Annotated in this window: 50 protein-coding genes (1 of these 50 cut by a window edge); 30 read left to right on the top strand and 20 right to left on the bottom strand. The window is 67.5% G+C overall.

Features of this window, described 5'->3' with window-relative positions; translation table 11 throughout:
- A protein-coding gene (locus AC1RVW_RS09225; protein WP_493199453.1) for an AsmA family protein crosses the window boundary here: on the top strand, positions 1 to 1923 show its 3' portion. Its footprint begins 111 nt before the window's first position; 1923 of the gene's 2034 nt are visible here — the last part of the coding sequence; its start codon lies off the left edge, out of view; the stop codon is at positions 1921 to 1923.
- A gap of 7 nt (positions 1924 to 1930) precedes the next feature.
- On the opposite strand, the gene AC1RVW_RS09220 is transcribed toward AC1RVW_RS09225, so the two are convergent.
- From AC1RVW_RS09220 to gpmA, 3 genes are all read right to left on the bottom strand, one after another.
- Complete coding sequence (locus AC1RVW_RS09220) at positions 1931 to 2698, bottom strand: HesA/MoeB/ThiF family protein (protein WP_493199451.1); 768 nt, start codon at positions 2696 to 2698, stop codon at positions 1931 to 1933.
- Positions 2699 to 2710: 12 nt separating this feature from the next.
- The gene (locus AC1RVW_RS09215; RefSeq protein ID WP_081266027.1) at positions 2711 to 4153 is read right to left on the bottom strand and encodes a S41 family peptidase; all 1443 of its coding nucleotides are present in this window, start codon (positions 4151 to 4153) and stop codon (positions 2711 to 2713) included.
- A 103-nt stretch (positions 4154 to 4256) separates the two neighbouring features.
- Positions 4257 to 5000, bottom strand: coding sequence for a 2,3-diphosphoglycerate-dependent phosphoglycerate mutase (gene gpmA, locus AC1RVW_RS09210; RefSeq protein WP_081265992.1), 744 nt, complete (start codon positions 4998 to 5000; stop codon positions 4257 to 4259).
- Positions 5001 to 5105: 105 nt separating this feature from the next.
- On the opposite strand from gpmA, the gene AC1RVW_RS09205 reads away from it, so the two are divergent.
- The 6 genes from AC1RVW_RS09205 to nadA all read left to right on the top strand — a co-directional run bounded on the left by AC1RVW_RS09205 (position 5106) and on the right by nadA (position 9472).
- A complete protein-coding gene (locus AC1RVW_RS09205; RefSeq protein ID WP_409196369.1) occupies positions 5106 to 5489 on the top strand; it encodes a rhodanese-like domain-containing protein in 384 nt (127 codons plus the stop codon).
- Positions 5490 to 5509: 20 nt separating this feature from the next.
- A complete protein-coding gene (gene grxC / locus AC1RVW_RS09200) occupies positions 5510 to 5770 on the top strand; it encodes a glutaredoxin 3 (RefSeq protein WP_409196135.1) in 261 nt (86 codons plus the stop codon).
- Positions 5771 to 5897: 127 nt separating this feature from the next.
- Positions 5898 to 6362 carry a protein-export chaperone SecB gene (gene secB / locus AC1RVW_RS09195; RefSeq protein ID WP_081265989.1) on the top strand — a complete coding sequence of 155 codons (465 nt, stop codon included), beginning with the start codon at positions 5898 to 5900 and terminating at the stop codon, positions 6360 to 6362.
- Between the two features lie 24 nt (positions 6363 to 6386).
- Positions 6387 to 7421 carry an NAD(P)H-dependent glycerol-3-phosphate dehydrogenase gene (locus tag AC1RVW_RS09190; RefSeq protein WP_493199447.1) on the top strand — a complete coding sequence of 345 codons (1035 nt, stop codon included), beginning with the start codon at positions 6387 to 6389 and terminating at the stop codon, positions 7419 to 7421.
- A gap of 24 nt (positions 7422 to 7445) precedes the next feature.
- Positions 7446 to 8324 carry a carboxylating nicotinate-nucleotide diphosphorylase gene (gene nadC, locus AC1RVW_RS09185; protein ID WP_493199445.1) on the top strand — a complete coding sequence of 293 codons (879 nt, stop codon included), beginning with the start codon at positions 7446 to 7448 and terminating at the stop codon, positions 8322 to 8324.
- A gap of 11 nt (positions 8325 to 8335) precedes the next feature.
- On the top strand, positions 8336 to 9472 hold the full coding sequence (gene nadA / locus AC1RVW_RS09180; RefSeq protein ID WP_493199443.1) for a quinolinate synthase NadA: 1137 nt from the start codon (positions 8336 to 8338) through the stop codon (positions 9470 to 9472).
- Positions 9473 to 9594: 122 nt separating this feature from the next.
- Here nadA and AC1RVW_RS09175 read toward each other — a convergent pair whose 3' ends face one another.
- The 6 genes from AC1RVW_RS09175 to AC1RVW_RS09150 all read right to left on the bottom strand — a co-directional run bounded on the left by AC1RVW_RS09175 (position 9595) and on the right by AC1RVW_RS09150 (position 14362).
- Entirely contained in the window at positions 9595 to 9957 is a 363-nt protein-coding gene (locus tag AC1RVW_RS09175; protein ID WP_493199441.1) for a 6-carboxytetrahydropterin synthase, read from the bottom strand.
- A gap of 41 nt (positions 9958 to 9998) precedes the next feature.
- Positions 9999 to 10637 (bottom strand): 7-carboxy-7-deazaguanine synthase, encoded by a 639-nt coding sequence (gene queE, locus AC1RVW_RS09170; RefSeq protein WP_493199439.1) that lies wholly within the window; start codon positions 10635 to 10637, stop codon positions 9999 to 10001.
- On the bottom strand, positions 10634 to 11476 hold the full coding sequence (gene panC, locus AC1RVW_RS09165) for a pantoate--beta-alanine ligase (protein WP_493199437.1): 843 nt from the start codon (positions 11474 to 11476) through the stop codon (positions 10634 to 10636). Before panC ends, queE begins: the two co-directional genes overlap by 4 nt.
- A 156-nt stretch (positions 11477 to 11632) precedes the next feature.
- Positions 11633 to 13207 (bottom strand): L-aspartate oxidase, encoded by a 1575-nt coding sequence (nadB, locus tag AC1RVW_RS09160; RefSeq protein ID WP_493199540.1) that lies wholly within the window; start codon positions 13205 to 13207, stop codon positions 11633 to 11635.
- A gap of 33 nt (positions 13208 to 13240) precedes the next feature.
- Positions 13241 to 14077, bottom strand: a complete 837-nt coding sequence (locus tag AC1RVW_RS09155) for a segregation and condensation protein A (RefSeq protein ID WP_493199435.1) — start codon at positions 14075 to 14077, stop codon at positions 13241 to 13243.
- Between the two features lie 78 nt (positions 14078 to 14155).
- Positions 14156 to 14362, bottom strand: coding sequence for a DUF3460 family protein (locus AC1RVW_RS09150; RefSeq protein WP_081265980.1), 207 nt, complete (start codon positions 14360 to 14362; stop codon positions 14156 to 14158).
- A gap of 69 nt (positions 14363 to 14431) precedes the next feature.
- Between AC1RVW_RS09150 and AC1RVW_RS09145 the strand changes: the two genes are divergently transcribed.
- A complete protein-coding gene (locus AC1RVW_RS09145) occupies positions 14432 to 14908 on the top strand; it encodes an outer membrane protein assembly factor BamE (protein ID WP_493199538.1) in 477 nt (158 codons plus the stop codon).
- A 13-nt stretch (positions 14909 to 14921) separates the two neighbouring features.
- Here AC1RVW_RS09145 and AC1RVW_RS09140 read toward each other — a convergent pair whose 3' ends face one another.
- A complete protein-coding gene (locus AC1RVW_RS09140; protein ID WP_205367358.1) occupies positions 14922 to 16601 on the bottom strand; it encodes a SulP family inorganic anion transporter in 1680 nt (559 codons plus the stop codon).
- A 62-nt stretch (positions 16602 to 16663) separates the two neighbouring features.
- Entirely contained in the window at positions 16664 to 18763 is a 2100-nt protein-coding gene (gene metG / locus AC1RVW_RS09135; RefSeq protein WP_493199432.1) for a methionine--tRNA ligase, read from the bottom strand.
- A 228-nt stretch (positions 18764 to 18991) separates the two neighbouring features.
- Between metG and AC1RVW_RS09130 the strand changes: the two genes are divergently transcribed.
- The 4 genes from AC1RVW_RS09130 (at position 18992) to AC1RVW_RS09115 (ending at position 21636) form a co-directional block, all read left to right on the top strand.
- The gene (locus tag AC1RVW_RS09130; RefSeq protein ID WP_285412828.1) at positions 18992 to 20026 is read left to right on the top strand and encodes an isocitrate/isopropylmalate dehydrogenase family protein; all 1035 of its coding nucleotides are present in this window, start codon (positions 18992 to 18994) and stop codon (positions 20024 to 20026) included.
- Positions 20027 to 20107: 81 nt separating this feature from the next.
- Positions 20108 to 20794 carry a YceH family protein gene (locus AC1RVW_RS09125; protein WP_285412827.1) on the top strand — a complete coding sequence of 229 codons (687 nt, stop codon included), beginning with the start codon at positions 20108 to 20110 and terminating at the stop codon, positions 20792 to 20794.
- Positions 20795 to 20882: 88 nt separating this feature from the next.
- Positions 20883 to 21347 carry a hypothetical protein gene (locus AC1RVW_RS09120; protein ID WP_493199429.1) on the top strand — a complete coding sequence of 155 codons (465 nt, stop codon included), beginning with the start codon at positions 20883 to 20885 and terminating at the stop codon, positions 21345 to 21347.
- Between the two features lie 61 nt (positions 21348 to 21408).
- Positions 21409 to 21636 carry a hypothetical protein gene (locus AC1RVW_RS09115; protein WP_493199427.1) on the top strand — a complete coding sequence of 76 codons (228 nt, stop codon included), beginning with the start codon at positions 21409 to 21411 and terminating at the stop codon, positions 21634 to 21636.
- Here the strand turns inward: AC1RVW_RS09115 and AC1RVW_RS09110 are convergent.
- Both AC1RVW_RS09110 and AC1RVW_RS09105 read right to left on the bottom strand, forming a co-directional pair.
- Positions 21633 to 22226, bottom strand: coding sequence for a TMEM175 family protein (locus AC1RVW_RS09110; protein WP_493199425.1), 594 nt, complete (start codon positions 22224 to 22226; stop codon positions 21633 to 21635). The two genes, AC1RVW_RS09115 and AC1RVW_RS09110, sit on opposite strands and share 4 nt — an antisense overlap.
- Before the next feature lie 14 nt (positions 22227 to 22240).
- Positions 22241 to 22711: an Lrp/AsnC family transcriptional regulator gene (locus AC1RVW_RS09105; protein WP_106937065.1), complete on the bottom strand. Its 471-nt coding sequence runs from the start codon at positions 22709 to 22711 to the stop codon at positions 22241 to 22243.
- Between the two features lie 84 nt (positions 22712 to 22795).
- Here AC1RVW_RS09105 and AC1RVW_RS09100 point away from each other — a divergent pair, with 84 nt between their 5' ends.
- The 3 genes from AC1RVW_RS09100 (at position 22796) to AC1RVW_RS09090 (ending at position 25905) form a co-directional block, all read left to right on the top strand.
- On the top strand, positions 22796 to 23983 hold the full coding sequence (locus AC1RVW_RS09100) for a M20 aminoacylase family protein (RefSeq protein ID WP_493199422.1): 1188 nt from the start codon (positions 22796 to 22798) through the stop codon (positions 23981 to 23983).
- Between the two features lie 5 nt (positions 23984 to 23988).
- Positions 23989 to 25215 (top strand): diaminopropionate ammonia-lyase, encoded by a 1227-nt coding sequence (locus AC1RVW_RS09095; protein ID WP_493199420.1) that lies wholly within the window; start codon positions 23989 to 23991, stop codon positions 25213 to 25215.
- Positions 25216 to 25308: 93 nt separating this feature from the next.
- Entirely contained in the window at positions 25309 to 25905 is a 597-nt protein-coding gene (locus AC1RVW_RS09090; protein WP_106937068.1) for a DUF4337 domain-containing protein, read from the top strand.
- Here AC1RVW_RS09090 and AC1RVW_RS09085 read toward each other — a convergent pair.
- Entirely contained in the window at positions 25902 to 27104 is a 1203-nt protein-coding gene (locus AC1RVW_RS09085) for a patatin-like phospholipase family protein (RefSeq protein WP_493199418.1), read from the bottom strand. The two genes, AC1RVW_RS09090 and AC1RVW_RS09085, sit on opposite strands and share 4 nt — an antisense overlap.
- A gap of 76 nt (positions 27105 to 27180) precedes the next feature.
- Between AC1RVW_RS09085 and apbC the strand changes: the two genes are divergently transcribed.
- From apbC to AC1RVW_RS09065, 4 genes are all read left to right on the top strand, one after another.
- The gene (gene apbC / locus AC1RVW_RS09080; protein WP_081265967.1) at positions 27181 to 28272 is read left to right on the top strand and encodes an iron-sulfur cluster carrier protein ApbC; all 1092 of its coding nucleotides are present in this window, start codon (positions 27181 to 27183) and stop codon (positions 28270 to 28272) included.
- Positions 28273 to 28274: 2 nt separating this feature from the next.
- Complete coding sequence (locus AC1RVW_RS09075; protein WP_285412823.1) at positions 28275 to 29219, top strand: LysR substrate-binding domain-containing protein; 945 nt, start codon at positions 28275 to 28277, stop codon at positions 29217 to 29219.
- Positions 29220 to 29344: 125 nt separating this feature from the next.
- Positions 29345 to 31042 (top strand): OFA family MFS transporter, encoded by a 1698-nt coding sequence (locus tag AC1RVW_RS09070; RefSeq protein ID WP_081265965.1) that lies wholly within the window; start codon positions 29345 to 29347, stop codon positions 31040 to 31042.
- 89 nt (positions 31043 to 31131) lie between these two features.
- Positions 31132 to 31479, top strand: a complete 348-nt coding sequence (locus tag AC1RVW_RS09065; RefSeq protein ID WP_081265964.1) for a winged helix-turn-helix domain-containing protein — start codon at positions 31132 to 31134, stop codon at positions 31477 to 31479.
- A gap of 86 nt (positions 31480 to 31565) precedes the next feature.
- Here the strand turns inward: AC1RVW_RS09065 and AC1RVW_RS09060 are convergent, their stop codons facing one another.
- Positions 31566 to 31733: a hypothetical protein gene (locus AC1RVW_RS09060; RefSeq protein WP_493199414.1), complete on the bottom strand. Its 168-nt coding sequence runs from the start codon at positions 31731 to 31733 to the stop codon at positions 31566 to 31568.
- Positions 31734 to 31905: 172 nt separating this feature from the next.
- Between AC1RVW_RS09060 and modB the strand changes: the two genes are divergently transcribed.
- The 10 genes from modB to AC1RVW_RS09010 all read left to right on the top strand — a co-directional run bounded on the left by modB (position 31906) and on the right by AC1RVW_RS09010 (position 49935).
- Positions 31906 to 32589: a molybdate ABC transporter permease subunit gene (gene modB / locus AC1RVW_RS09055; RefSeq protein ID WP_493199412.1), complete on the top strand. Its 684-nt coding sequence runs from the start codon at positions 31906 to 31908 to the stop codon at positions 32587 to 32589.
- Positions 32590 to 32616: 27 nt separating this feature from the next.
- Positions 32617 to 33366 carry a molybdate ABC transporter substrate-binding protein gene (gene modA / locus AC1RVW_RS09050; RefSeq protein WP_493199410.1) on the top strand — a complete coding sequence of 250 codons (750 nt, stop codon included), beginning with the start codon at positions 32617 to 32619 and terminating at the stop codon, positions 33364 to 33366.
- A complete protein-coding gene (locus AC1RVW_RS09045; protein ID WP_493199408.1) occupies positions 33363 to 34154 on the top strand; it encodes an ABC transporter ATP-binding protein in 792 nt (263 codons plus the stop codon). Before modA ends, AC1RVW_RS09045 begins: the two co-directional genes overlap by 4 nt.
- A gap of 82 nt (positions 34155 to 34236) precedes the next feature.
- A complete protein-coding gene (locus AC1RVW_RS09040) occupies positions 34237 to 36585 on the top strand; it encodes an FdhF/YdeP family oxidoreductase (protein ID WP_493199407.1) in 2349 nt (782 codons plus the stop codon).
- Positions 36582 to 36872, top strand: a complete 291-nt coding sequence (locus AC1RVW_RS09035) for a hypothetical protein (protein WP_081265957.1) — start codon at positions 36582 to 36584, stop codon at positions 36870 to 36872. Before AC1RVW_RS09040 ends, AC1RVW_RS09035 begins: the two co-directional genes overlap by 4 nt.
- 19 nt (positions 36873 to 36891) lie before the next feature.
- Complete coding sequence (gene fdhD, locus AC1RVW_RS09030; protein ID WP_493199404.1) at positions 36892 to 37770, top strand: formate dehydrogenase accessory sulfurtransferase FdhD; 879 nt, start codon at positions 36892 to 36894, stop codon at positions 37768 to 37770.
- 219 nt (positions 37771 to 37989) lie between these two features.
- Positions 37990 to 39756 carry a ShlB/FhaC/HecB family hemolysin secretion/activation protein gene (locus AC1RVW_RS09025; protein ID WP_493199402.1) on the top strand — a complete coding sequence of 589 codons (1767 nt, stop codon included), beginning with the start codon at positions 37990 to 37992 and terminating at the stop codon, positions 39754 to 39756.
- Between the two features lie 72 nt (positions 39757 to 39828).
- Entirely contained in the window at positions 39829 to 40674 is an 846-nt protein-coding gene (locus AC1RVW_RS09020; protein WP_493199400.1) for a hypothetical protein, read from the top strand.
- Positions 40675 to 40768: 94 nt separating this feature from the next.
- Entirely contained in the window at positions 40769 to 49531 is an 8763-nt protein-coding gene (locus AC1RVW_RS09015) for a hemagglutinin repeat-containing protein (protein ID WP_493199398.1), read from the top strand.
- Between the two features lie 2 nt (positions 49532 to 49533).
- The gene (locus AC1RVW_RS09010; RefSeq protein WP_493199396.1) at positions 49534 to 49935 is read left to right on the top strand and encodes a hypothetical protein; all 402 of its coding nucleotides are present in this window, start codon (positions 49534 to 49536) and stop codon (positions 49933 to 49935) included.
- 286 nt (positions 49936 to 50221) lie between these two features.
- On the opposite strand, the gene mnmH is transcribed toward AC1RVW_RS09010, so the two are convergent.
- The 5 genes from mnmH to AC1RVW_RS08985 are packed head-to-tail and all read right to left on the bottom strand — an operon-like array spanning position 50222 to position 54618.
- Positions 50222 to 51271, bottom strand: coding sequence for a tRNA 2-selenouridine(34) synthase MnmH (mnmH, locus tag AC1RVW_RS09005; RefSeq protein ID WP_081265954.1), 1050 nt, complete (start codon positions 51269 to 51271; stop codon positions 50222 to 50224).
- Positions 51272 to 51295: 24 nt separating this feature from the next.
- Positions 51296 to 52105: a phosphonate ABC transporter, permease protein PhnE gene (gene phnE / locus AC1RVW_RS09000; RefSeq protein WP_493199393.1), complete on the bottom strand. Its 810-nt coding sequence runs from the start codon at positions 52103 to 52105 to the stop codon at positions 51296 to 51298.
- Entirely contained in the window at positions 52102 to 52893 is a 792-nt protein-coding gene (locus AC1RVW_RS08995) for a PhnE/PtxC family ABC transporter permease (protein ID WP_493199536.1), read from the bottom strand. Before AC1RVW_RS08995 ends, phnE begins: the two co-directional genes overlap by 4 nt.
- Positions 52894 to 52937: 44 nt before the next feature.
- Positions 52938 to 53750 carry a phosphonate ABC transporter ATP-binding protein gene (locus AC1RVW_RS08990; protein WP_081265951.1) on the bottom strand — a complete coding sequence of 271 codons (813 nt, stop codon included), beginning with the start codon at positions 53748 to 53750 and terminating at the stop codon, positions 52938 to 52940.
- Positions 53751 to 53760: 10 nt separating this feature from the next.
- Complete coding sequence (locus AC1RVW_RS08985) at positions 53761 to 54618, bottom strand: putative selenate ABC transporter substrate-binding protein (RefSeq protein WP_106937080.1); 858 nt, start codon at positions 54616 to 54618, stop codon at positions 53761 to 53763.
- Between the two features lie 74 nt (positions 54619 to 54692).
- Between AC1RVW_RS08985 and selD the strand changes: the two genes are divergently transcribed.
- Positions 54693 to 55760 carry a selenide, water dikinase SelD gene (gene selD / locus AC1RVW_RS08980; protein ID WP_493199390.1) on the top strand — a complete coding sequence of 356 codons (1068 nt, stop codon included), beginning with the start codon at positions 54693 to 54695 and terminating at the stop codon, positions 55758 to 55760.
- Positions 55761 to 55813: the final 53 nt, after the last annotated feature.

The raw sequence follows: 55813 nt of genomic DNA, 5'->3' as shown, positions 1-55813 counted from the left end.
CTGCGCGGGCCGGTCAACCGCTACGTGAGCGAGAAGACCGGCCGCAAGTTCGAGATCACGCGCCGGCTCGACGTGAACCTCGGGCTGCGGCAGGCGACCGTCAAATTCGACGGCATCGAATTCGCCAATCCGCCGTGGGCCCGCGACCCCTATCTGGTGAAGGCGGACAGGGCCGAGTTCGACATCCGCATCTGGCCGCTGCTGGCCAGCAAGGTGAACATTCCGCGCCTCGCGCTGTTCTCGCCCACGGTCGGCCTGCAGATGGAGCAGGACGGCCGCCGCACCTGGGCGCTGGGCAAGGACACCTCCGACTCCGGCACGGTGCCCAGCATCGGCCTGGTGCAGATCGACAGCGGGGCGGTCGATTTCCTCGCCAAGCACCTGGGCGTCGACCTGCACGCCGACCTGAGCTATGACACCAGCCGCGGCGAGATGCCGCTCAGCTACCGCATCAAGGGCCGCTACAAGGGCCAGCCGCTGACGGCCAACGGCCGCACCGGCAATGTGCTGCAGATCAACGCCGCGGGCGCGCCGCCGTTCCCGATGGAAATCAACGCGGCGGCCGGCCAGACCCAGCTGAAGGCCGCCGGTACCGTGGCCGAGCTGTCGGGGCTCGACGGCATCGACGCCAAGTTTGAGCTCAAGGGCCAGACCCTGGGCGCGCTGTTCCCGCTCCTGGGCATCGCGCTGCCGCAGACCTCGCCCTACGCGCTGAGCGGCGACCTGAGCAAGCGCGGCACGCTCTGGGGCGTGGCCCGCCTCAAGGGCAAGCTGGGCCTGTCCGACATCGCCGGCGACATGCGTTTCGAGCAGTCCGGCAAGCTGCCGTACCTGTCGGGTGAACTGCGCTCGCGCGTGATGGACATGGACGACCTCGGCCCGCTGATCGGCCTGCCGCCCACGGCGCGCACCGCCAACACGGTGGAAGGCGTGGCTCCGCCGCCGACCGTGACGCAGGTCAAGCGGGCCGGCGGCAAGGTGCTGCCGACGGCGCCCCTGGATTTCGAGCGCCTGCGCGCCATGAATGCCGACGTGAAATACACCGCCGACCGCATCCAGAACGTGCGCGAAATCCCGCTCGACCGCGGCAGCGTGCAAGTCAAGCTGGACAGCGGCGTGCTCACGCTCGATCCGCTCGACCTGGGCGTGGCCGGCGGCAAGCTGGGCGGGGCGATCCGCATCGACGCATCGAAGAACCCCGCCGACATCCGTGCGTCGCTGGACGTGCGCGCCATGCAGCTGGCCCGCCTGTTCCCCAAGCTGGAAACCACCGGCAACAGCGTGGGGCGGCTGGACGGGCGCGTGAACCTGTCGGGCTCGGGCAGCACCGTGGCCAACTGGCTGGGCGGCGTCTCCGGCGACGTGGCGGTGATTTCAGGACGTGGCCAGTTCGGCAACCTGCTGCCGGTGTTCGCGACGCTGGTGGGCGGCGACATCATCAAGTTCCTGCTGCGCGGCGACCGCAACGTCGAACTGCGCTGCGCGGCCCTGGCATTCGACGTCAACAAGGGTGTGATGACCGGACGCACGCTGGTGGTGGACACAACCAACGCGGTGTTCACGGCCACCGGGCAGGCCAATCTCACGACCGAGGGGCTGAACTTCGTGATTCGTCCGGAGCCGAAGAGCAAGAACATCCTGTCGATCCGCACGCCGCTGGTGGTGAACGGTACTTTCGGGTCGCCCAAGGGCGGCCTGCAGGTGGCGCCGCTGGCCGAGCGCGGGCTTGCGGCGCTGGCGCTGGGGGCCATCAACCCGCTGCTGGCGCTGGCCGCGACCATCGAGACCGGTCCGGGCGAGAACGCCGACTGCCAGGGTGTGCTGGGCGATGCGAACCGCCCGACGGCGGGTGCGGCGGCCAACGGCGCCGCGAGGGCCAAGGCTGCCAAGGAGCCTGTGAAACAGCCTGTGAAGCAGCCCTGATCGAACCCTAGGCGGCCGCTTGAGCGGGGCGTTGCCCGCAGACGCTGCACTGCGGGTCGCGCGCGACCCGCAAGGTGTCGAAGCTGGTGCTGCGCCCGTCGAACATCAGCAGCTTGCCCGCCAATGACGGACCGATGCCGGCGAGCAGCTTGAGCGCCTCGCTGGCCTGCAGCGTGCCGATCGTGCCGACCACCGGGCCGAATACGCCAAGCACCGCGCAGCGCGTTTCTTCGAAAGTCGCATCGGGCGGGAACAGGCAGGCGTAGCACGGGGAGGCGGCGTCGCGCGTGTCGTAGACGCTCAATTGCCCGTCGAAGCGGATCGCCGCGCCTGCCACCAGCGGCCTGGCATGGGCCACGCAGGCACGGTTGACGGCCTGCCGGGTGGCGAAGTTGTCGCAGCAGTCGACCACCACGTCGGCCTGGCTGACCAGGTGGGACAGCAATGCCTCGTCGGCGCGCACGGCGTGCGTCTCGATGGAAATACCCGGGTTGATGTCGCGCATGGCCTGCGCGGCGGATTCGACCTTGGACAACCCGACGCGCGCATGCGTGTGAGCCACCTGGCGCTGGAGATTGGTGAGATCGACTTCGTCGTCGTCGACCAGCGCGATGCGGCCGACCCCTGCCGCGGCAAGGTAAAGCGCCACCGGCGAGCCCAGCCCGCCGGCGCCGATCATGAGAACCCGCCCGGCACTGACGCGCTCCTGGCCGTCGATGCCGAATTCCTCGAGAAGGATGTGGCGCGAATAGCGCAGCAGCTGGCTATCTTCCATGCGCCACCAGGCTCAGTTTTCCTTCTTTTCTTCCTTGTTGTCGACGATGACCTGCGTCTTGCTCACGAGCACCGGCTGGCCCTTCAGGCGGTTGAGCGCCTGCACCAGCGGGAAGTCCTTGTCGGTGCCGAACTCGGGCACCTTGCGGTCCTGCGGCGGCTTCTTGGCTTCTTCCTCGAGGCGCTTGCGGGCTTCGTCGCGGGCCTTTTCGCGTTCCGGGTCCTTGACTTCGGGGCCCTGGCCGCTGGCCAGATGCTTCTCGAGGTCGGCCTCGCGCATGCGCAGGGCCGCGAAGGGGCTGCCCTCGGCGCTTTCGTCGACCAGCACGTTGGGCACGATGCCCTTGGCCTGGATCGAGGTGCCGCTCGGCGTGTAGTAGCGCGCCGTGGTGATCTTCAGGCCGGTGTCCGGGCCGAGCGGGCGAACCGTCTGCACCGAGCCCTTGCCGAAGGTCTGGCTGCCCATGATGGTGGCGCGCTTGTGGTCCTGCAGCGCGCCGGCAACGATTTCGCTCGCCGAGGCCGAGCCTTCGTTCACCAGCACCACCAGCGGCACGGTCTTCAGCGCCGCGGGCAGGCTGCGCAGCGGATCGCTGCCTGAACGGCGCTGGTAGAACTCCGGCGCCGCCTTGTAGATCGACTTGCTCTCGGCCAGCTGGCCGTCGGTGGTGACGACCGTGACGTTCTCGGGCAGGAATGCCGAGGACACCGCCACCGCCGCGTCGAGCAGGCCGCCCGGGTCGTTGCGCAGGTCGAGCACCAGGCCCTTGAGGTTCGGGTCTTCCTTGTACATCTCGTCGATCTTCTTGACGAAGTCGTCGACGGTGCGCTCCTGGAACTGCGACAGGCGGATCCAGCCGTAGCCGGGTTCGATGATCTTGCCGCGCACCGACTGCGTGCGGATTTCCTCGCGCGTGATCGTCACCGGGAAGGTGCGGCTCTCGTCCTTGCGGAAGATGGTCAGCAGCACCTTGGTGTTGGCTTCGCCGCGCATGCGCTTGACCGCCTCGTTCAGCGACAGGCCGCGCACGGCGGTGTCGTCGATCTTGGTGATCAGGTCGTTGGGCTTGAGGCCGGCGCGGAAGGCCGGGGAGCCCTCGATGGGCGAGACGACCTTGATCAGGCCGTCTTCCTGCGAAATCTCGATGCCCACGCCGACGAACCGGCCGGTCGTGCCTTCCCTGAATTCCTTGAAGGACTTCTTGTCGAAGTACTGGGAATGCGGGTCGAGCCCGGCGACCATGCCGGAAATGGCGTCGGAGATGAGCTTTTTCTCGTCGACCGGTTCGACGTAGTCGCTCTTGACCATGCCGAAGACGGCAGCGAGCTGCTGCAATTCCTCGAGCGGCAGTGGCGCAAGCGAACCGCGTGCGACTGTCTGCAACGAGACGGTGGTCAGGACGCCTGCAACGGCGCCGGCGGCGACCCAGCCGGTGATCTTCAGTTTCTGGCCCATCATGAGTGGTTGTCCTTGTCGGCGGCTGTCGAACCAATATACACAGCTTGGAAGCAAATTGCCTGCCGGGGTTCCACGAATGGGCCGGCGGGAGAGGGTTTCTTCAGCCTTTACCCTGCGAGGCCACCGCGGCGGCGGCCTTTTCGGCTGCGGCGGCATCGCCGAGGTAGTAGTTGCGCAGGGGCTTGAGATCGTCGTCCAGCTCGTAGACGAGCGGAATGCCGTTCGGAATGTTCAGCCCGACGATCGCGTCGTCGGAGATGCCGTCCAGGTACTTCACGAGAGCGCGGATCGAGTTGCCGTGGGCCGCCACCACCAGGCGGCGCCCGGCGCGGATGGCCGGCGCCATCGATTCGTTCCAGAACGGCAGCACGCGGGCGACCGTGTCCTTCAGGCACTCGGTCAGGGGAATCTGCTCGGGCGACAGCTTTGCGTAGCGCACGTCGGAGCGCTCGCTGCGCGGGTCGTTGGCTTCCAGCGGCGGCGGCGGGGTGCCGTAGCTGCGGCGCCAGACCAGCACCTGCTCGTCGCCGTATTTCTTGGCGGTTTCGGCCTTGTTCAGGCCCTGCAGGCCGCCGTAGTGGCGCTCGTTGAGGCGCCAGGAATGCACCACCGGCAGCCAGGTGCGGTCGAGCTCGTCGAGCGTGTGCCACAGGGTGCGGGTGGCGCGCTTGAGCACGCTCGTGTAGGCGACGTCGAAGTCGTAGCCCTCTGCCTTGAGCAGCCGGCCGGCCTGCTTGGCCTGCTCCACGCCGGTCTCGGTGAGGTCGACGTCCGTCCATCCGGTGAAGCGGTTTTCAAGATTCCAGGTCGATTCACCGTGACGGATCAATACCAGTTTGTGCATGTGGGAGGCCTTTGGCTGCGCTTGCGAAACCCCGCATTCTAAAATCCCCGGTTTGCCATTCAAGGAACCCCCGTGAAATTGATCGAATTCGTCACCGCGAACTGGATGCTGATCCTGATCGCGCTCAGCTCGGGTGCCATGCTGGCCTGGCCGCTGGTGCGGGGGGCGGGCGGCGGAACGCTCACCGCGCAGGGCGCCGTGCAACTCATCAACCGCGAGCGTGCGGTGCTGGTCGACGTGCGCGAACCCGAAGAGTTTGCCGCCGGCCACATGATCGGCGCCAGGAACGTGCCGCTGAACCAGCTCGAGGAAAAGCTGACCGGCGCGGTCAAGAACAAGAACGTGCCGCTGCTGCTGGTCTGCGCCACCGGTGCCCGCGCCCAGCGCGGCGTGGCCATCGCCAAGAAGCTCGGCTACGAGCAGGCCCAAGCGGTAGCCGGCGGGCTGAAAGCCTGGAAAGAGGCTAACCTGCCGGTTGAAAAGGCCTGAACCTCCCCGAGATGAATCGTATGCAAGCAGTCAAGATGTACACCACCGCCGTTTGCCCCTACTGCACGCGTGCGAAGCAAATCCTCAAGTCCAAGGGGGTCGAACAGATCGAGGAGATCCGCATCGACACCGACCCTCAGGCGCGCAGCACCATGATGGAAATCACCCAGCGCCGCACGGTGCCGCAGATCTTCATCGGCGACACCCACGTGGGCGGCTGCGACGACCTGATGGCCCTCGACAGCCGCGGCGGCCTCGTGCCCCTGCTGCAGGGCGCCTGAAACAGAAAGCAACCGGCGCCGCGGGAGCGACCCGGGCGTCGGGCGATAATCGTTCGCCTATTCATCTGCAGCCCGCTGCGGGAACCTCTCCCCGGCGGGCATTGTTTTGATCCTCGAAAGTTCAGCCATGGCCGACCAGCAAGCCCAAGATCCCGTTTTCCAGATCCAGCGCGTCTACCTCAAGGATCTGTCGCTCGAACAACCCAATTCGCCCGCCATCCTGCTGGAGCAGGAACAGCCCACCGTCGACATCCAGCTTGGCGTGGACGCCCAGCCCGTGGCCGACGGCATCTTCGAAATCACCGTGTCGGCCACCGTGCAGACCAAGATCCAGGACAAGACCGTGTTCCTGGTCGAAGCCAAGCAAGCCGGCATCTTCGAGATCCGCAACCTGCCCGAAGAGCAGATGGGCGCCATCCTCGGCATCGCCTGCCCGCAGATCGTGTACCCCTACCTGCGCGGCAACGTGGCCGACGTGATCCAGCGCGGCGGCTTCCCGCCCGTGCACCTCGCCGAAATCAACTTCCAGGCGATGTACGAGCAGCAGCAGGCACAGGCCTCCGGCCAGGCCGCGCCCACCCTGGCACAGTAAACCGGCACGACGCCGCCAACGCCGATGAAGATCTGCGTTCATGGCGCCGGTGCCTGGGGCACGGCGCTCGCCGTCAATGCGGCGGGCCGCCACGAGGTCACGCTCTGGGCCCGCGACGCGGCCCAGGCCGACGCCATCTCGAAGGCGCGGGAAAACACCCGCTACCTGCCCGGGCTGGCACTGCCGGCCTCGCTCGCCGTGCGCGCGGGCGACATCGGCCAGGCACGGGCCGGCGCCGACCTCGTCATCGTGGCCACACCCATGGCCTCCCTGCGCGAACAGCTCAGCGCACTGCGCGGCACCACCGCGCCGGTGGCGTGGCTGTGCAAGGGCGTGGAGCCCGCGCTCGACACCTCTCCCGAATCCTTCGGCCTGTTCGCCCACGAGATATGGGCGCAGGTCGCACCCGACCTGGCCGCGGGCGTGCTCAGCGGCCCCAGCTTTGCGCAGGAGGTCGCCGAAGGGCGGCCGACCGCACTGGTGGCCGCCAGCCCCCATGCCGCCGTGCGCGATGCGCTCGTCGAGGCTTTCCACGGACCGGCGCTGCGCGTCTATGCCAACGAGGACATCGTGGGCGTGGAAGTGGGCGGCGCCGTGAAGAACGTGCTGGCCATCGCTACCGGGCTTTGCGACGGCCTCGCGCTCGGGCTCAACGCCCGGGCGGCGCTCATTACGCGCGGCCTCGCCGAAATGACGCGCCTGGGCCTGGCGCTCGGCGCCCGTGCCGAGACCTTCATGGGGCTTTCGGGCCTGGGCGACCTGGTGCTGACCGCCACCGGCGACCTGTCGCGCAACCGCAAGGTCGGCCTGCTGCTGGCCCAGGGCCGCACGCTGGCCCAGGCGGTCGATTCGCTGGGCCATGTGGCCGAGGGCGTGTACTGCGCCCGCACCGTGGTGCAGCGCGCGCGCGGCCTCGGCATCGAGATGCCGATCTCCGAGAGCGTGGTTGCGCTGCTCGACGGCCGCGTGGGTCCGCAGGACGCCGTCGCGGCGCTCACCGGCCGCGACCCGGTGCCGGAATCCGTGCCGCCCGCGCCGTCCCCCCGCCATTCCTCCTGAAAAAGACTGAAGACAGAAAGAGCCATGAGCCTTCGCTTTGATTTTTCAGCGTCGGCCGTGGCCGCGCTGGCCCGCTCCGATGCCGCTCGTGCGCTGCAGGAAGACGTTGCCGACGGCGACCTGACCGCGTCGCTGGTCGATCCCGCCCGCCGGGCCCGCGCCCGCGTGCTGGCGCGCGAATCGGCCGTGGTGTGCGGCGCCCCCTGGGTCGAGGCCACGCTGCGGCAGCTCGACCCCGATGTGCGCGTCGAGTGGCGCTGCGCCGAAGGCGAGCGCTGCGCGGCCGACCAGGTCGTGCTCGAGATCGAAGGCGCGGCCCGCGCGCTGCTGACGGCCGAGCGCACCTCGCTCAACTTCCTGCAACTGCTGAGCGCGGTCGCCACCAAGACCGCCCTTTACGCCGACGCGGTGCGCGGCACGCGCGCGCGCATCGTCGACACGCGCAAGACCATTCCGGGCCTGCGCCTGGCGCAGAAGTACGCGGTGCGCACCGGCGGCGGCCTGAACCACCGCATCGGCCTGTACGACGCGGTGCTCATCAAGGAAAACCACATCGCCGCCGCCGGCGGCGTTGCCGCGGCGCTGCATGCGGTCGCGCCGGTGGCGTCGCAGGCCGCTTTCGTCGAGGTCGAGGTCGAGACGCTGGCCCAGCTGCACGAGGCGCTGGAAGCCGGCGCGCGCATGGTGCTGCTCGACAACATGGACCTGCCCACGCTGCGCGAAGCCGTGCGCATCAACGACGCCGTGGGCGACGACCGCAAGGCCGTGCTGGAAATCTCCGGCGGCGTCACGCTCGACAGCCTGCGCGCCCTGGCCGAGACCGGCGTCGACCGCATTTCCGTCGGCGCACTGACCAAGGACGTGAAAGCCGTCGACTATTCGATGCGCTTCCAGGACAACTGAGCCTTCTTGCCATGACGACCGCTTCCGTCATCGACGTCGACTACGAACAGCCCGCCGGATCGCAGGCGGGCTCCGCCTGCGACACCCGCCACGCCTGGGCCCGTGTGCCGCCCGAGCCTTCGCCCGACGAGCGCATCGCGCTGAAGGAGCGCATCCGCCGCCTGCTGCGCGAACATGACGGGGGAAGAGGAGCGGTGATGGTGTCGCACTTCTACGTGCACCCCGACCTGCAGGACCTGGCCGAGGAAACCGGCGGCATCGTGAGCGATTCGCTCGAGATGGCGCGCTTCGGCCGCGACCATGCCGCGCAGACGCTGGTGGTGTCTGGCGTGCGCTTCATGGGCGAGACCTCGAAGATCCTGTCGCCCGAGAAACGCGTGCTGATGCCCGACCTGGACGCGAACTGCTCGCTCGACCTGGGCTGCCCGGTGGAGCAGTTCAGCGCCTTCTGCGACCAGCACCCCGACCGCACCGTGGTGGTCTACGCCAACACCAGCGCGGCGGTGAAGGCGCGTGCCGACTGGCTCGTCACCTCGAGCTGCGCGCTCGACGTGGTGAACGCGCTGCACGCGGCGGGGCAAAAAATTCTCTGGGGCCCCGACCGCCATCTGGGCGACTACATCCAGCGCCAGACCGGCGCCGACATGGTCAGCTGGAACGGCGCCTGCATCGTGCACGACGAGTTCAAGGCGCTGGAGCTCGAGTTGCTCATGAAGGAGCATCCGAAGGCCAAGGTGCTGGTGCACCCCGAGTCGCCCTCGGACGTGATCGCGCTGGCGCACGCGGTGGGCTCGACCTCCGCCATCCTGAATGCCGCCCAGCGCATGGACGCGAGCGAATTCATCGTTGCCACCGACAGCGGCATGCTGCACAAGCTGCGCACGCTGAATCCCGGCAAGACCTTCATCGAAGCACCCACTGCCGGCAACGGCGGCACCTGCAAGAGCTGCGCGCATTGCCCGTGGATGGCGATGAACGGGCTGGTGGAGCTGGCGAACGCGCTGGAAACCGGCGCGGGCGAGATCCATGTCGATCCGGCGCTGGGGCTGCGGGCGCGGTTGCCGATCGATCGGATGCTGGCGTTCACGGCCGGGCTGAAGAACGGCCAGGCGCCCGGCAGCCTGATCGCCGGCATCGGCGCCGCCTGACCCGTCTTGCTCCTTCCCCCTCTGGGGGAAGGTTGGGATGGGGGCAGGCAGAGCGTGCCCGGTGGTGGCGCCGCTTGCCCCCACCCCGGCCCTCCCCCGGAAGGGGAGGGAGAAAGAAAAACCTAGAACTCCACGGTGCAGCTGTCCCCCAGCGCTTCGCGCCACACCCGCACTTTTGCCAGCGACGCCCTCAAATCCGGCAACGCCTCCGCAATGAACACGCAAAGGTTTTCCAGCGTCGGCGGATGCAGCCCGGGCACGTCGTCCAGCAGGTGATGGTCGAGCTGCTCGCGCACATCTTCCAGCCGCCGGCGCAGCAGCCCCAGGTCGATCACCATGCCCGTCACCGGATCGCGCTCGCCGGCAAGCCACACCTCCGCGTGGTAGGTATGGCCGTGGATACGGCGGCTGCCTTCGACTTCGATCTCCCGCTTCAGCGTGTGGGCGGCGTCGAAGAAAAAGCGTTGGCTGATGGTGAAGCGCATCGTCAAAAAAAGAAACTCGGAGAAAAAAGGAGGCGGCCGCTTCAGCGGATGCCGGTGATCTTGTGGGTCTGCACGCTGAGCCGCCACACGGGCTGCTTCATGCATTCGGCAATGCAGAGCTCGGTGTTCGCGACCCGGTCGGGGCCGTCCATCGGCTGCAGGAAACGGTGCGTGAATTCGCCGGTGCGCGCCATCGTGTCGAGGTCGAACGCCGCCTGCGGCCACACCAGCTTCAGTTCCTGGCCGCGCTGCTGCACCCACGGCGCGCCGGCCTTGGGGCTGATGCACAGCCAGTCGATGCCTTCCGGCGCCTCGACCGTGCCGTTGCTTTCCACCGCGATGCGAAAGCGCCGCGCATGCAGCGCGTCGACCAGCGCCGCATCGACCTGCAGCAGCGGCTCGCCGCCGGTGAGCACCACCAGCCGGTGATCGGCATCGCCGGCGGGCCATTGCGCGGCGATGGTGTCGGCCAGCAGGTCGGCGGTCTTGAACTTGCCGCCCAGCGTGCCGTCGGTGCCGACGAAATCGGTGTCGCAGAAGCGGCAGACGGCGGAGGCCCGGTCTTCCTCGCGGCCGCTCCAGAGGTTGCAGCCGGCGAATCGGCAGAACACCGCCGGCATGCCGGCCTGGCCGCCTTCGCCCTGCAGGGTGTAGAAGATTTCCTTGACGCTGTAGCTCATGGCGTTGCGAAAGCCTCGATCTCCAGGTTGTCGATCAGCCGCGTGCTGCCCAGCCGCGCCGCGGCCAGTGCCACGAGCGGTTCCCCGGCGGACGGCGCCTGGAGGTCGGAACGGCGCCGCAGCACAAGATAGTCCGGTTGCCAGCCGCGCTGCGCCAGCGACTGCATTGCCCGCGCTTCTATCGCGGCCAAATCGCGCTCGCCCTCGCGCACCGCCTCGGCCATGGCCCGCAGCGCTTTCGACAGCTGCACGGCCTCCGCGCGCTCGTCCTTGTTCAGGTAGCCGTTGCGCGACGACAGCGCCAGCCCGTCGTCGGCGCGGAAGGTCTCGCCGCCCACGATCTCGATGGGCAGCGCGAACTGCCGCACCATGTGGCGGATCATCATCAGCTGCTGGTAGTCCTTCTTGCCGAACACCGCCACTCGCGGCTGCACGCACTGGAAGAGCTTCATCACCACCGTGCACACGCCGATGAAGAAGCCGGGGCGAAAGTGCCCCTCCAGAATGTCGGCCAGCGCCGGGTCGGGGTGCACCTTGCAGGTCTGGGGCTCGGGGTACAGCACCTTCTCGGTGGGGGCGAACAGCACGTCGCAACCGGCGGCGCGCAGCTTCTCGCAGTCGCTGTCCCAGGTGCGCGGGTAGGTGTCGAAGTCTTCGTGCGGCAGGAACTGCAGCCGGTTGACGAAGATGCTCGCGACCGTGGCGTCGCCCAGCGGCCTGGCCTGCTTCACCAGCGCGATGTGGCCGTCGTGCAGGTTGCCCATGGTGGGCACGAAGGCGGGGCGCTTGCTGGCGGACAGGCGGCCGCGCAGTTCTTCGATGGTGTTTGCGATGTACATGGGGAGCGGTTCCTTTGTATCTGCCCGGTGTGCAGCGGGTCGTCGGCAGGCTGCCTCAGGGCGAGGCCGGCGGGGTGGTGTTCGACATGGTTGGGTTTCTCCCTGCGGGCGTCGGTGGCCGGGCATCCTTGAGTGAAGAAAACGAAGCGGGTGGGGCTAACGGTCGGCCGCAGGCGCCAGCACCGTGGGTGTGGCGCGCTCGGCGAGCGAGGGGTAGTCGCGGCTGAAATGCAGGCCACGGCTTTCGTGGCGGGCCTGCGCGGAGCGCACGATCAGCTCGGCCACCTGAACCAGGTTGCGCAGTTCGAGCAGGTCGCGCGTGACGTGGAAGTTCGCATAGAACTCGTGGATCTCGGCCTGCAGCAGCGCGATGCGGTGGCTCGCGCGCTCCAGGCGCTTGTTGGTGCGCACGATGCCGACGTAGTCCCACATGAAGCGGCGCAGTTCGTCCCAGTTGTGCGAGATGACCACGGCCTCGTCGGCGTCGGTGACGCGGCTGTCGTCCCAGGCCGGCAGCTCGGCGCGCTCGCGCAACGGTGCCGAGGCGATGGCACCGGCGGCCGCGCGCGCGAACACCATGCATTCGACCAGCGAGTTGCTGGCCAGCCGGTTGGCGCCGTGCAGGCCGGTGCATGCGGTCTCGCCGATGGCGTAGAGGCCGGGCACGTCGGTGCGCCCGCTCAGGTCGCCGAGCACGCCGCCGCAGGTGTAGTGCGCGGCCGGCACCACGGGGATCGGCTCGCGCGTGATGTCGATGCCCAGCTCCGCGCAGCGCGCCAGTATGTTGGGGAAGTGCTCCTTCAGGAACGCCGCCGGCTGGTGCGAAATGTCGAGGTACACGCAGTCCAGGCCGTGCTTCTTCATCTCGAAGTCGATGGCGCGGGCCACGACGTCGCGCGGCGCGAGCTCGGCGCGTTCGTCGTGCTTGGGCATGAAGCGCGTGCCGTCGGGCAGCTTGAGCAGCCCGCCTTCGCCGCGCACCGCCTCGCTGATCAGGAAAGACTTGGCGTGCGGGTGGTACAGGCAGGTCGGGTGGAACTGGATGAACTCCAGGTTCGACACCCGGCAGCCCGCGCGCCAGGCGGCGGCGATGCCGTCGCCGGTGGCTGTGTCGGGGTTGGTGGTGTACAGGTACACCTTGCCCGCGCCGCCCGTCGCCAGGATGGTGTGCGGCGCGCTAAAGGCCAGCACCTCGTCGGTCTTGTCGTCGAGCGCGTACAGGCCCTGGCAGGCCGGGTCGGCGAGCCCGAGCTTGTGGCCGGTGATCAGGTCGACCAGCGTGTGGTGCTCGAACAGCGTGATGTTCGGCGTGCGGCGCACCCGCTCGATCAGCACCTGCTGCACCGCCGCGCCGGTGGCGTCGGTCACGTGCACGATGCGGCGCTGGCTGTGGCCGCCTTCGCGCGTGAGGTGCAGGCCGCCGTCTTCCTCTGAAAAGGGCACGCCCAGCTCACGCAGCCAGCCGATGGCCTCGGGCGCATGCTCGACCACGAAGCGCGTGGCCTCGGCATCGCACAAACCGGCGCCGGCCACCAGCGTGTCTTCCACGTGCGCGTCGAAGCTGTCGCCGGCCGCCAGCACCGCGGCGATGCCGCCCTGCGCCCAGGCGCTGGAGCCGTCGGCCAGCGCGCGCTTGGTCAGCACGGCCACGCGGTGCGTGGGCGCCAGGTGCAGCGCGGCCGAGAGGCCGGCCAGGCCGCTGCCGACGATGAGGACGTCGAAGTCGCGCACGGCGGAAGTCACTGGGTCTGGGAGCCGGTTGGGTCAGCTTGGCGAGTAGGCCAGCCTGACGTAGATGGGAGCGAAGGCTTCCGCCTGCGTGATGTCGATGAGCGTTTCCTTCGCGAGCTCCAGCATCGCGATGAAGGTGACGATCAGCACCGGAGCGCCGCGCGACACGTCGAACAGCTTCTCGAACTCCACGAAGCGCTGCCCCTGCAGGTGGCGCAGCACGATGCTCATGTGCTCGCGCACGTTGAGTTCCTCGCGCGAGATCTTGTGGTGCTGCACGAGCTTGGCGCGCTTCATGATGTCGGCCCAGGCGTCGCGCAGCTCGGCCACGTCGACGTCGGGGAAGCGCGGCTTCAGCGACTGCTCGATGTAGACCTGCCCCTTCCAGAAGTCGCGGCCGTAGGTCGGCATGGCGCTGATGGCGGCGGCCTGCAGCTTGGTCTGCTCGTATTCGAGCAGGCGGCGAACCAGTTCGGCGCGGGGGTCTTCGGCTTCCTCGCCGTCGGCCACTTTCTTGGGCGGCAGCAGCATGCGCGACTTGATCTCGATCAGCATCGCGGCCATCAGCAAATACTCGGCCGCGAGTTCGAGATTCGTCTGGCGGATCTCGTCGACATAACTCAGGTATTGCCGCGTGAGCCCCGCCATCGGGATGTCGAGGATGTTGAAGTTCTGCTTGCGGATCAGGTAGAGCAGCAAGTCCAGCGGGCCTTCGAAGGCCTCGAGGAACACCTGCAGCGCCTCGGGCGGGATGTACAGGTCCTTCGGCATCGCGAACAGCGGCTCGCCATAGAGCCTCGCGAGCGCGACCTGGTCGACCACGTCGGGCATGCCGACCACCAGCGTGCCGTTGTCCTCGTCTCCGTTCATCGGTCGAGCGCTATCATTTCAATAGCTGTCGGCGCAATGCTGGCGAGGGTTGGATGCCAATTCGGCTTCACCGATGAATTACTTGGGCTGGGTCTGGTAGACGTACGGCTGCATCGGGACGCGGGCTTCGCTGTATTCCTCGAGCAGGCTGCGGTCGAGGTGCTTGTCCCACAGCAGGGCGCGGCCGGCGCGCTGTTCGGCTTCCAGCGTTGGCTTCTTTTCCTTCATCTCCTCGATGAAGTTCGTGATCTCGGAAGAGTAGTGGGGGCGGCGGAAGATGGACATAGACTGGACCTTTATGGCGCGAATTTTACCGGGGACGGCATGAAGCATCGCAAAGGGTGGGGGATCGGCATGGCGGCGGCGTTGCTGGCGACCGTATTGGCGCTCGCGGCTTGCGACTCGAAGAACATCAGCGAACTCGAGGCGGGCGTCTCCACCGAGGCCGACGTGCGTGCCCGTTTCGGCGAGCCCGAGAACATCTGGGACGGCCCCAACCGCGGCCGCATCTTCGAATACAACCGCCAGCCGCAGGGCCAGAAGAACTACATGATCACCATCGGCACGGACGGCAAGATGAGCGCGCTGCGCCAGGTGCTGACGCCCGAGAACTTCGCCAGGGTGCAGCCCGGCATGATGATGGAAGACCTGCGCAAGATGCTCGGCAAGCCCGCCAAGGTCACGCCCTATGCGCTCAGGCGCGAGACCGAATGGGAATGGCGCTGGGTGCAGCCGCCGAACTCTTCCATGGTCTTCACCGCCACGCTGAACGACGACCAGCGCGTGGTGCGCAGCGGCTCCTCGCCCGACCGGGGCACCGAGGCGCCCTGATCCCAAGGCGGCCTCAGGCGCCGTGGGCCGCGGCGGGCCGGCCCGTCACCAGTTCCTCCGCAAAGCCGGAGCGCTCGATCACCTCGCGCGGCTGGGGCTGCAGCGACTCGATGCGCAGCAGCCCGCCGCGCGCCAGCACCGCGCGGTGCAACTGCCGCAGCGCGTCGACGCCCGTGGCGTCCAGGTAGATCAGGTGCGTGGCGTCGAGCACCACCGTCATGCCGCGCGGCGCGCGCTCGGCGGCGTTCACCGCCTCGTCCAGCTTGGCCGCCGCGCCGAAGAACAGCGCGCCGTAGATGCGGTAGGTCAGCACCGGCGGCTGCAGCGTCACCAGCTCCACGCTGAACAGCCCGCTCATGCGCCGGATGAACAGCGCGCAAGCCAGCACGATGCCGACCTGCACCGCCACCGTCAGGTCGAACACCACCGTGAGGAAGAAGGTGCCGAGCATCAGCAGCCGGTAGTGCCGGCTGAAATGCCGCAGCTGCGTTGGCGTGAACTCGCGCCACTCGCCCATGTTCAGCCCCACGAACACCAGGATGCCCGCCAGCACCGCGAGCGGCACATGGCGCGCGAGCGGCGCGGCCAGCAGCACCACCAGCAGCAAGGTCAGCGCATGCACCATGCCCGCGATCGGCGACGTGCCGCCCGAGCGGATGTTGGTGACGGTGCGCGCAATGGTGCCCGTGGCCGGCATGCCGCCGAAGAAGGGCGTGACCACGTTCGCGATGCCTTGCGCCATCAGTTCCTGGTTCGGGTCGTGCCGGGGCTGCCCGCTGATCTGGTCGGACACGCGCGCGCACAGCAGCGATTCGATGGCGCCGAGCAGCGCGATGGTCAGCGTGGGCGTGACCAGCTGCTTCACCGTCTCCCATGAAAAGTCGGGCAGCGCGAAGGCCGGCACGCCTTCGGGAATGCCGCCGAAGCGCGTGCCGATGGTCTCCACCGGCAGCTCGAAGCCCCAGGACACCAGCGTGAGCGTGACCAGCGCCACGATCGGCCCCGGCATGCGCGCGCCCACCTGCACGGCCCGCGTGCGCGCCACCCGGCCGCCCACGCGCAGCACCGCGGCGCCGATCTTCGACTCGGCGCGCAGCAGCCGCGGCCACAGCAGCAGGCCCGCCACGCAAGCCACGCCCAGCGCGAAGGCGTAAGGGTTGAAGGTGCCGATCTGCAGCGCCATGGCGTGCAGCTGCGAGAACACGTCGGCCGGCATCTTCGCCACCGTCAGGCCCAGCAGGTCCTTGAGTTGCGACAGCAGGATCAGCACCGCGATGCCGTTGGTGAAGCCCACCACGATCGACAGCGGCACGAAGCGCACCAGCCGCCCCAGCCCGAAGAGCCCCGCCATGAACAGCAGCACGCCCGCGCAGGCGGTGGAGATCAGCAGGTTGGCGACGCCGTAGCGCTCGACGATGCCGTAGACGATCACGATGAACGCGCCCGCCGGCCCGCCGATCTGCACCGCCGAGCCGCCCAGCAGCGAGATCAGGAAGCCCGCGATGATCGCCGTCCAGATGCCGGCCTCCGGCTTGAGCCCCGACGCGATGGCGAAGGCCATGGCCAGCGGCAGCGCCACGATGCCGACCGTCGCGCCCGCGCCCAGGTCCTTGAAGAAACGCGCGCGGTTGTAATCCGCGAGCGCGTCCATCAAGCGTGGACGAAAGCGGTGGAGGTTCAGCGGGGAATGCATGGGCCCGCCGATTGTGGCCCGCGCGACGCCGCGCCCCGAATCGACCCCGTCCCGCCCGGGAATCAGCGCACGCGCATGCCCGGCGTCGCGCCCGGCCACGGCTCCAGCACGTGGATGCCGGGGTGGGCCTTTTCGTCGCCGTGGCTCGCGGCCAGCACCATGCCTTCGCTGATGCCGAACTTCATCTTGCGCGGCGCGAGGTTGGCGACCAGCACCGTGAGCTTGCCCACGAGCTGCTCGGGCTGGTAGGCCGAGGCGATGCCGCTGAACACGTTGCGGGTCTTGCCTTCGCCCGCGTCGAGCGTCAGGCGCAGCAGCTTGGTCGAGCCTTCGACCTTCTCGCAGGCCACGATCTTCGCGATGCGCAGGTCGATCTTCGCGAAGTCGTCGATGGTGATGGCGGGCGCGATGGCTTCGCCGCCGGGCAGCTCCTGGGCTTCCGGCGCGGCGGCGGGTGCCGCAGCGGGTGCCTCGGGCGCATCGAACAGCTTGTCGACCTGCTTGGGGTCGGCGCGCTGCATCAGGTGCTTGTAGTCGCCGATGGCGTGGCCCGCGGGCAGAGACTGCGCTGCATCGGCCCAGACCAGCGGCGAGGTCTTCAGGAAGGCCTCGACGTTCAGCGCCAGCGCCGGCAGCACCGGCTTCAGGTACAGCGTGAGCAGGCGGAAGGCCTCGATGCACACGGTGCACACGTCGTGCAGGCGCGCCTCGGCGCCTTCCTTCTTGGCCAGCTCCCAGGGCTTGTTCTGGTCGACGTACTCGTTCACCTTGTCGGCCAGCGCCATCACCTCGCGCAGGGCGCGGGCGTAGTCGCGGCCGTCATACAGCGTGTGGATCTGGGTGGCCGCGTCGCGCAGCGTGAACAGCAGCGCGTCGCCGTCGGCCGACACCTCGCCCAGCCTGCCGCCGAAGCGCTTGCCGATGAAGCCCGCCGCGCGGCTGGCGATGTTGATGTACTTGCCCACGAGGTCGCTGTTGACGCGCGCCACGAAGTCCTCGGGGTTGAAGTCGATGTCTTCGTTGCGGCCGTTGAGCTTGGCGGCGATGTAGTAGCGCAGCCATTCGGGGTCGAGCCCGATCGACAGGTACTTGAGCGGGTCGATGCCGGTGCCGCGGCTCTTGCTCATCTTCTCGCCGCTCACCGTGAGGTGGCCGTGCACGTACACGGCGTCGGGCGCCTTGCGGCCGCTGAAGTGCAGCATCGCGGGCCAGAACAGCGTGTGGAAGGTGATGATGTCCTTGCCGATGAAGTGCACCTGCTCGAGGTCGGGGTCGGCCATGTACTCGGTGTACGAGATGCCGTCGCCGCCGAGTTCGATGCAGCGCTTGTCCAGCAGGTTCTTCAGCGAGGCCAGGTAGCCCACGGGCGCGTCGAGCCACACGTAGAAGTACTTGCTCGGCGCATCGGGGATCTCGATGCCGAAGTACGGCGCGTCGCGGCTGATGTCCCAGTCGCCGAGGCCGCCCTTGCCCTCGTCGTCCTTGTAGAGCCATTCGCGGATCTTGTTCTGCACCTCGGACTGCACGTGGCCGGGGGCGGCGGTCCATTCCTTCAGGTAGGCCTCGCAGCGCGGGTCCGACAGCTTGAAGAAGAAGTGCTCCGAGCTGCGCAGCTCGGGCTTGGCGCCCGACAGGGCCGAGTAGGGATTGATCAGCTCGGTGGGGGCGTACACGGCGCCGCACACCTCGCAGTTGTCGCCGTACTGGTCCTTCGAATGGCAGTTGGGGCACTCGCCCTTGATGAAGCGGTCGGCCAGGAACATGCCCTTTTCGGGGTCGTAGAACTGCTCGACGCTCTTGGTGCTGATCAGGCCGTTGGCCCGCAGGTCGCGGTAGATGTCCTGCGCGAGCTGGTGGTTCTCGGGCGCGTCGGTCGAGTGCCAGTTGTCGAAGGAGATGTAGTAGCCGTCAAGATACGGCTTGCGCCCGGCTGCAATCTCGGCCACGAAGGCCTGCGGCGTCACGCCGGCCTTGTCGGCCGCGATGGTGATGGCCGCGCCGTGCGCGTCGTCGGCGCACACGAAGTTGACCTCGGCGCCGTTCATTCGCTGGTTCCGCACCCAGATGTCGGCCTGGATGTATTCCATCATGTGGCCGATATGGAATTTGCCGTTGGCGTACGGCAGGGCGGTGGTGACGAAGAGCTTGCGCGGGGCGGACATCGGGAAGGGCGCTTTCGGAGTGGCTGACGGGGAACCGGGCATTTTAGGTGGCGGCGTCCGGCCGTGGGTTGGACGCCGGCATCCAACCCCCCACGCCTTGCGCCGCTCCACCCCCTTCGCGCACCACAAACACCTCAGGCAAACAGTGCCTTGGGTACACCGGCCCCCAGCACTGTCGCGCACGCGACGTATGCTCCAGCCCCCGATACAGAAAGTGAGACACCGCCGATGACCTCCCCTCGCATTCCCGCAACCCTGATCCCCGGCGACGGCATCGGCCCCGAAATCGTCGACGCCACGCTGGCCGCGCTCGATGCGCTGGGCGCGCCCTTCGAATGGGACCGCCAGATCGCCGGCCTGGGCGGCGTGGTGGCCGCCGGCGACCCGCTGCCGCTGGCCACGCTGGACAGCATCCGCCGCACCCGCCTCGCGCTGAAGGGGCCGCTGGAAACGCCCTCGGGCGGCGGGTACCGCTCGTCGAACGTGCGGCTGCGCGAGGAGTTCCAGCTGTACGCCAACCTGCGCCCCGCGCGCACCATCATTCCGGGCGGCCGCTTCGACAAGATCGACCTGGTGGTCGTGCGCGAGAACCTCGAAGGCCTGTACATCGGCCACGAGCACTACGTACCGATCGACGGCGACCCGCACGCCGTGGCCATGGCCACCGGCATCAACACCCGCCAGGGCAGCCGCCGCCTGCTGGAGTACGCCTTCGAGACAGCCGTGGCCACGGGCCGCAAGAAGGTCACGATCGTGCACAAGGCCAACATCATGAAGGCGCTCACGGGCATCTTCCTGGAGACCGGCCTGGACCTGTACGAGAAGAAGTACAAGGGCAGGTTCGAGCTCGACACGGTCATCATCGACGCCTGCGCCATGAAGCTGGTGCTGAACCCCTGGCAGTTCGACATGCTGGTCACGACCAACCTGTTCGGCGACATCCTGTCCGACCTGGTGGCGGGCCTGGTCGGCGGGCTGGGCATGGCGCCCGGCGCCAACATCGGCGCCGACGCCGCGATCTTCGAGGCGGTGCACGGCTCCGCGCCCGACATCGCCGGCAAGGGCATCGCCAACCCGACCGCGCTGCTGCTGGCCGCCGCGCTCATGCTCGACCACGTCAGGCTGCCCGAACTGGCCACGCGCCTGCGCACGGCCATCGACGAGACGCTGAACATCGACAAGGTGCGCACCGGCGACCTGGGCGGCACGGCGGGCACCGAGGCGTTCACGAAGGCGCTCGTCGCCCGCATCAACGGCGGCTGAGTTTCGCCGCATGGGGCTTGCGACGCGGTCGCGCCCCGTGCCGTGCCTTGCGTCTTCATTTCCGAGAATTTCCGTCGAGCCATGTCCAATCCGTTGCCCGTCCTGTCCCTCCTCGAAACCCGTGTCCTCGGCGTGCTGGCCGAGAAGCAGCGCACCGTGCCCGACAGCTACCCGCTCACGCTCAACTCGCTGGTGTCGGGCTGCAACCAGAAGACCAGCCGAAACCCGGTGCTCGAGCTCACCGAGTCGCAGGTGCAGGCCGCCATCGACAGCCTGAAGGGCTACAGCCTCGTCGCCGAAACCAGCGGCGGGCGCGCCTACCGCTACGAGCACAACATCGACCGCGTGCTGCGCATTCCCTCGCAGTCGGTCATCCTGCTGACCGTGCTGATGCTGCGCGGCCCGCAGACGGCGGGCGAGCTGCGCATCGCCTGCGACCGCATGCACAACTTTGCCGACATCTCGTCGGTCGAGGGCTTCCTCAACGAACTGGCGGAACGCCCGGCCGGTGCGCTGGTCGTCAAGCTGGCGCGGCTGCCCGGTGCGCGGGAAAGCCGCTGGGCGCACCTGTTGAGCGGCACGCCGGCGGAAGAAGTCGCCGGACCGGGGAGCGCATCGTCCGACGCCGCCCATGCGCCGCACGACGTGTCGCTGGGCGAGGTCGCGGCGCTCAAGGCCAACGTGGCGCGGCTCGAAACCGAGGTGGCGTCGCTCAAGGCGCTGCTCGGGCGCGTGTGCTCCGAGCTCGGGATTTCCGAAACGGACTGATTCCGGTACTTCACACGGGCTTCACGCAGCCCGCGCATCGGCTGCCTAACGTCGTGCCCATTGCCAACTCTTCAATGGAGCACCGGACATGGACCACGGACAGATCGCCGCATGGCGCGATCACATGCCTTTCGACGACATCAGCCGGCGCCTGCTCGGCTGGCTCGCGGCACTGGCCGGCATCGCAAGCCTCTATGCGTTCTTCTGGTGGGCCGCATCGGCCACCGGCTTCCTTCTCTTCGACGGCTGGTGGCACACCTGGCGCGGCCTGGGCACCGCGCTCGCTCTCCGCGATGCGGATTCGGCCTTCTACCTGCTGAGCTGGGTGCTGTCGGTCTTCGGCGGCCTGTTCGGCTGGCTCGCGCTGATCGGCTTCGCGGTGGCGCACCGGCGCGGCTGGGAGGCGGTGCCGGGGTGGATTAAGTTCGGCTGCCTCGTCGGCGCGGTGGCCGGGCTGGCCTTCGAGCCCGGACGGCTGCTGGCGCTGGCACCCATCGTGTGCGCGGTGCTGATGCTGCTGCGCTCGATGCTGCAGGCACAGCCTGTGCGTTGAGGGTTGCGCACTTCGAGAAAGCTCGGCTATCGTGAGCTCCCGACGTTTCCGTCGGAGCAGAATGACATCCACCTGTCTTCATTGCCGCCAGCCCGGTATCGACAGCATGGCCAAGCGCTGGTCCAGCCGTGCCAGGCCCGTCGAATGCAGCCACTGCGGCAAGCTGTCGCATGTGCTTGCCAGCACCTCGTCGGGCATCACGATGGCTGGCCTGCTGATCGTCATCGTCTCGGCCATTGCTGCAGGCGTATGGCACATGGCGCCGCTGGGGCTGGTCGGCCTGTGCTAGTTCGGCTTGGGCACACGGCGCAGGTACAGCCGTACCAACATACCCGCCAGGCCGTTCAGCAAGAACGCGAACAGCGCCTTGCCGGGGCTGAAGAAGCTCAGTACTAACGTCAGCACGCAGGACGCCAGCAGCACCAGCAGCGATATGCGCCGGTCCACCCAGTGTTCGTCTTTCACCGGGTCTGGCAGCAGCGACATCAGGAGGAAGGCCGTGGCGGCCATGATGCCGATGTTCACCGCGTAGATGGCCGTTGCCACGGTGTGCGAGGTGAAGCGGCCCATCAGCACAGTCGAGAAGGGCAGCAGCGTCACGAACAGCAGATAGAACAGGCTCCACTTCGCATAGCCCGCGCCCACCGATTCGCCGCGCGAACGGGCCTTGATCAGCGATAGCCAGCTCGCGCCCAACACGTAGAAGCTCAGCAGGTAAGGAACGAACTTGGGGCTCAGCGCCAGCAGGGCCTGATAGAACGAGGCCTCGGTCGCGCCCACGGCGGTTTCGTCGGGGATCCGCAGGTCGAGCACGAGGATGGTCATGGCCACGGCGAAGATGCCGTCGGTCAGCGCGTCGAGGCGGTTCTTGGGGTACATCGCGGCCTGCCTGTCTAGGGGCGTGAAACGGGCACGTCGAGGCTCGCTTTCACCGGGTCCATCGTCACCAGCGTGCGAAAGCGCTTGACGTTGTTGCTCTGGAAGAAAAGCTGCCGGGTCAGCGCGGTGTACTGCGCCATGTCGCGCACCACGAAGACCAGGATGAAGTCCCACTCGCCCGTCACGTAGTAGCACTGTTGCACCTGCGGGCAGTCGCGGAAGCTCTGCTTCATGGCGTCGAGCAGTTCGATCTGCTCGCTCTCGGTCTCCACCTCGGCCACGATGGTGAGCGGATGGCCCAGCGCGGCGGGCGACAGCACTGCGCCGTAGCGCTGGATCACGCCCTCGTCGAGCATGCGCTTCAGCCGCCGGTTGACGGCGGCCGTCGACAGGTGCACCCGTTCGCCGAGTTCGCTCTGCGGCATGCGGCTGTTGGCCTGCACGAGGTCGAGCAGGCGAAGGTCCAGGGCGTCCAGAGGTGTCATGCGAGGGCGGGCGACGCAAAAACGTTGCGTCAATGGGCGCGATTTTGCGCGCCCATACCGCTGTGTTGTCAATAGCATCTCGCCATGAACATTGCAGACACCCCCCTGCGCGACGAACTCACCGGCTGGCGCCGGCAGTTGCACGCCATGCCAGAGACTGGCTTCCAGGAAGCGAAGACCTCCGCCTTCGTGATCCGCGTGCTCAAGGCGCTGGGCCTCGAGGTGCACACCGGCATCGGCGGCACCGGCCTCGTCGCCAACCTGAAAGTGGGCAGCGGCAAGGGCGTGATCGGCCTGCGCGCCGAGATGGACGCGCTCGACATCACCGAGCTGCCCGCCGACCGTGCCCATGCCTCCACCGTGCCCGGCAAGATGCACGCCTGCGGCCATGACGGCCACATGTCGATCGTGCTGGGCGCCGCGCGGCTGCTGCGCGAGCGGCGCGACTTCGACGGCACCGTGCGCTTCATCTTCCAGCCTGCCGAGGAGCACGGCCGCGGCGCCAAGGCCATGATGGACGACGGCTTGTTCGAGCGCTTCCCGGTCGACGAGATCTATGGCCTTCACAACATGCCCGGCATGCGCGCCGGCACCATCGCCACGCGCGTGGGCGGCATCATGGCCAGCGAAGACAACTTCGTGATCCACGTGAAGGGGCGCGGCACGCATGCCGCGCGGCCGCACATGGGCATAGACCCGATCGTCATCGGGGCGGAGATCGTGCTGGCGCTGCAGACCATCGTGTCGCGCACGCTCGACCCCGGCGCGCAGGCGGTGGTCTCGTGCACCGAGTTCATCACCGACGGCATCCGCAACGCGATTCCGTCGAACGTCGTCATCAAGGGCGACACGCGCAGCTACGACCCGGCCGTGCAGCACATGCTGGCCACGCGCATGCGCGACATCAGCGAAGGCATCTGCCGCATGCACGGCGCCGAATGCGACTTCAGCTACACCCACGAGTTCGCGCCCACCGTGAACTGGGCCGAGTGCGTGACTTTCGCGGTGGCTGCCGCCACGGCCGTGGTGGGTGCCGGGAACGTCGACGCCGATGTGGTGCCGTTGATGGCGTCTGAGGATTTCGGCGCGTTCCTGCGGGCGGTGCCGGGTGCCTTCGTGTTCCTCGGCAACGGGGCCGACGGAGAGCCCGGCGGCACGCCGCTGCACAACAGCAGCTACGACTTCAACGACGAGGTGCTCGCGACGGGCGCCCGCTATTTCGCGGAGCTCGTGCGCATGCGCCTTCCCCGATCGACCGGCACTGGGAGCTGAGCAGCATGTTTTTCACCAACCCCCGGGCAAGCCGGCGCGCTTACGACGAATCCCTGCGCGAAGTGATGAGCATCGCGCGCGGCAAGCAAAGCCGGCAGTGGCTGTCGAGCTGGAACCGGCTTTCGCCGCAGCCGACACCGGCATGGGCGCTGCCCCGCCTTGCGGCGCAACTGGGCATCGGCGGGCTGACCGTCAAGGACGAATCGAAGCGCTCGGCACTCGGCAGCTTCAAGGTGCTCGGCGCGCCGGTGGCGCTGCTGCGGCTCCTGCTGCGCCGCTGGCCCGATCGCGGATGGACGCCCGGCGATCTGCTGGCGGGGCGGCATGCCGGGGCGCTGCGCGATTTCGTGGTCGTCAGCGCGACCGACGGCAACCATGGGCGTGCGCTTGCCGCCGCCGCGCAGAGCATCGGCTGCCGCTGCGTGATCGTGCTGCATGCGCAGGTGAGCCAGGAGCGCGAAACGCCCATCGCGCAACTGGGCGCCGAGATCGTCCGCATCGCGGGCAACTACGACGAGTCGGTCGAAGAAGCCGCGCGGCTTGCCGGGGCCAACGGCTGGGAAGTGGTTTCCGACACCTCCTACGACGGCTACGAGGAAGTGCCGCGCGACGTCATGCAGGGCTACGGCATCCTGGCCGACGAATTGCTCGAGCACGCCGCCGCCGACGGGCCGTGCCCGTTCACCCACGTCATCGTGCAGGGCGGCGTGGGCGGGCTGGCGGCCGGCGTGGCCAGCCATTTCTGGGAACGCTATGGCGCCGCGCGTCCGGCCTTCATCGTCGTGGAGCCCGAGCAGGCCGACTGCCTTCTGCAGAGCGCGCGAAGCGGCCGCCCCGCGCGTGCCACGGGCTCGGTCGACTCGGTGATGGCGGGGCTGGCCTGCGGGGAGACCTCGCCGCTCGCGTGGCGCTTCCTGCAGCCTGCCGTCGATCTGTTCATGACGGTGACCGATGCACAGGCAGAGCAGGCAATGCGCACCCTCGCGACCGGCGAGGCGGGCGATGTGCCGGTGCTCAGTGGCGAGTCCGGCGCGGCCGGCTTGGCGGCGCTGCAGGTGCTCGCGGCCGACCCCGATGCGCGCCGTTCCTCCGGCCTGGGCCCTGCGGCGCGCGTGCTTTTGGTCAGCACCGAAGGCGCGACCGCGCCTGGCGTCTACCGCGCGATCACCGGGCGCTCGGGCGAAGAGGTGGTCGCGGCGCAGGAGCAATGGCTGCTGCGGGAGCACCGGTAGGCGCAAGCGCGTCCCGGCGCGTTGAGGCAACTGTCATCGGCGGGCGTGCATACTCGCGCGCCCCCACCCCAGCATCGCTTCAACAAGGATCCCATGTCAGGACACGGCTTTCACGTGCACGGCCCGCACGATCACGAACTCGAACACGCCGCCTCGGGCGGCGGCCACGGCCAAGAGGCCGGCGGCATGAGCATGACCAGCAAGATCGCGATGTGCACCGCGGTGATCGCCACCTTCGGCGCGATCTTCTCGTACATGGGCGGCGCCACCCAGGCCAACGCCGGGCTCTACAAGAACAATGCCGCGATCAAGAAGACCGAGGCGTCCAACCAGTGGAATTACTTCCAGTCGAAGAGCACCAAGCAGGCGCTGGCCGAGTTCGCGCGCGACACCGCGACGGACGACAAGCGCCAGGGCTGGCAGGTCAAGGTGAGCCGCTACGAGCAGGAGAAGACCGAGATCCAGGCCGCCGCGAAGAAGCTTGAAGAAGAGGCGAGCCGCTGGGACGCCCAGTCGGAAGAGCAGATGCACCAGCACCACCGCTGGGCGCAGGCAACCACCGTCCTTCAGGTGTCGATCGCGCTGGCCGCCATTGCGCTGCTCACAAGGAAGAAATGGCTGGAGCGTGCGATGTTCGGCGTGGCCGCCGCGGGTTTCGCGGTGGGCGTGCTCGCCGCGCTGCACATCTAGGCCGCGCTTGCGGGGCTGCCCCAGCCGAAGAACCGCAGCACTTCGTCGCGCTGGCTCATTGCGTCGGCGCGGCCCAGCGCCATCAGTTCGCGCGTGTAGGCCGACTCGAACAGCAGGTAGCTCGCAAGCGCGCCGCCCTTCACGTCGGCCGCCACCTTCGAGCCGCCCAGCAGGTATCGCACCGCGCCGGGCAGGGCGTCGACGTGGCGCGCCGCGATCACGTCGAGGCGCTCCGACGGCGAGATCACCAGCAGGTCGAGCGGACGCAGCCCGCTCGCCGCCCGCGCTGCCTCGGGAATGAGGCTCAGCGTGTGGTTGACGCGGTGCAGCCGCTCGATGTCGACCGCCAGCGCATCCAGGAAGATGCTCGACAGCGCATGGCCCGCGATCTGCGCCATCGTCGGATAGCCGGTGTGGGTGTTGGGGCCAGGCGCTTCGCGCGGCTCGTGCATGCGCCCGGCACCGATCACCACGATGCGCTGCGCGCCCAGGTGGATGGCCGCTGCAATCGGTGCCGACTGGCGCATCGAGCCGTCGCCGAAGTACTCGATGTGGTCCTGCTGCATCGGCAGCGCGGTGGCCGGGAACACGAACGGAATGGCCGATGAAGCCAGCAGGTGCGCATGGGTGATGCGGTCGCGCACCGAGATCCGCTGCGAACGCACCCAGGGTTCCATGGGCACGGCCGCCTCGAAGAAGGTGACGTGCTCGCCCGAGCTGTAGCTCGAGGCCGTCACCGCCAGCGCCTGCACGTGGCCGTCTTTCATGAGCTGCGGCAGGCGGTCGAGCTGCACAAGGCGCTGCAGCAGCTCTGCCAGCGGCGAGTTGTCCAGCAGCGACCTGGGCTTCACGCGCATCCAGTTGGCCGCGAAGCGCCCGAGCCCGAGCAGCATGCGCCATCGCGCGCCGCTGCCGATGACGGAAAGCGAGTCGGCCTTGTACACCTGCTCGGCGCGGAACTGGCTCCAGACTTCGGCGATGTGCGCCACCACGTGGTCGAAGCTGTCGGCGCCGCAGGCCAGCGCGGCCGCGTTGATGGCCCCGGCGGAGGTTCCGGTGATGACCTGGAAGGGACTGCCGGCGCCGGTGCCGGCGCCGCGCCGTATCTCGGCGATGGCCTCCAGCACGCCCACCTGGTAGGCGGCCCGGGCGCCGCCCCCGGTGAGCAGGAGGCCGGTGACGGGGCTTGTCTCTGGCATTTTTTGGTTATTGAGGAGCTGTTCGATGAAGGCCCGGAGAGCGCACTAGACTACCGGCCATTCAGGAGTTTGATCAATGGCACTCACCCCAGAAGGGCTGACGGACGCGCTCAAGGCCGTCGCGGACCCTAACACCGGCAAGGAATTCGTGGCGAGCCGGTCGCTCAGAAACCTCCAGGTCTCGGAGGGCGACGTGTCCTTCGACATCGAGCTCGGCTACCCCGCCAAAAGCCAGCACGCGGCCATCCGCAAGGCGCTGGTGGCGGCCGCCAAGACGGTGCCGGGCGTGGAGAACGTGTCGGTCAACATCGTCACCAAGGTCATCAGCCACGCGGTGCAGCGCGGCGTGCAGCTGATGCCCAACGTCAAGAACATCATTGCGGTGGCCTCGGGCAAGGGCGGCGTGGGCAAGAGCACCACAGCCGCCAACCTGGCGCTGGCGCTGGCCTCCGAAGGCGCCACCGTAGGCCTGCTCGACGCCGACATCTACGGCCCGAGCCAGCCCATGATGATGGGCATCGAAGGCCGCCCCGACAGCGCCGACGGCAAGACCATGGAGCCCATGGAACGCCACGGCGTGCAGGTCATGTCGATCGGCTTCCTCGTCGACCAGGACCAGGCCATGATCTGGCGCGGCCCCATGGCCACGCAGGCGCTGGAGCAGCTGCTGCGCCAGACCAACTGGAAAGACCTGGACTACCTGATCGTCGACATGCCCCCGGGCACCGGCGACATCCAGCTCACGCTGAGCCAGCGGGTGCCGATGACGGGCGCGGTGATCGTCACCACGCCGCAGGACATCGCGCTGCTCGACGCCAAGAAGGGCATCAAGATGTTCGAGAAGGTGGGCGTGCCGATCCTGGGCATCGTCGAGAACATGGCAGTGCACATCTGCTCGAACTGCGGCCATGCCGAACACATCTTCGGCGCCGACGGCGGCAAGAAGATGGCGGCCGAATACCAGATGGAATACCTCGGCGCGCTGCCGCTGGACATCAAGATCCGCCTGCAGGCCGACAGCGGCGCGCCGACGGTGGTGTCCGACCCCGAAGGCGACGTGGCGGGCATCTACAAGGCCGTGGCGCGCCGCGTGGCCGTGGGCATCGCCGAGAAGGCGAAGGACTTTTCCTCCAAGTTCCCCACCATCTCGATCAGCAAGAACACCTAGGCATGAACCTGCTCGCCTCGATGCGCTATCTGGTTGCGCTCAGCGAGCACAAGCACTTCGGCCGCGCCGCGCAGGCCTGCCACATCACCCAGCCGGCCCTTTCCAACGCGCTGCGCGCGCTGGAAAGCGAGTTCGGCGTCGTCATCGTCAAGCGGGCCCGGGTGTACGTGGGCCTCACGCACGAAGGCGAGCGCGTGCTGGCCACCGCGCAGCGCATGCTGCGCGAGAACGACGTGCTGGTGCAGGAGCTGCGCAGCACGCAGGGCGACCCGCACGGCCGGCTGAGCATGGCGGCCGTGCCCACGGCCATTCCCATGCTGTCGCGCTTTGCGGCCATGCTGCAGCAGCGGCATCCGGGCATCGTGCCCGCGGTGCTGTCGATGAGTTCGCAGGAGCTAGAGACCGGGCTCGAGAGCCTGTCGGTCGACCTCGCGCTCGGCTACACCGAGCGCATGCACCTGCCGGGCATCAAGCTCAAGGCCTGGCCGCAGAGCATTGAACACTACTTCCTGCTGCGGCGTGCGAAGAAGGCGTCGGCCGACCATCTGCGCATCGGCAAGCCCATGCCGTGGGCCGAGGCCGGCAAGCTGCCGCTGTGCTTGCTCACGCCCGACATGCACAACCGCGCCATCATCGACCAGGCGCTGCGCGAGGCCGGCGTGCCGGCGGCGCCGGCCATCGAGACCAACTCGGTGCTGACGCTCGCGCTGGCAGTGAGCGTCGGCACGGTCAGCAGCGTGCTGCCGGGCGCGATGGTGGCGGCCGTGCGCAGCCACCGCGAGCTGGAAGCGCTGCCGCTGGTGTCGCCCGAGGTGCGCACGCCCATCGGCTTCATGACGCAGGACGGCGTGCGAAGTTCGCGCGCGCTCGACGCCGCACGGGCTTTCCTTCAAACCCCCGAGTGGCAGGCACAGGTGCAGCAGCACAGCGGCACGCTCGGCGCCTAGCGTCGCTCATTCAAAAATTGAATCGGGGCATGCGCTGATCGAATTTGACGGCGCATGAAGCGCTCACTCACACTCCGCGGCCAACATTCGGCAACAAATTACACATCAGGCGAACAAGGAGAAACATGGCAGGATCATCTGCAGGCGTTCTTGAAGGAGAGCGCATCGGTGGAGGCGGATCGCAACGGCAACCCGGCTTCCTGGAAAAAGAACGCATCATCGCGGGCCCCGGTTTCAACCGCTGGCTGGTACCCCCGGCCGCACTGGCCATCCACCTGTGCATCGGCATGGCCTACGGCTTCTCGGTGTTCTGGCTGCCGCTGTCGAAGGCGCTGGGCACTGCCGGCACCGGCGCACAGGCCTGCGCCAAGGACATGAGCTTCTTCGCGGAGCTGTTCGCCACCAACTGCGACTGGCGCGTGGCCACGCTGGGCTGGATGTACACGCTGTTCTTCGTCTTCCTCGGCTGTTCCGCGGCCCTGTGGGGCGGCTGGCTCGAACGCGCGGGTCCGCGCAAGGCCGGCGTGGTGTCTGCGCTGTGCTGGTGCGGCGGCATGCTGCTGTCGGCACTGGGCATCCACCTGCACCAGTTCTGGCTCATGATCCTCGGCTCGGGCGTGATCGGCGGCATCGGGCTGGGCCTGGGCTACATCTCCCCGGTGAGCACGCTGATCAAGTGGTTCCCCGACCGCCGCGGCATGGCGACCGGCATGGCCATCATGGGCTTCGGCGGCGGCGCGATGATCGGCTCGCCGCTGGCGGTCGACCTGATGAAGCGCTTCTCCACCACCACCGACGTGGGCGTGATGCAGACCTTCGTGGTCATGGCCATCGGCTACTTCGTCTTCATGATGGCCGGCGCGCTCGGCTACCGCGTGCCGCCCTCGGGCTGGAAGCCCGAAGGCTGGACACCGCCCCCGGCGCAGACCAGCAACACCATGATCACGCAGCGCCACGTGCACGTGAAGAAGGTCTGGGGCATTCCGCAGTTCTGGCTCGTGTGGCTGGTGCTGTGCATGAACGTGAGCGCCGGCATCGGCGTGATCGGCATGGCGTCTCCGATGCTGCAGGAAGTGTTCGGCGGCGCGCTGATCGACCTGCCGGCCAAGTACGGCCAGCTCGACAAGACCCAGCTGGCGGCCATCGCGGTGGTGGCGGGCGGCTTCACGGCGCTGCTGTCGCTGTTCAACATCGGCGGGCGCTTCGTGTGGGCGAGCCTGTCGGACAAGCTGGGCCGCAAGCTGACCTACACGGTGTTCTTCGTGCTCGGCGCCGTCTTGTACGCGAGCATTCCCTCGTCGGCCGGCGCGGGCAGCAAGCTGCTGTTCGTGGGCGCTTGCTGCGTGATCGTGTCGATGTACGGCGGCGGCTTCGCCACCGTGCCGGCCTACCTGGCCGACCTGTTCGGCACGCAGTTCGTGGGCGCCATCCATGGCCGCCTGCTTACCGCGTGGGCCACCGCGGGCATCCTCGGCCCGGTGGTGGTGAACTACATGCGCGAATACCAGCTGGGCCTGGGCCTGCCGCGCGAGCAGGTCTACAACCAGACCATGTACATCCTGGTGGGCATGCTGGTGATCGGCTTCATCGCCAACCTGCTGGTGCGCCCGGTGGCCGACAAGCACTTCATGACCGACGCCGAACTGGCCGTCGAGAAGAAGCTGGCGCACGAGAAGGCCTCCGCGGCCGAAGTCGGCAGCGGCTCTGGCCGTGCCGACACGGTGAGCCCGCTGGTGGTGGCGCTGGCCTGGGTGGCGGTGGGCATTCCGCTGGCCTGGGGCGTCTACAAGACGCTGGTGAGCGCGGCCAAGTTCTTCAACTGACCGCGGCTGTCCGGGAGACGCCGCCGCGCTTGGGCGGCTCGCACCGGGCAGACAATGGCGCTCCGCATTGGTTTACGCTTCGCGCCAACATGAAATCCAAAGTCCAGTTCCGCCTGCGCATCTACCGGGACGACGCCATTGCCATCGGCCCCGGCAAGATCGCGGTGCTCGAGGCCGTGGCCGAGACGGGGTCGATTTCCGCGGCGGCCCGCTTGCTCGGCATGTCGTACCGCCGCGCCTGGATGCTGATCGACGAGATGAACAAGGCGCTGGTCTCGCCGGCCGTGAACACCGCCGCCGGCGGCTCGCGCGGCGGCGGCACGGCGCTGACGCCGGTGGGCGAGGAAATCGTCAAGCACTACCGGGCCATCGAGAACGCCGCGCGCCTTGCCGCATCGGCCGACATTCGCGCGCTGACGCGTCTGCTCGCCCCATGACACCCTAAACCCTCGAGCGCGCCGGCTGGTTCGGGGCCAGGCCCGATCAGCTGCCGGGCACGCGATCCGGCGACAGGATCGGCTGATCAGGGCGCAGCATCCGCTGCATTGCGGCGCAATACTTCGCCGATGTCGTTGGCGTCGGCCTCGGCCACCAGGAAAGACAGGCTCTCGCCGTCGGGCGCGGTGATGGACAGCACGAAGCCGGCGGCGTCCATGGCACGCTCGATGCGCCACTCCTGGACCTGCGTCACGTGGCGAAGCTCCGGCCTGCCTGAGATCGAACGGACAACGGTGTCGTGGGCGGATGGGCGCATGGGTTCCAGGGTGTCCAACGCTATATCCGCCAGTATATGAAGACTCGTCGGTTTGCGCACCCCGTGGCGACCTTTGGGCTGCGCGTGTAACAATCTCCGCCGTATTCCAATGAACACGACGAATTCACTCATCGCCTCGACCGACTGGTTCCCGCTGGTGCTGTCGCTCAAGGTCGCCGCCGTGGCCACCGTGCTGGCGCTTGTCGCCGGCGTGGCGCTGGGCTGGATCTTCGCCCGCAAGAAGTTCTTCGGCAGCAGCGTGCTCGAGGCCGTGTTCATGCTGCCGCTGGTGCTGCCGCCCACCGTCATCGGCTACGCCATCCTGGTGGCGGCCGGGCGCCGCAGCCCGCTGGGCGCGTGGCTGCGCGAGCACCTCGACTACACCATCATCTTCAGCTGGCACGGTGCCGTGGTGGCGTCCGCCGTGGTCGCGCTGCCGCTGGTGCTCAAGTCGGCCAGCGCCGCGTTCGCGGGGGTGGACCGCTCGCTCGAGGCTGCGGCCAGCACGCTGCGGCAATCGCCGTTCTCCGTTTTCCTGCGCGTCACGCTGCCGCTGGCGTGGCCCGGCATCCTGGCCGGCACGCTGCTGGCCTTCGCGCGCGCCATGGGCGAGTTCGGTGCCTCGCTGATGGTGGCTGGCTCCATTCCCAAGCAGACCCAGACGCTGTCCATGGCCATTTACGACGCGGTGCAGGCGGGGCATGACGATCTCGCGCTGCTGCTGGTCATCGTGACTTCGCTGCTGTCTATCACCGTGCTGGTGCTGTCGAACCGTTTCTTTTTGCTTCGCTGATTTCGTTTCAACCATCTGGAGTTGTCCATGCGTCCGTTTCCCCTTCTGTCGTTGGTTCTTGCGCTCGCCTTGCCGCTGGTTGCGGGCGCGCAGCAGATCACCGTGTCCGCCGCCGCCAGCCTGACCGACGCATTCAAGGAAATCGGCCCCAAGTTCGAGGCCGCCAAGCCGGGCGCCACCGTGCGCTTCAACTTCGCGGCCTCGGGCGTGCTGCTGCAGCAGATCGGGCAGGGTGCGCCGGTGGACGTGTTCGCCAGCGCCGACCAGGAAACGATGAACCGCGGCGTCGAGCAGAAGGCCATCGACGCCGCCACGCGCAAGGACTTCGTCACCAACAGCCTGGTGCTGATCGAGCCCGCCACGGGCGCCGTGGGCGTGAAGACCCTGCAGGACCTGGGCGGCGCCAGCGTCAAGAAGATTGCCGTGGGCAAGGTCGCGACCGTACCTGTCGGCCGCTACACCAAGCAGGTGCTCGACGGCGCCAACCTGTGGACCACGCTCGAGCCCAAGTTCGTGCAGGCCGACAGCGTGCGCCAGGTGCTCGACTACGTGAGCCGCGGCGAGGTCGAGGCCGGCTTCGTCTACCGCACCGACGCGGCCGTGGCCGGCAACAAGGTCAGGATCGCCTTCACCCCCACCGGCCACACGCCGGTGACCTATCCGATCGCCGTGGTGGCCGACAGCAGGCAGAAGCCGCTGGCTGGCGACTTCATCGCGTTCCTGTCGACGCCCGCCGCGCAGGAAGTGCTCACGCGCTACGGTTTCGGCAAGCCATGATCGACGTCGATCTGAAGCTCTCGGTGCGGGACGGGGCACGCCGCTTCGACCTGGCCGTGCGCTTTCAGACCGACGTGCCCTTTGCCGCGCTCTACGGCCCGTCGGGCGCGGGCAAGTCGCTCACGCTGCAGGCCATCGCGGGGCTTCTGCAGCCGTCGGCCGGCCATGTGCGGCTCGATGGCCGCACGCTGTACGACGCGGCCCGGGGCATCGACGTGCCCGCGCCGGAACGCCGCATCGGCTACCTGTTCCAGGACTACGCGCTGTTCCCGCACCTCACGGTGCGCCAGAACGTCGGCTTCGGCCTGACCGCGTGGCACCGCCGCAAGCCGTCCGCAAAGGATGCCGAGCGCGTGCAGGCGCTGCTGGAGAGCTTCGGCCTTGCGGCGCTGGCCGACAGCCGCCCGCGCAACCTCTCGGGCGGCCAGCAGCAGCGCGTGGCGCTGGCGCGCGCGCTGGCCTGCGAGCCGCAGGTGCTGCTGCTCGACGAGCCCTTCGCCGCGCTCAATGCCATGCTGCGCAGCGAACTGCGCAACGAACTGGCCCAGGTGCGCAAGCAGTGGGGCATTCCGGTGCTGATGATCACGCACGACATCGAGGACGTGCTCGCGCTGGCCGACGTGGCCTTCGTCTACAGGGACGGCCAAGTGGTGCGCGAGATCGATCTGCACAACGCCGAAAGCCGCGAGTTTGCGCTGCATGACATCGCAGGCGCGCAGGTTGTCGAAGAGACGCCGCTGCGCAGCAAGCTGCGCGGGTTGCTGATGCAGGACGCGCGCGGCGCCTGAGGCCTCGCTTCATTTCCATTTTGAATCGCCGCATATGCCGATCCAATTTGACGGCAGGCCCCCGCGCGCGAACACTCCCGGCATGAGCGAGCAGAAGATCGAGTTTTACAAGGGCCCCGCCGGCGGCTGGGGCGCTTTGCGCAGCGTCACGAATGCACTGCTGCGGCAGGACATTCCCATCAAGGGCGCGAAGACGTTGCTGTCGGCCAACCAGCCCGACGGCTTTGACTGCCCCGGCTGCGCCTGGCCCGACCGCAACCACGCCTCCACCTTCGAGTTCTGCGAGAACGGCGTCAAGGCCGTGGCCGCCGAAGCCACCGCGCGCCGCGCCGGCCCCGAACTGTTCGCGAAGCACACCGTGGCCGAACTGGCCGAGCAGAGCGACTTCTGGCTCGAGGACCAGGGGCGCCTCACGCACCCCATGGCCTACGACGCGGGCAGCGACAAGTACGTGCCCATCGAATGGGACGACGCCTTCGCGCGCATCGCGCAGCACCTGAACGCGCTGCCCGACCCGAACCAGGCCATCTTCTACACGTCGGGCCGTGCGAGCAACGAGGCCGCCTTCCTGTACCAGCTGTTCGTGCGCGAGTACGGCACCAACAATTTCCCCGATTGCTCGAACATGTGCCACGAGCCCAGCGGCAGCGGCATGCGCCCGCAGCTCGGCGTGGGCAAGGGCACGGTCACCCTCGACGACTTCGAGAAGGCCGACGCGATCTTCATCTTCGGCCAGAACCCCGGCACCAACCATCCGCGCATGCTGGGCGAGCTGCGCGCGGCTTCCAGGCGCGGCGCGCGCATCGTGAGCTTCAACCCGCTGCGCGAGCGCGGCCTGGAGCGCTTTGCCGATCCGCAGGACAAGCTCGAGATGGCGACCATGGGCTCCACGCCCATCAGCACACACTACTTCCAGCTGCGCGTGGGCGGCGACTTCGCCGCCATCAAGGGAATGATGAAGCACGTCATCGAGCGCGAGGACGCGGCCGTGGCGCGCGGCGAGCCCTCGGTGCTCGACCATGAATTCATCGCCGCCCACACCGTCGGCTTCGAGTCGCTGGCGGCCGACCTGCGCGCCGAGTCGTGGGACATCCTGGTGCGCGAGTCTGGCCTGAGCGAGGCGCAGATCCGCGCCGCCGCCGACGTGTACCTGGGCGCCAGGCGGGTCATCGCCTGCTGGGGCATGGGCATCACGCAGCACCAGCATTCGGTGGCCACCATCCAGATGATCGGCAATTGGCTCATGCTCTGCGGCCACATGGGGCGCGAAGGAGCAGGCGCCTGCCCGGTGCGCGGCCACAGCAACGTGCAGGGCGACCGCACCATGGGCATCTGGGAAAAGCCGCCGGCCGCGCTGCTCGACCGGCTGCAGCAGGTGTTCGGCTTCGAGCCGCCGCGCCAGAACGGCGTGGACACGGTGGAGGCCATCCGGCTCATGCTCGACGGCAAGGGCAAGGTCTTCTTCGCGCTCGGCGGCAACTTCGCGGCCGCCACGCCCGACACCTACCAGACCTGGAAGGGCCTGCAGCAGTGCGACCTCACGGTGCACGTGACCACCAAGCTCAACCGCAGCCACGTGATCCACGGGCGCGAGGCGATCATTCTTCCGTGCCTGGGCCGCACCGAGATCGACATGCAGGCCAACGGCCCGCAGGGCGTGACGGTGGAAGACTCGATGAGCATGGTGCACATCTCGATGGGCATCAACCCGCCCGCGTCGGAGCACCTGCTGTCCGAGCCGGCCATCGTGGCGCGGCTCGCGGCCGCCACCATCGGCGCGCGCAGCAGGACGCCGTGGCTCTGGCTGGTGGAAGACTACGCACGCATCCGAGACAAGATCGAAGCCGTGTTCGACGACTTCAAGGACTTCAACACGCGCGTGGCGCACCCCGGCGGCTTCCGCCTGCGCAACACCGCGAGCGAGCGGGTGTGGAACACCGCGTCGAAGAAAGCCGTTTTCTTCACGCACGCGGTGCCGCTGGACACCCATTCGCACCGCGCCCGCGCGCGCTTTGCGAAGAAGGGCGACACCATCGTCTTCACGCTGCTCACCACGCGCTCGCACGACCAGTACAACACCACCATCTACGGCATGGACGACCGCTACCGCGGCGTCTTCGGCCAGCGCCGAGTGGTCTTCATCAACAAGGAAGACATCCGCCAGCTGGGCATGAAGGACGGCGACTGGGTCGACATCCAGACTGTGTGGAGCGACGGCCAGGAGCGCCGCGCCGACCGCTTCAGGCTGGTGGCCTACGACATCCCGCGCGGCAACCTCGCGGCCTACTACCCCGAGACCAATCCGCTGGTGCCCTTGTCGTCGGTGGCCGAGAACGCGGGCACGCCGACCTCCAAGTCCATTCCCGTGGTGCTGTCGTTGCATGTGGCGCCTGCCCCGGCCCCGTCGGACGCTGATACCGTGGCGGCATGACCGCCGCTTCCTTCGACGCCGATTCCTTCTCCATCGCCATCCTGCGCGCCCTTGCCGAAGCGCCGGGCGAGGGCGGCATGTCGCTGCCGCGCCTGGGCAAGCGGCTGGGGCAGGGCGCGAGCGTGGTCATGCGCCAGCTCACCCTGATGGGCGATGCCGCCATCGGCGGCGTGCGCGGCCCCGGCTGGGTGCGCGTGGTGCAGCTGGACGACCGCTGGGTCGCGCACCTCACCGACGCCGGGCGCGCACGGGTCGACGCCCTGCCGGCTGACGAAAACCCCGGCTGAGCGGACAATGGCCGCGGCCATGCAAGACGACCCCATCTCCGAACCCGATTCGCTGCCGCCACTTGCGCGGCACGCCGTGCATGTCTTCGGCGAGCGCGGCCTCGCGCCCGAGGGCGTGGTGCGCGACGACACGCTGGCGTCCGAGGTGCCGGTGGCGCTGGTGTTCAACGGCGTCTCGCATGCGGTGATGATGGCCACGCCGCAAGACATCGAAGCCTTCGCACTCGGCTTCGCGCTGAGCGAAGGCATCCTCGACGCAGCAGCCGATTGCCGGGGCATCGACGTGCGGACGATCGACGCGTCCGATGCCGGCTTGCCCCATGGCATGCCCGGCATCGAAGTGCAACTGGAGATCTCCACACGCAGCTTCGAGCGCCTGAAAGACCGCCGCCGCAGCCTCGCGGGCCGCACCGGCTGCGGCGTGTGCGGCGTCGAGAGCTTCGCGGGGCTCGACCTCACGCCGCAGCGTGTGCCGCCACGCGACTGGATCGAACGCATCGACCTGGAAACGGTGCTTCGCGCCTTCGCAGCCATGCCGCCGCGCCAGACACTCAACGCAGAAGCCGGCGCAATCCATGCTGCAGCTTGGGCGACGGTCGACGGCGAGCTCACCGATCTGATGGAAGACGTCGGGCGCCACAACGCGCTCGACAAGCTGCTCGGCAAGCTCGCGCTGGCGGGGCGGCTCGCGGAGCCGGGCTTCGTGCTGATGTCCAGCCGCGGCAGCCACGAACTCGTGCGCAAATGCGCGCGCCTGGGCATCGTCGCGATGGCGACCATCTCCGCGCCGACCTCGATGGGCGTGCGCATGGCCGAACTCAGCGGCCTGCGTTTCTGGGGGTTGTGCCGTGCGCCGCGTGGGGTGCTCTATGCCGATGGGCTGAGCCCCGGCAACTGAAACGCCGCCAGCGCCCGACCATCGCGCGCTGATAACAAGTGGTCGAATCCTGTTGATTCCAATGCCGTTGAGCAGCGCAACGGTGTTGCATATCTAACGAAATCTCCAGGAAATCTCCAGGAATTCTGCAAGTCACTTTTGGCCACAAATGTGCAGCCAAATGCGACATGACAATCCGCGCCCCGCAACGTATTCCTCGTTGCATTCGTCCGGGTTGTCATGCTCCTTCGATCACGCTTTCTCGCGCCGCCATCACTGCGCGCAGTTTCTGTCGCTTGCCTGTGGCTGGGTGCTGCGTCAGGCGCTCTGGCTCAAGCCAACCCTTCGGCACCCCATCCCTTCGTAGAGCAACTGCGCCAGCAGGAGCGTGAGCGAGCCCTGCGGGAGCAGCAGGAGAAGTCGGTCGACAGCCATCTTCGGCAATCGGCGCAAAAAGATTCGGACCGGCTGGCCGAGTCAGAGTCGCCTTGCTTTCGCGTCGAACGTCTCGCCCTGTCTGGTGAGCGTTCCGTTGATTTCCAGTGGGCGCTGGATGCCGCCGCGGGCCCGGATGCGAACGACAGCCCGCTTGGCCGCTGCCTGGGCACGCAGGGCGTCAATACCGTCATGGCGCGGCTCCAGCAGGCGATCATCGCAAGGGGCTTCGTCACCACCCGTGTGCTGGCGGCGCCGCAGGATCTGTCCACCGGGCTGCTGACCTTCACACTGGTTCCCGGACGCATCGCCGCCGTCCGCGCCACTGCGGATTCGAGCACTCGCTTCGGCGGCAATCGTCTGCTGCTCGAAAGCGCGATTCCTGCGCATCCTGGCGACCTGCTCAACCTGCGTGACATCGAGCAGGGCCTGGAGAACCTCAAGCGCACACCCACCGCCGAAGCCGATATCCAGATCGAGTCTTCGACCGCGCCCGACGCCCGGCCGGGCGACAGCGATCTGGTCGTCAAGTACACGCAGGCCCGCATGCTGCGAGGCACCCTGAGCCTGGACGACAGCGGCACCGAAGCCACCGGCAGATACCAGGCAGGCGCCACGGTCTCGGCCGACAACCTCTTCGGCCTCAATGATCTTTTTTACGTCAGTGCCAACCACAGCGTGGACGGGCACGTCCTGGGCAACCCGCGCCGCGGCACGGAGGGCCAGACCGTTCATTACTCGCTGCCCTGGGGCTACTGGCAACTCGGCTTCACCGCTTCGAACAGCCACTACCGGCAAACCGTGGCCGGCCTGAACCAGGACTACATCTATGCAGGCAAGGCCGACAACGCCGAAGTGAGGCTATCGCGCTTGGTCTACCGCGACCAGCGCCGCAAGACCACCGTTGCGATCCGCGCCTTTCGCCGCGAGTCGCGCAGCTTCATCGACGATACCCAGATCGAGAACCAGCACCGCGTGGTCGGCGGCTGGGAGGCCAGCCTGAGCCACAAGGAGTTCATCGGCGAAGCCACGCTGGACGGCACCTTCGCCTTGCGCCAGGGCACCGGCGCCTTCGGTGCCAGGCGGGCACCCGAAGAGGCCTTCGACGAGAGCACCAGCCGCTTCCGGTTCATGACGGCAGACGTGAGCCTCAACCTGCCTTTCAAGCTCGGCGAGCAGAAGCTGCGCTATGCCGGCCAGTGGCGAGCGCAGTGGAACCAGACCCAGCTCACGCCGCAAGAACGCTTCGGCATCGGCGGGCGCTACACCGTGCGCGGCTTCGACGGCGAGACCAGCCTGCTCGGCGAGCGGGGCTGGCTGCTGCGCAACGACGTCGGTTGGGCCGTGGGCCAGGGCGGGGCCGAGCTCTATGCGGGCATCGACTACGGCCGCGTGGGCGGGAGGTCGGTCGCATGGCTGCTCGGAAATCACCTGGCGGGCGGCGTGATCGGCGTGCGTGGTGCATGGCAGGGGCTGAACTACGACGTCTTCATCGGCGCTCCGATCAGCAAGCCCGAGGGCTACCGCACGGCCGGGGTCACGACGGGGTTCAACCTCAACTTCAGCTTTTGAGGAGGAAGGCGCAACAGAGAAAAAGCTACATCGCATCACCCAATCAATCGCAATCACATCACACAAGATCCCATGAAAAACAAGATTCTCTTTTCGTTCTCATTGCTGTCACTTGGCCTGCTTCACGCTTGCGGTGGAGGCAGCGGCGGTGGAGGCGGCGGCATGCCGATGGGCGCCATTCCAGCCGTTGCTCCGTCGGCGACCGCAGAAGCGGCTGCAGCAGCGCCCGCAGCAGCCGACTCCGGCTCGGTCTCGGCACCGTTCGCTCGCGGCGAGCGCGCGCGCTACCTGCTGCTGGGTGTGGGTGCGCAGTCGTTCGGTGTGCTGTCGCAAAGCGAGCAGGCGGCCAGCGGCGCGATGACGCGCCTGAACGACAACACGCTGACGGGGTCGAGCGCGACGAAGGAAATCAACGGTGACGCGAACTTCGCGATCGGCCGTTGGACCGCCGGCACCGTCACGCGCAGTTCGGGCGCGGAAACCCTCACTGGCGGCGACAACCGTGCGTATCACTACCTTGCACTGAACGAGCTGAAGACCCTGCCTGAGAGCGGAAGCCCCACCTGCGATGCGGGCGTCTTCACCAATCCCACCTATGTGGGCGGCGGCAGCGGCGCCGCTGCCAACAGCGGCGTGGCCAGCGGATCTTCGACGCTGGCATTCGGCAGCGAAGGCGCTGCCGTCAAGGGCGCGGTGAAGGTGACGGTCGGCGACGCCGTCGGCACCGTGAATTTCGATACCAAGGTCAAGTCCCCATCCAGCACGTCCGTGACCGGCAGCTTCCTGAGTGCGGGTGCGGGCGCCGGCATCACGCTGGGCGATCACGGCAGCGGTGTCTATGCGATTGCCGTGGGCTATTCGGCCACCCTTCCTTCCGGCGCGCGGTACATGGGCGTCGCGAAATTCCGCTGCGCTTGAGATCGTGAGCACGGAGCCGGAGTGACCGCGTCGCGGCGGTCATTGCCGGCTTCATTCAGAGGCCGAATTGCCGAGCCACCAGGGAGAGAAAAAAATGAACAGGCATCTTCACCGGATCATCTTCAACGCCGCGCGCGGCATGCGCATGGTGGTTCAGGAAACGGCCACCAGCATCGGCAAGGGTGCCTCCAAAGGCACCGTGGCCGCAGTCGCGCTCTTCTGCCTGTTGCTCGCAGGCGCCGTTCGGGCGCAGATCGTCGGATCGCCCAACGTCCCCGGGCATCTTCGGCCGACCGTACTCGTCGCACCCAACGGCGTGCCGCTGGTCAACATCCAGACGCCCTCGGCCGCGGGCGTGAGCCGCAACGTCTACAACCAGTTCGACGTGATGCGCAACGGCGCCATCCTGAACAACAGCCGGGTGAACGTGCAGACGCAGCTCGGTGGCTTCGTCCAGGGCAACCCGTGGCTCGCGAGAGGTCCGGCGCGCGTCATCCTCAACGAGATCAATGGCGGCAACCCGACGCAGTTGCGTGGCCACGTCGAGGTGGGCGGGCAGCGCGCGGAGGTGATCATCGCCAATCCGGCGGGCATCTCCGTGGATGGCGGCGGCTTCATCAACGCATCGCGCGCGACCCTGACCACCGGCGTGCCGCAGCTCAGTGCGCTGGGCGGGCTCGACGGGTTTCTCGTGCGCGATGGCATGGTGAGCGTCGAAGGCGCCGGGCTCGACGCCGGCAAGACGGACTATGCGGCGATCCTTGCGCGGGCCGTGCAGGTCAATGCGGGCATCTGGGCGAACGAGCTCCAGGTGGTCGCTGGCGCCAACCAGGTCAGCGCCGATCACGGCAACGTTGCGCCCGTCGCGGGCAACGGGCCCGCGCCTGCCTTTGCGCTCGACGTTGCCGCGCTGGGCGGAATGTATGCCCGGAAGATCACGCTCATCGGCACCGAGACGGGACTTGGTGTGCGCAACGCGGGCAACGTCGGCGCGGGTGCGGGCGGCCTTGTCGTGACTGCGCAGGGGCGACTGGAAAACACCGGGACGCTCGAAGGCGCGCGGGTTCAGCTCACCAGCGGCGCGGACATCGACAACCGCGGCGGCACCATCCGGCAGGCGAGCATGGCCGGTCTCACGATTGATTCGCCGGTACTCAGCAATACGAATGGGGGCGTGATCGGCGCGGAGCCTTTTGCGCCGGCAGCGGGTGAGAGCGGTGCGTCTTCCGCCCTCGCCGGGGCAACCGGCGCCATCACCGCCGCAGGCACGATCCGGAACGACGGCGGCCGCATCTACGCCGGCGGCCCGATCACGCTCAAGACGCCGCAGATCGACAACACGGGAGGCACTCTCAGCGTGGCGACCATGGCCGTGACCGGTGCCAGGTTCAGCAACGCGGGTGGCACGCTCGACGTCAGCCGAAGCTTCAACGCGAACGTCGGCCAGTTCGACAACACAGGCGGCAAGCTCAATGCGGGCAGCCTGCAGATCTCCACCAGCGGCGACCTGATCAATGTGGGCGGCACGCTCACCAGCGCCGGCGATGCAAGCCTCGCCGCCGGCGGCCGGGCCGACAACACGCGCGGGATCATCACGGCGGTTGGTCGCCTGACTGCCAATGTCGCGAAGGCCGTCGGCAACAGCGCCGGTACGCTGGTTGCAAATGAAGGGCTGTCGCTCGACGCGGGCGCGCTGCGCAACAGCGGGGCGATCCGCGCGGGCAACGACATCAGACTCGCTGTCGCCGGTGCGCTTGTCAATGACGGCGGCATCACCGCCGGCGGCAACACCGCGATCACGGCTGGCAGCCTGGCGTCAAGCGGCGGCAGCGTGCTCGGTGCCGGCGTTCAAGGCGATGGCAAGCCGGGCCTTGCAGGTGAACTGAGCGTCGCAGTCTCGGGTTCGCTGGTTGCAAATGGCGTGAACCTGGCTGTCGGCGACGCAACGCTGCGAGGCGCGAGCGTCGATCTCTCGGGCAGCCAGACCGGCGCGGCGAACATCTCGGTGACTGCGACGCAGGGCAACGTGAAAACCAGCGACAAGGCGAAGGTGGTGACGCCGGGCGCCCTGCGCATCACTGCCAACGCACAGGCGGACCAGGCCTTGGTCAACGACGCCGGCGTACTCAATGCCGGCCGGCTGAATCTGCGGGCATCGAACATCGCCAACACCCGCGGCGGCGAGATCGTGCAGACCGGTGCCGATGCCACCACGCTGGCCGTCTCCGGCATGCTGAACAACGATGGCGGGCTCATTGCCAGCAACGGCCGCGACCTGACGCTGAGTGCTGCCAGGCTGGGAAATGCCGGCGGCGCGATCGAGCATGCGGGCGAGCATGCGCGCACCGGCACCTTGCGCATCGCGGGTGGCAGCTTCAGTGGAGCCGGCGGCCGCATCGCCGGCAACGGCGCTCTCGCCATCGACCTGAAGAACGGCTTCGAGCAAGACAACGGCCGTACTGAAGCCAGGCAGATCAGCATCGAGGCCGGTTCATTGAGCAATCGCGCCGGCAATATCTTGGGGCGCTCGCTGTCGGTCGATACACGCGGCGGGGACCTCGACAACGGCGCCAAGGGCACCATCGCCGCATCGGGAGCGCTCGTGCTGCGATCCGGCGCCTTGAACAACGACTCGGGCTTGATCCAGTCGGGCGAGTCGCTGCGCATCGACACCAACGGCCGGGTCCTCGTCAACACCAACGCGGCCGGCTACCGGACCCAACCGGCAGACATGGCCGGAGGCATCACGAGCGGCGGCACGCTCATCCTGAAGACGGGCGAAGTCAAGAACACCGCCGGTTCCATCGACTCGAAGGGAGTGTTGATTGCCGAAACCCAGGCGTTCACCAACGCCGGCGGCAAGACGCTGGCCGTGGGCAGCCTGGACCTCGATGCCGGCGATGGAGCGATCGACAACACCGGCGGATTGATCCGCGCGAACGGAGCGGCCCGGCTCCGTGCCGGCAGCGTCGTCAATGCCAACACCTCAGGCGACGAGCAAGGCATCGAAGCAAGGAACGTCACGGTTCTTGGCGGGGCGGAACTGAACAACATCTCGGGGCGGATCGCCGCCGTGGAGGCGCTTGACGTCAAGGATCGGAACGCGGGCAACTCCGCGGCCAGGGGCCTGGCCATCACCAACACCGATGGCGTGCTCAAGGCCGGGATACCTGCTGCGCCCGGTGCGGACGGCAAGATGCGCAGTGGTGTCGGCGGCGTGTTCATCGACGCGAAGTCCTTCAGCGGCGACGGCCGGATTGCCTCCGCGAACGACCTGAACGTTGCGCTCGTACAGGACGTCACGAACAACACGAAGATGGGCGTCGATGGAAACCTGAACTTCAGCACCGCCGGCAAGTTCACCAACAACACGAAGTTGTCGGCAGGGCGCAAGCTCACGGTCGATGCAAGCGTCATCGACAACGCGGCGGACGCCGAGATGTCGGGCAGGGACACCGCACTGAAGGCGGCGACGACACTGACCAATCGAGGCTTGATCGACAGCCAGGGCGCGACACAGATCGACGCGGGCACGCTGCACAACATCGGCACGGGCCGCATCTACGGCAACGCGGTGTCCGCTGCGGTGGGCACGCTCGACAACTCTGCTGAAACCGTCAATGGCATCACCAAGGCCGCGACCATCGCGGCACGCGAGTCGCTGAACATCGGTGCCGACATCGTCCGCAACCGCGAGCACGCGCTGATCTTCAGCGCTGGAACGGGCGCGAAGGCACTGAACATCGGCGGCGGGCTCGACGGCAACCGCGAAGCCGCGACCAGCGGCAGTGCCCTGGAAAACCTGAGCGCGCGCATCGAGTCGCTGGGTGACATGACTGTCTCGATGGGGCGCATCGACAACCTGGACACGCGCATCAAGCTCGGGCCGAAGACGACGACCCAGGTGTTCTCCAGAACCATCGGCGTGGAAGGCATCGGCCACTTCAAGCCGGAGGATGTTGTCTACACCCCGGGCAAGGCCAACCTCTTGCTGCGCAACCCCGATGGAAGCTGGAGGCCAGCCAATGGCCATGTCTGGGGACTTTGGGACAAAACCGTTCTCACGACGACCGATACGGCCATCGACGCCGACCCGGCCGCCATCGTCGCCGGCAGGGACATGACCCTCATTGGCAACGGGCTGAACCGCGACAGCCGGATCAGCGCCGGCGCTGTGCTGGACGCGCCCGGCATCAGGAACGAGGCGCTACAGGGGGAGGTCACCGCGCAGACCGGCTCCATCGTCCATTGGCGCGCCACCCGGCGGCAGCCGGATGTCATCGAACCCGTGTCGAGAGTGAGCAGGGATGTGGGCGCCTACGAGAAAACAGGCAACTTCAACGCCACCAAGGGATACGACGCGGGCAAGGGCTCCGCCGGTGCGAGCGGCCCGAGCCCTGTGGCGACAATCGTCGAGGTGCCGGCCAACGTCGGTGGCGTCGTGAATGCCGGAGGACGCTCGGTCGATGCCGCCATCACTCAGGCAAGCAACGCCAAGGTGGGTGCCGGCCAGACCGTGCCCATGGTCGTGCGCACCAGTTCGCCTCGCATCGATATTCCCCAAGCCAGTCTTTTCAATCTGAATGGCGGGCCGCGCGGCTATCTCGTCGAGGCCGACCCGCGCTTCGCCGGCTACCGGAACTGGCTCAGCAGCGACTACCTGCTGAACAACCTCGGCCAAGACCCCGGCAACGCGCTCAAGCGCCTGGGCGACGGCTTCTACGAGCAGAAGCTCATTCGCGAGCAGGTCGCGCAGCTCACCGGCTATCGCTACCTGGGTGGCTACTACAACGACGAGGAGCAGTACACGGCGCTGATGAACAACGGGGCCACCTTCGCGCGGCAGCATGGCTTGCGGCCGGGCATCGGCCTGTCGGAAGTCCAGATGGCGCAGCTCACCAGTGACATCGTCTGGCTGGTCGAGAAGACGGTGACGCTGCCCGAGGGAGTCACCCGGCAAGTACTGGCGCCGCAGCTGTACGTGCGCGTGCGACCCGGAGACATCGACGGCTCTGGTGCACTGCTGAGTGCCGACGCCACCGTCATCAAGGGCGATGGCGATCTGGTCAACACAGGCACCATCGCCGGGCGCACGCTGGTCAGGATCGACAAGGACAATGTCAGGAACCTTGGTGGCCGCATTGCGGGCGGCGACCTTGGAATCCACGCCAAGACCGACCTCGACAACATCGGCGGCACCATCACTGCCAGCGACTCCGCGACATTGACGGCCGGCAACGACATCAACCTCGTGACGACCACCCGCACGCAGACCGGAGTGCTGACCAGCCGGACGAACATCGACCGCGTGGCGGGGGTCTATGTGAGCAATCCCGAAGGCATCCTCGTGGCTTCGGCCGGGCGGGACGTGCGCGTTGCCGGTGCCATCCTCGCGAATAGCGGCAAGGACAGCGGGACGCTGCTGAAGGCCGGGCGGGACATCAGTGTTTCGACGGTCAAGGAAGAGGAGCGTCAGGAGCGAGGCAGCGGCCCGCGCAACTTCTACAGCCAGAGCAGCAGCCGGGAGGTGGGCAGCCAGATTGCCGGCGGCGGCAATGTGACCCTCGACGCCGGAAACAACATCCGCGTGCGCGGATCCGTCATCGACGCCGAGGGTGACCTGGCAGTGAAGTCCAGAGAAGGCGATGTGCGCATCGAGACCGGGCGTGCCACCGTCTCGGTCGACTCCGCGAGTGAAGCGAAAAAGAAAGGCTTTCTCTCCAGCAAGACCACCACGCAGCGCGACAGTTCGCGCGAAGACACCGCCACCGGCAGCACGCTGGGCGGGCGCAACATCATCGTGTCGGGTCGGGATGTCACCGTGTCGGGCAGCGAGATCATTGCCGACAGGAATGCGTCCATCGTCGCCAGGCGCGACCTCACCATCGAGGCCGCGCAGGACAGCCGCTCCGAGAGCGCCTATCGCGGCACCAGCCAGTCCGGACTCATGGGCTCGGGCGGCTTCGGCTTCACCATCGGCAGCCGCAGCCAGAGTACCGACACCCGAAGCGAGAACACCAGCGCGGTGCGCAGCACGGTGGGCAGCATCGGCGGCAACACGACGCTCATTGCCGGCAATCGGTACACGCAGATCGGCAGCGACGTAGTCGCTCCTGACGGAGACGTGACCATCGCCGCAAAGAGCATCGCGATTCGCGAGGCACGTGAAACCAGCCGGACCGAGACCGAGCTGAAGCAGAAGACCGGCGGCCTGACCATTGCGCTTACCGCACCCGTCATCAGCGCGATGCAAAGCATCGGCAACACGGCCAAGGCCGTCCAGCAAACCGGCAGCGGACGCATGCAGGCGCTGGGTGCCGCCTCCATGGCCGTCGAGGCCAAAGGCGTGGCGGATGCCCTGGCCAACGCCAGTGTCACCAATCCGGCGCAGTCCATGGGTGTCAACCTGTCGATCAGCCTCGGCGGCAGCCAGAACAAGAGCAACCGCACCGAAGCCAGCGACACCGCGTCCGGCAGCCGCATCGAGGGCAAGAACGTCAGCCTGCTCGCGATCGGCGGCGGCAAGGACAGCAACATCCTGGTGCAAGGCAGCAACATCGTCGCGCGCGACACGGCGACGCTCGCTGCGGAAAACCGCATCGATGTTCTCGCGGCCCAGAACACCAGCGAGCGGCATGGCACCAACAAGGGCAGCGGCGGCAGCGTGGGTGTGAGCTTCGGCACCAGCGGCCTGCTGTTCAACGTCGGCGCGAACGCCAGCCGGGGCAAATCGGACGGCACCGATTCGACCTACACCAACAGCCGCGTGAGCGCCGGCAACAAGGTGAACCTCGCGAGCGGCGGCGACATGACCATCAAGGGCGGCGTGATCGAAGCCGACCGTGTGGCCGCCAAGGTGGGCGGCGACCTGAAGATCGAGAGCCTGCAAGACACCGGCACCTCGGCCAGCACGCAGCAGAGCCTGGGCGGTTCCTTGAGCGTCGGGGTGGGCGTGTGGAGCGCAGGCGTGAGCGCAAGCAGCGCCAAGGCCGGCGGCAACTTCGCGAGCGCGAAAAAGCAATCGGGCATCAAGGCGGGCGACGGCGGCTTCGACGTCGACGTGAAGGGCCGCACCGACCTCAAGGGCGCGGTGATCGAGAGCACGCAGGCGGCGGTGGACAACGCGAGAAACACGTTCAAGTCCGCCAGCCTCACCACCAGCGACATCCAGAACTTCGACAGCTACAAGGCCAGCGGTGCGAGCCTGGGCCTGAGCGTTTCAGGACAGCAGCCCAAGGGCGAAGACAAGAAACCCATACCGGGCTCGGACTTCAAGGCGGGCTCAGGCGGCAGTGCGGGCGTGGGCAGCGCGTCGGGCTCGCAATCGAGCGTGACCAAGGCCGGCATCAGCGGCATTGCGGGTGACCAGAGCGTGCGCACTGGCGTGGACAGCACGAATGCGCTGACGAAGAAATGGGATACCGACAAGCTGGTCGCCGATGTGCAGGCGCAAGTGCAGATCACGCAGGCTGCAATGCCGAAGGCCGCCAAAGCTGTCGGAGAGTACGCCGAACGTCAGACCCGGAAATACGAGCAGGCGCAACTCCAGGCGTCGGTGGCGCAGCAGGTATTGAACGATCCGGGCGCAAGTGACGAGCAAAGGGCGCAGGCGACTGCGGCTTTGGCGAACGCCGGCAGCACCCTCGCGGCGGAGCGGCAGAACTACGAAAACTGGAAGGAAGGCGGTGCTTCACGCGTGTGGGCGCATGCCTTGGTCGGCGGGCTTGCGGGCAACCTGCAAGGCGCTGCAGGCGCGGCGCTGGCGTCGGCTGCGGCACCGGTCATCGATGAGCTGACGCGCGACCTGCCCAGCGGCGTCAAAGAGGCCGTGGGCGCTGGTTTGGCGGTCGGGTTAGGGGCAACGGCCGGTGGTGCGGCCGGTGCGACGACTGCATTCAATGCCGACGTCAACAACCGCCAGTCCAACGCAGCACAGCGAGATGCGCTCGCCCGCTTGCAGAAAAACAAGGGCGAGGCCGATCAGAAAAAGCTGGCCGATGCGATGTGCGCGCTTCTGAAGTGCGCAGCCGGCGCGGACCCAAACAGCGCCGGCTACGCTGCAAAGGTCTCTTCGCAGAACAGAGGGACTGACTACAAGGATGAGCAACAGTTGCTGCTCAAGACCGGGGTGTTCTCGGAGTACGGATGGTCCGATGGCGCCATTGACATCGCGAGCACGCTTTTGCACAACGCCAAGGACGGCATGCAAGGAGCGGCCAGTGGTGCTGGCTATCTTGGGAATGCTGTAGCCAACGACTTCAAATCGGCAATAGCAGCGGCAAACCCGCCGGATATTCCGCCTGACATTGATTCGGGCGGCAAACCGCCTGCTGCTGGTGGCGGTGCGGTCTTGGTGGGGATGGCGCCTACGGTCTGGTGTGCGGTCCCGCCGACTTGCGTGCCGGGCTTTGCGCCGGTTGCAGCTGGGGGGAGGCTTGGGTATGCGCCTGGAAACGCGACTTTGTCATCCTCGAATGAAGACAGTGGCTCGCTTCCTAGCAATGCTCTTACGTCTAATCAAAGTGGCGGCGCCTCGGCGAACCTACTTGGAAAGGAGCGGGAGCTTAAAGTCGCTGCAATTTCAGGAGGAAAGTTGTCAAACGAAAAAATAACGACCGGACGAGGCCATACGGATGTCGACGTTATTGGACCAAACGGAGAACTGATTGGAGTGGGTGGGCCTGCAAAGTCAAATAAGTTATCAAATCTTGGGTCAGAAGTCGCAAAGCTAAAGGAAGAGGCTGCTAAGCGGGGTGTTATAGTCCAATATTACATTGCCGATTCGACGCCTCGCTCCGTTTATGACTTTTTGTCAAAAAGACTGGGCGTGGAGAACGTTTTTATCTTTAAGGAGTGACTATGACCATAGGTACGCTTCGGGTTATTTTGCCTCAGCCTTTTGACAATCTATTGGATGATATTCGGGGCATTTCGTCTCTGCTTGACTTAAATCCTATTAATCCCTCTTTCGGAAAAATTCTCGCATGGTCTGATGAGGGTGACGAGATCGAATTGGAAGGTTGGTCTAGGGATGAGTTGATTGGAAAGAAAATCCAACTGATGAGTTTTTGGAATTCAGATGGATCTGATTTGATGGTGTCATGGCAATTGATGGATAATCAGTGGAGTTTGGGATTTTCAGAGGCTAGAGGTGAATATTTAATGTTGGAAAAAGTATTTGGATATTTTGCGCGCAAAATGTCAATGCATCCGTTTAGAAATTCAAATGATTTGCCGGTTATCGTCTTTGGCTTCGAGTAAGCTTTCGAATCGTTTTGAGGGTGGCCTTTTATGATTGCAGGATTGCTTACGAGAACGAATATCCTGACTGCCCGCATTCGACCGTGTAGAGTCGTATCTGAACAAGAAATTTTGGGCGCCCTGAGCTTCAGCGAGCATTGAATACTTCATATAAATGCGATTTCTTGGCAGGTTGACGTCAAGATTTGCGCGCTAATTCGCCCTCAGCAAAAAGCTAGCGCGAAGGTGTTGTTTCCCATGCTATTTCAGTGTCTGCCGACGGCCACTGCACCCTTGGCAACACCACTCACCCCAACCTCAACACCGCCTCAGCCACAGCCCCAATCCCCTGATCCGACAGATCGACCGCACCCACGCTCCGGCGCCGCCCCCATGCCCGAAAGTGCAGCTCCTGCGACTTCTCATAGTGCGGGTCATAGTGCAGCGCCATCAGCTCCGCAAACAGATGCGGCAGATCGCCTTCATGCGCCCAATGCTGCCAGCGCGCCACTGTCTCCTTGCCCTGCAGTTCCTTCAGCGCTCCCAGCTTGTCGGCCAGTGCGTCGCGGTCGTCGCCCAGGTAGGCGTAGTCGCGCAGCAGATACGCCAGCCGCGCTTCCGGCGTAGCGCACACCTCGATGCACGGCGCCGCGCGCATCCGGGCCACCAGCGACAAAGGCAGCGACAGCCGTCCGATGCGGATGCTCTCTCCCTCGACATACAGCGGGCGCGACAGATCGACGGTTTCCAGTACCGCTGCGATCAGCGTCTCGAAGTGCTTCTGCGAAGGCTGCGGCACGCCCGGCAGCGAACCGAGCAGCGAGCCCTTGTGGCTGGCGAAATCTTCCAGATCGAGCACTTGTGCGCCGCGCGCGGCAAGCGCATGCAGCACGCGCGTCTTCGCACTGCCGGTGGCGCCGCAGATCACGCGCAGGTCGAGTTTCGGGGTCAGTGCGTCGATCTGCGAAATGACGTGCCGGCGAAAGCTCTTGTAGCCGCCCGCGAGTTGCTGCGCGTCCCAGCCGACCAGGCGCAGCCACGTCACCATGGAGCCGCTGCGCATGCCGCCGCGCCAGCAGTACACCAGCGGCTTCCAGTTCTCGGGCCGGTCGGCCAGGGTTTCGCGCAGGTGCCGCGCGATGTTGGCGGCGACCATCGCACCGCCGATGCGCCGCGCCTCGAAGGCGCCGGTCTGCACGTAGACGGTGCCGACGATGCGGCGCTCCTCGTCGTCCAGCACCGGGCAGTTGATGGCACCGGGAATGTGGTCGAGCGCGAACTCGGCCGGTGAGCGGGCGTCGATCAGCGTGTCGAAGGCGTGGCGGTCGCCGACGCGCACGGGCTGGCGATGACTCATGGCGGGAACCTCATGCCCCGATTGTCAGGCGTATGCAGGTCCGAGGCCACGGCGCAAGCGAGCGCTCGCAAAATCGACAAAGGTCACCAGCACGAACATCGCGATGAGCACGGTCATTGCCTGCTGCTGCTGGAAGATCGACAGGTGGAAGTACAGCAACTGCCCCAGCCCGCCCCCGCCCACGAAGCCCAGCACGGCGGCCATGCGGATGTTCATTTCCCAGCGGTAGAGCGCGTAGGCCACCCACTGCGGCAGCACGATGGGCAGGCTGGCGTAGCTGAAGGCGGTGACCGCGTTGGCACCCGAGAGCGCCAGCGCATGTTCCGGCTCGCGCGGCGCGTTTTCCAGCGCCTCGGCGAAGAGCCGGCCCAGCACGCCCGTGGTGTGCAGGGCCAGCGCCAGCGCCCCCGCGAAGGGGCCGATGCCTGCGGCCAGCACCATCAGCGCGGCCCATACCAGCTCTGGCACGCTGCGCAGGAAGTTCAGCACGAAGCGCGAGCCGTGGCGCAAGGCGCCGCCTGCGCGGCCCGAAGCCGGCAACGCCAGCACCGCGCCGGCAACGGCCGCCAGCACCGTGCCGAGCGCCGACACCGCCAGCGTCTGCAGCGCGCCATGGCCGACCTTCGAGAGAAAGTCGGGCGACAGGTCGGGCGGGAAGAACTCGGCGATGAACTTGCCCATGAGCCTGAGCGACTCGGAGGAGCCCAGCGCGCGGTAGTCGATGCCCAGGTAGGCAAAGCTCGCCACCACCGCCGCGCCGATCAGCAGCGAGGCGATGCGGCAGCGCCAGCAGGGCGGCGGGCGCGGAGGCAACAGCGGGCGGTTCGCCGTCATGCCAGCAGCCTTCGCAGCGCATTGCTGAGCAGGTCGGCCAGCAGCACCAGCGCCAGGAACACCAGCAGGATGCTGCTGGCCTCGCCGCCGTTGAGCATCTTCATCGACTGGTCCATCAGCTGCCCCAGCCCGCCCGCGCCGACGAACCCCATCACCACCGACGCGCGCACCGCGCATTCCCAGCGGTACACGGTGTAGGAGGCCAGCTCCTGCGCGGTGTTCGGCAGCAGGCCGTAGCAGAGCGCCGCGAGCCGGCCGCTGCCGCTTTCGAGCAGGGCGCGCGCCGGACGCGTGTCGGTCGATTCGAGGATCTCGGCGTAGACCTTGCCCAGCATCCCGCCGTAGGTGATGGCCAGCGCCAGCACGCCCGCGGCGGGGCCGAGCCCGAAAACGCGCACGAACAGCAGCGCCCAGACGATCTCCGGAATGGCGCGCAGCACCATCAGCAGCCAGCGCGCGGCCTGCCGCACGATGCCGGCCCGCACGCGCCCCGGGCCCGGGCCGATGCGCGAGACGGAGAGGGCGCGTGTGGTCACGAAGCCCAGCGGCGCGCCGATCAGCAATGCCAGCGCGGTGCCGGCCGTTGCCATGGCCAGCGTCTCGAGCGTGGCCTTGAAGAGCAGCGCGAGAAAGGCCGGCGAACCGTCGGGCGGGAAGAAGCCCGCCAGGAAGCCGCCGATGACCGCGAGATTGCCGCCGGTGAACAGCGCCCACGGATTGAATTCGGACAGCGCCAGCATCGGCCATGCGATGACGAGCACGGCGACACCGCCGGCCAGCCGCCGCATGGCTTGCGGGTCGCGTCGGACGGCGGCGGCGGATGCAGCGGCGTTCAAGGGCAGTCCGGACGAGTGAACGCAGCTTCGGCTGCGACCGGCTGAGCCGACTTCTGTACCGCCACGCCGCCTTCGCTCGCATAGAGCGCGTCGAGCATCGCGGCCGTCACCTGCGCCGCGGGCAGGTCGAACATCACCAGCCCGTTGCGCATGCCGACGATGCGCGGAAACCAGCGCAGCGCCAGGTCCACCGCATGCAGCGACGCCAGCAGCGTGGCCCCCGTCGATTCGCTCTGCGCGACGAGCTGGCCGATGGCGGCGTCGGCCAGCGTGGGGTCGAGCGCGGATACAGGCTCGTCGGCCAGCAGCAGGGCCGGGCGCTGGTACAGCACGCGCGCAATGCCCACGCGCTGCAACTGGCCACCCGAGAGGCGGTCGCAGCGCTCGAACAGGCGGTCTTCCAGCGACAGGCGCGACAGCACTTCATGTGCGCCGGCAATGTCCGACGGATGGAAGAGCGAGCCCAGCGCGCGCAGCGTCGACCACTCGCCGAGCCGGCCCGCGAGCACGGCTGTGACCACGCGCAGGCGCGGCGCGATGGGCGGCGCCTGGTGCACCGTGCCGATGCGGGCGCGCAGCTTCTTCAGCGCCGCGGCCGGCAATTGCCACGCCTTCGCGCCGAGGGTCTCGACCACGCCTTCCGTAGGCCGCAGCGCCGCGCCGAGCACACGCAGCAGCGTGGTCTTGCCGGCGCCCGAGGGCCCGATGACGGCGATGCGCTCGCCGTCGCGCGCGGCCAGCGTCACCCCGGCCAGCGCTCGCTGGCCGTTGGGGTGCACGACACCCACGCCTTCCAGCGAAAAACTCATTCGCGCAGGCTCACTTGATCAGGCCCGCCGACTTGCCCGCCGTCTCGATGCCGTCGTAGTTCGACGACTTGGTCGGAATGAACTTGCTCGCACGCTGCAGCGCCATGATTTCCTTCTGCGCCGGGTTGGCCGGGTCGAGCTTCAGGAAAGCGTCTGTCAGCTTTTTGGTGATGGCCGGATCGAGGCCGGGGCGCACCGTCCAGTTGTAGTCGTAGTAGGTCGGCGTGGTCGCCAGCACGCGCACCTTGGCGGCGTTGGGGTTCTTGGCCTCTACCAGCTTGTCCCACACCGACGCGTTGAGCACGCCGGCTTCGGCGCGCGACGCGGCCACGAAGGCCACCGTGGCGTCGTGCGCGCCCGAGAACGCGACCGTCTTGAAGTCTTTCTCGGGGTTGATGCCGGCCTGCAGCAGGAAGTAGCGCGGCATCAGGCTGCCCGAGGTGGACGAGGGCGCGCCGAACGCGAAGGTCTTGCCCTTCAGGTCGGCCAGCGTCTTGGCGGTGCTGTCCACCGGCACGATGAACTTGCTGGTGAACACCTCGTCTTCCGCGCGCTGCACGATGGGCACCGCGCCGCCGTTGGTGCGGATGCGTGCCTGCACGTAGGTGAAGCCGCCCAGCCATGCCAGGTCGATCTTGTTGGTGGCCAGGCCTTCGACCACCGCGGCGTAGTCGGTCACGGGCGTGAACTGCACGTCCATGCCGGTTTCCTTCTTGAGGTAGTCGCCCAGCGGCGTGAACTTGCGCTGCAGCTCGGTGGGCGCCTCGTCGGGAATGGCCGACACGCGCAGCACGCCCTGGGCGAAGGCGCCGAGGCTTGCGACGGAGAAGGCCAGGGCCAGGGTCAGTCGGGTGAGATTCTTTTTCATGGTTGCGCCTCGGTGAAGTGCGGGTTTGGAAGGGACGGGATTGTAGAAAGCCGGGGCGATTCGATAATCGCCGCATGAACCCAACGCTCATGAACCCGCTCGCGCCTTTGCGCCTCACGAGTTTTTCGCATGGCGGCGGCTGCGGCTGCAAGATCGCGCCCGGCGTGCTGTCGCAGATTCTCAAGAACCACGCGGGCGGCATGATCCCGCCCGAGCTCATGGTGGGCATCGAGACCGCCGACGACGCGGCCGTCTACCGGTTCAACGACCAGCAGGCGCTGATCGCGACCACCGACTTCTTCATGCCCATCGTGGACGACCCCTACGAGTTCGGCCGCATCGCCGCCACCAACGCCATCAGCGACGTGTACGCGATGGGCGGCCGGCCGATCATGGCGCTGGCGCTCGTCGCCATGCCGATCAACCAGCTGCCGGTGGAAGTGATCGCCGAGATCGTGCGCGGCGGGCAGGACGTGTGCCGCGCCGCCGGCATCCCGATTGCCGGCGGCCACACCATCGATTCGGTCGAGCCGATCTACGGCCTCGTCGCCATGGGCCTCGTGCACCCCGACCGCGTGCGCCGCAACGCCGATGCGAAGGCGGGCGACGTGCTGGTGCTGGGCAAGCCGCTGGGCGTGGGCGTGCTGTCGGCGGCGCTCAAGAAGGAGCAGCTGTCGGGCATCGGCTACCGCCAGCTGATCGAGAACACGACCAAGCTCAACACCCCCGGCATCGCCCTGGCGGCGCTCGACGGCGTGCATGCGCTGACCGACGTGACCGGCTTCGGCCTGGCCGGCCACACGCTCGAACTGGCGCGCGGCGCGAAGCTCAAGGCGGTGATCGAGTGGTCGAAGGTGCCGCTGCTCGACAACGTGGTGGTGATGGCCGCCGAAGGCATGGTCACGGGTGCCTCGGGGCGCAACTGGGCCGGCTACGGCGCCGACGTTGAGCTGGCCGCCGGCCTGCATCCCACCGCGCAGAACCTGCTGAGCGACCCGCAGACCTCGGGCGGCCTGCTCGTGAGCTGCGCGCCGGAATCGGTCGATGCGGTGCTGAAGATTTTCCGCGACGAAGGCTTCGGGCAGGCGGCGGTCATCGGCCGTGTCGAGGCGGGAGAGCCTTCGCTGCGCGTGGTCCCTTGAGATCCGGTATTCCTCCCTCCCCTTCCGGGGGAGGGCAGGGGTGGGGGCAAGCG

The organism is Variovorax sp. MPBD4-3 (genome assembly GCF_058809745.1).
Note: the sequence above shows the minus strand (reverse complement) of the source record. Positions and strands in the feature narration are given on the sequence as shown.

What these genes read in the sequence shown, in the direction of transcription:
- AC1RVW_RS09220 (WP_493199451.1), bottom strand. Translation starts at nt 2,698, where the DNA reads ATGGAAGATAGCCAGCTGCTGCGCTATTCGCGCCACATCCTTCTCGAG.
- AC1RVW_RS09215 (WP_081266027.1), bottom strand. Translation starts at nt 4,153, where the DNA reads ATGGGCCAGAAACTGAAGATCACCGGCTGGGTCGCCGCCGGCGCCGTT.
- gpmA (WP_081265992.1), bottom strand. Translation starts at nt 5,000, where the DNA reads ATGCACAAACTGGTATTGATCCGTCACGGTGAATCGACCTGGAATCTT.
- AC1RVW_RS09205 (WP_409196369.1), top strand. Translation starts at nt 5,106, where the DNA reads ATGCTGATCCTGATCGCGCTCAGCTCGGGTGCCATGCTGGCCTGGCCG.
- grxC (WP_409196135.1), top strand. Translation starts at nt 5,510, where the DNA reads ATGCAAGCAGTCAAGATGTACACCACCGCCGTTTGCCCCTACTGCACG.
- secB (WP_081265989.1), top strand. Translation starts at nt 5,898, where the DNA reads ATGGCCGACCAGCAAGCCCAAGATCCCGTTTTCCAGATCCAGCGCGTC.
- AC1RVW_RS09190 (WP_493199447.1), top strand. Translation starts at nt 6,387, where the DNA reads ATGAAGATCTGCGTTCATGGCGCCGGTGCCTGGGGCACGGCGCTCGCC.
- nadC (WP_493199445.1), top strand. Translation starts at nt 7,446, where the DNA reads ATGAGCCTTCGCTTTGATTTTTCAGCGTCGGCCGTGGCCGCGCTGGCC.
- nadA (WP_493199443.1), top strand. Translation starts at nt 8,336, where the DNA reads ATGACGACCGCTTCCGTCATCGACGTCGACTACGAACAGCCCGCCGGA.
- AC1RVW_RS09175 (WP_493199441.1), bottom strand. Translation starts at nt 9,957, where the DNA reads ATGCGCTTCACCATCAGCCAACGCTTTTTCTTCGACGCCGCCCACACG.
- queE (WP_493199439.1), bottom strand. Translation starts at nt 10,637, where the DNA reads ATGAGCTACAGCGTCAAGGAAATCTTCTACACCCTGCAGGGCGAAGGC.
- panC (WP_493199437.1), bottom strand. Translation starts at nt 11,476, where the DNA reads ATGTACATCGCAAACACCATCGAAGAACTGCGCGGCCGCCTGTCCGCC.
- AC1RVW_RS09155 (WP_493199435.1), bottom strand. Translation starts at nt 14,077, where the DNA reads ATGAACGGAGACGAGGACAACGGCACGCTGGTGGTCGGCATGCCCGAC.
- AC1RVW_RS09150 (WP_081265980.1), bottom strand. Translation starts at nt 14,362, where the DNA reads ATGTCCATCTTCCGCCGCCCCCACTACTCTTCCGAGATCACGAACTTC.
- AC1RVW_RS09145 (WP_493199538.1), top strand. Translation starts at nt 14,432, where the DNA reads ATGGCGGCGGCGTTGCTGGCGACCGTATTGGCGCTCGCGGCTTGCGAC.
- AC1RVW_RS09140 (WP_205367358.1), bottom strand. Translation starts at nt 16,601, where the DNA reads ATGCATTCCCCGCTGAACCTCCACCGCTTTCGTCCACGCTTGATGGAC.
- metG (WP_493199432.1), bottom strand. Translation starts at nt 18,763, where the DNA reads ATGTCCGCCCCGCGCAAGCTCTTCGTCACCACCGCCCTGCCGTACGCC.
- AC1RVW_RS09130 (WP_285412828.1), top strand. Translation starts at nt 18,992, where the DNA reads ATGACCTCCCCTCGCATTCCCGCAACCCTGATCCCCGGCGACGGCATC.
- AC1RVW_RS09125 (WP_285412827.1), top strand. Translation starts at nt 20,108, where the DNA reads ATGTCCAATCCGTTGCCCGTCCTGTCCCTCCTCGAAACCCGTGTCCTC.
- AC1RVW_RS09120 (WP_493199429.1), top strand. Translation starts at nt 20,883, where the DNA reads ATGGACCACGGACAGATCGCCGCATGGCGCGATCACATGCCTTTCGAC.
- AC1RVW_RS09115 (WP_493199427.1), top strand. Translation starts at nt 21,409, where the DNA reads ATGACATCCACCTGTCTTCATTGCCGCCAGCCCGGTATCGACAGCATG.
- AC1RVW_RS09110 (WP_493199425.1), bottom strand. Translation starts at nt 22,226, where the DNA reads ATGTACCCCAAGAACCGCCTCGACGCGCTGACCGACGGCATCTTCGCC.
- AC1RVW_RS09105 (WP_106937065.1), bottom strand. Translation starts at nt 22,711, where the DNA reads ATGACACCTCTGGACGCCCTGGACCTTCGCCTGCTCGACCTCGTGCAG.
- AC1RVW_RS09100 (WP_493199422.1), top strand. Translation starts at nt 22,796, where the DNA reads ATGAACATTGCAGACACCCCCCTGCGCGACGAACTCACCGGCTGGCGC.
- AC1RVW_RS09095 (WP_493199420.1), top strand. Translation starts at nt 23,989, where the DNA reads ATGTTTTTCACCAACCCCCGGGCAAGCCGGCGCGCTTACGACGAATCC.
- AC1RVW_RS09090 (WP_106937068.1), top strand. Translation starts at nt 25,309, where the DNA reads ATGTCAGGACACGGCTTTCACGTGCACGGCCCGCACGATCACGAACTC.
- AC1RVW_RS09085 (WP_493199418.1), bottom strand. Translation starts at nt 27,104, where the DNA reads ATGCCAGAGACAAGCCCCGTCACCGGCCTCCTGCTCACCGGGGGCGGC.
- apbC (WP_081265967.1), top strand. Translation starts at nt 27,181, where the DNA reads ATGGCACTCACCCCAGAAGGGCTGACGGACGCGCTCAAGGCCGTCGCG.
- AC1RVW_RS09075 (WP_285412823.1), top strand. Translation starts at nt 28,275, where the DNA reads ATGAACCTGCTCGCCTCGATGCGCTATCTGGTTGCGCTCAGCGAGCAC.
- AC1RVW_RS09070 (WP_081265965.1), top strand. Translation starts at nt 29,345, where the DNA reads ATGGCAGGATCATCTGCAGGCGTTCTTGAAGGAGAGCGCATCGGTGGA.
- AC1RVW_RS09065 (WP_081265964.1), top strand. Translation starts at nt 31,132, where the DNA reads ATGAAATCCAAAGTCCAGTTCCGCCTGCGCATCTACCGGGACGACGCC.
- modB (WP_493199412.1), top strand. Translation starts at nt 31,906, where the DNA reads ATGAACACGACGAATTCACTCATCGCCTCGACCGACTGGTTCCCGCTG.
- modA (WP_493199410.1), top strand. Translation starts at nt 32,617, where the DNA reads ATGCGTCCGTTTCCCCTTCTGTCGTTGGTTCTTGCGCTCGCCTTGCCG.
- AC1RVW_RS09045 (WP_493199408.1), top strand. Translation starts at nt 33,363, where the DNA reads ATGATCGACGTCGATCTGAAGCTCTCGGTGCGGGACGGGGCACGCCGC.
- AC1RVW_RS09040 (WP_493199407.1), top strand. Translation starts at nt 34,237, where the DNA reads ATGAGCGAGCAGAAGATCGAGTTTTACAAGGGCCCCGCCGGCGGCTGG.
- AC1RVW_RS09035 (WP_081265957.1), top strand. Translation starts at nt 36,582, where the DNA reads ATGACCGCCGCTTCCTTCGACGCCGATTCCTTCTCCATCGCCATCCTG.
- fdhD (WP_493199404.1), top strand. Translation starts at nt 36,892, where the DNA reads ATGCAAGACGACCCCATCTCCGAACCCGATTCGCTGCCGCCACTTGCG.
- AC1RVW_RS09025 (WP_493199402.1), top strand. Translation starts at nt 37,990, where the DNA reads ATGCTCCTTCGATCACGCTTTCTCGCGCCGCCATCACTGCGCGCAGTT.
- AC1RVW_RS09020 (WP_493199400.1), top strand. Translation starts at nt 39,829, where the DNA reads ATGAAAAACAAGATTCTCTTTTCGTTCTCATTGCTGTCACTTGGCCTG.
- AC1RVW_RS09015 (WP_493199398.1), top strand. Translation starts at nt 40,769, where the DNA reads ATGAACAGGCATCTTCACCGGATCATCTTCAACGCCGCGCGCGGCATG.
- AC1RVW_RS09010 (WP_493199396.1), top strand. Translation starts at nt 49,534, where the DNA reads ATGACCATAGGTACGCTTCGGGTTATTTTGCCTCAGCCTTTTGACAAT.
- mnmH (WP_081265954.1), bottom strand. Translation starts at nt 51,271, where the DNA reads ATGAGTCATCGCCAGCCCGTGCGCGTCGGCGACCGCCACGCCTTCGAC.
- phnE (WP_493199393.1), bottom strand. Translation starts at nt 52,105, where the DNA reads ATGACGGCGAACCGCCCGCTGTTGCCTCCGCGCCCGCCGCCCTGCTGG.
- AC1RVW_RS08995 (WP_493199536.1), bottom strand. Translation starts at nt 52,893, where the DNA reads ATGCGGCGGCTGGCCGGCGGTGTCGCCGTGCTCGTCATCGCATGGCCG.
- AC1RVW_RS08990 (WP_081265951.1), bottom strand. Translation starts at nt 53,750, where the DNA reads ATGAGTTTTTCGCTGGAAGGCGTGGGTGTCGTGCACCCCAACGGCCAG.
- AC1RVW_RS08985 (WP_106937080.1), bottom strand. Translation starts at nt 54,618, where the DNA reads ATGAAAAAGAATCTCACCCGACTGACCCTGGCCCTGGCCTTCTCCGTC.
- selD (WP_493199390.1), top strand. Translation starts at nt 54,693, where the DNA reads ATGAACCCAACGCTCATGAACCCGCTCGCGCCTTTGCGCCTCACGAGT.